The organism is Allobosea sp. 2RAB26 (assembly GCF_052115465.1).
Lineage (GTDB): Bacteria > Pseudomonadota > Alphaproteobacteria > Rhizobiales > Beijerinckiaceae > Allobosea.
Genome location: NZ_JBFRGS010000029.1, coordinates 1 through 50,296, shown reverse-complemented (window position 1 = coordinate 50,296; position 50,296 = coordinate 1). Strand labels below are relative to the sequence as shown.

Genomic DNA, 50,296 nt, shown 5'->3' with positions numbered 1-50,296 from the left:
CCCGTAGCCATGGCTGTCCTCCTGAGCCCAAAAAAGGGCCCGCGGTGTCCTCCCACAGCGGGCCCAGTCAGGGGTCATGGGTAATGTCGGCTGAACGCGCATGGAAACGGAGGGTTCCGCCAAAACGCAAAAAGGCTCGCCACCCTTTTCAGAGCAGCGGGCCGGTTTCAAGAGGAAGCACCAAGCCGAGCGGCCGGCTGACGCAGCCAGATACCCAAAAGGAACATACGTACAAATTTGTTTTTAATGGCTTTCCCAAGGACCACTTCCTTAACCTGGCGCAACTCAAATGAAACGGCCTCGGCTGCCCGATGTCGATTCGTGGGTTTGGATTATGATTGCGGTGATGCTTGCCCTGGCCGTGGCTCACCCGCCCTCGGTGTTTCGGTCCGACACCGACCCTCATTTTGCATGGGGATGCCGACCATGTGGTCCCGGTATCAGACGCCGGGGCCATCGAGAGGCTGATCAAAAGTAACGGGGGACATGTCCAGAGCCATATCTATCCAGGCGAAGGAGATGGACTTTCTCTCGCGAGTTGGCCGGATGCGATATCGTGAGCACAGGCGTTCCTGCGGGAACCTCTGACGCTCGGCGGGAAAGGGCCGAAACCCCTGAGCTATGTGGAGAGATTCCCGGCTAGGAGGAGAGCCGTCATTGAAGATCGCGACCTACAATGTAAACGGCATCAACGGCCGCTTGTCGGTTCTTCTGCGGTGGCTGAAGCAGGACAACCCCGACGTAGTCTGTCTGCAGGAGCTGAAATGTTCCGATGATCGCTTTCCGGAGCGTGAGCTGCAGCAAGCCGGCTATGCGGCGGTTTGGCAGGGCCAGAAGAGTTGGAACGGTGTCGCCATCCTCGCAAGGCGCGGCCGCGCTCTTGTCCTGACGCGCCGGGGCTTACCCGGAGATCCCGATGACAGCCATAGCCGGTACATCGAGGCGGCGGTGAACGGGATGCTGATAGGGTGTCTCTATCTTCCCAATGGCAATCCCGCCCCTGGGCCCAAGTTCGAATACAAACTTCGCTGGTTTGATCGACTGCAAAGCTATGCCGAGGAGATACTATCACTCGACGTGCCGGTTGCGCTCGTTGGTGACTTCAATGTCATGCCGACGGCGCTGGATGTCTATGCGCCTGAGCGGTGGAGGGAGGACGCTCTCTTTCGCCCCGAGGTGAGGAAGGCATACGCCAAACTACTTGAACAGGGGTGGGTCGACGCCGTCAGGCACCTCCACCCCCACGAGCGCATCTACACGTTTTGGAAATACTGGCGCAACTCGTTTGAACGCGACGCGGGACTGCGGATTGACCACTTCCTGCTAAGCCCCGCTTTGGCTGCATCACTCAAGCGTGCGGAGATTCGGCGTTCGCCGCGTGGCTGGGAGCATACCAGTGACCACGCCCCGGTCCTGATAGAGCTTGAATACCCCCCGCCGTAGCTCGTCGAACTTGAAACAGATCGTTGCCAATTTCCCGCCGCCTTGCAGGAACCAAAGCCGTCACCATCTCGTTGTCCGCGCGGTGCCATCATCGCACCTGCCTGCTCTCCGGTTGGATGCGTTGCCGCGGATGTACCGGCCGCAACCGACAGGAGGGCAAAGCCAGTTTCCCGGCGATGGCCGGAGCCGTCTAGTCCTGACGATCGTCAGAGGCCCGCCGTTCACAGAACGGTGGGCTTATTTTTTGAAACGTAGAGCGAATTCCGGGGACGGGGGCGTCCTGTGCTCACTTGGATTAGGCTCCCGTGTAGGGAGAATTAGCCCGAACTAAGCGAGTGTTCTCTTCCCTGAATGCATCCACAAACTCACGCGCAATTCGTGAAAGTGGACGCACGCCCGGCTGGAACATCGCATAGCGATAATCGAGCCTGGGAAGGAACGGTTTCGCGATCAGTCCCACCTTCTGGAAATGCAGGCTGGTGACGACGTCGACGATGGTCACGCCGACGCCTTCCATGACCAGCGCGCAAGCGGTGCCGAAGAACTCGACATGAACGACCATGCGCAGCCGCGCCGAATGCCGGCGAAGGCGCGTTCGATCGCCTCGTGCAGGAAATGATCGGCATAAAGCGAGATGAAGGGGGCGTCGTCGAGATGGGCCGGCGTGATGACCGACTCGGCTGCGAGCGGATGATCGGCGGGCAGCATGCAGACGCAGGGGACTTCGATCGTCTCGATGACGGAGGCTGGGCTCTCGATCGGATGCTCGGCGAAACCGATATCAAAGGCCTCGATGCGGCCGAGATCGCGCACGGTGGGCGATGAGCGCGTGATGAAGCGCACTGTGCCGTCCGGCCAGCGCCTCAGGAGCCGAGAGATGATCGGCGGCAGGGCATAGGTGGCGAGGCCGGGCTGGCTAGCCAGCGACAGCGTTCACGAGCGTCGATCCGCTCTAGAAGAGGCTGGATCAATGCGCCCAAGCCGGATCAGCCCTCGGGACCATCGATAGTCCGCGTAGAAGAAGGCGAGGTTGCCCCAAGGTTACTTCGCGAAAAGGCCACGCCCTCCACAGGCGCAGGAACTTTTTCGGTAGCCCCGCACAGCTCCGGCGGAACGCGGAGCCCCGGATCAACTCCCCTCCACAATCTAGGCATCCCGACTGAGGAACCTCACGGCCCCCCGCGAAGTTCGGCTGGAGAAATTTCTGGCTTCGACAAGGAAATTCTCGATGGAAATCCGCCTCGGCTATCACATTGAGATTGTTACACAGCAGCCGACGCCGGCCCTTCTCTTGCTGGATCCTCATCCAGGCCGCGATGCCGATATCGTAAGTCGCCTGGTCCGGACGGTGACATCGCTGGTCGACGGAAACCCCGTGTTGACCAGCGAATATTCAGACAGCTTTGGCAATCGCCGTCGCCGCCTTGTCATACCGACGGGTGGCGTCGCATTCAAAAGTGCCATGATCGTGCGGGACTCGGGGGAAGTCGATCTCGCGAACCGCAGCGCTCGTGAAGTATTTCCGGGAGACCTACCTTCGGATACCCTAGACTACATCCTGCCAAGCCGGTACTGCGAATCCGATGAGCTTGCGGGCATTGCCTGGAATTTGTTTGGCAACTTCGCTGGTGGATGGAACCGCGTCCAGCAGATTTGCAACTTTGTGAATGCTCATATTCGCTTCGATTATCAACTGGCGCGGGCCACCCGCACGGCGGCGCAGTCGTTGAATGAAGGCGTAGGGGTCTGTCGCGATTTTACCCATCTCGCCATAGCGTTCTGCCGCGCCATGAATATTCCAGCGAGATATTGCAATGGGTTTCTCGGCGATATCGGAGTGCCGCCTGACCCAGCGCCAATGGATTACAATGCCTGGTTAGAGGCCTATCTCGACGGCTGTTGGTATACTTTCGACGCGCGGCACAACGTACCGCGGATTGGCCGCATCCTGGTCGCCAGGGGAAGAGACGCGGCGGACATCCCGATGATCCACACCTTCGGGCCGCATTTCCTTCAAAAATTCGAGGTGACAACCGACGAGCTTATCCCGCGTAACTGTGTCAGAAACCGGCGAACCGGCTGATAGGAGCAAAAGACCTCATTGGCCGGCATCGAAACCTCCCTATCACTTCCTGATCCGTTCAGAGCCGTTGCGACGTCAGTGCCGAACTCTGGCCAACCCGACGCCCTAACCGACACTTTGGACTCGCGCGAAGGCTCGCCCAATCCTGTAGTGACATTCCCTGAGAAAAGTGCGCGTCGTCGACCCAGTGCCCGCGACAAAAAATAACGGCAGTTAGCGGGGGGGCAGTATTATAAAATCTCGTTGGGTGCCGAGAGCCCTCGAACGCTCTTCGAGGGGGATGCTCTCCCGCGCGTGCACCGACCCGGATTGTTCGATCCGCTCTCAGCTTCCACGCCGTCGCGGGTGATTTCGCGAGGAAGCCGCTTCGGCCTCTGTCCGGATCGTCAATGTTGTAGAAGACGATCCCATCCGCGACATTCGAAAACTCTAAACAGTGCCATTGGCACCTGAGTCAAATTCTGAACAAACGTTCATGGAACCAATGGCTTAGCAGCCCGTTCTAATGGTCGGCGGGGGCCATTGGAGGTCGACATGATCAAGAAGATTATCCTGGTTTCTGCGCTTGCTCTTATGCCGGTCGGGGTTTTCGCGCAGTCGAATTCTGGTGCGGCAGGCGGCGCGGCGGCGGGTGCAGGAGCCGGAGCCGTCGGAGGCGCGATTGTCGGCGGTCCGGCTGGAGCGGCAGTTGGAGCCGTGGGCGGCGCCGTTGGCGGCGCGATCGTTGGCGGTATCGCGGCGGGTCAGCGTACTGAATTCCGCACCTATGTGAGGGAACAGAAGGTGCCGTCGGTCGCCTACAAGGAGAAGGTTGTGGTCGGTGCCACTCTTCCGGAGACCGTCACTTATAGGGAGGTGCCGGCTCGCTATGGAAAAACCGAGTATCGCTACACCGTCATCAACGATCAACCGGTCCTGGTCGAACCCAAGACCCGCAAGATCGTCCAGATCATCGAGTGACGTCTACGGCCCGCCGGAAACGGCGGGCCGCCACCAGAAGCTGCGGTCTTGCGTGCCTTGGTCGTATCCGCTTCACTTTGAACTCTAAAAGCTGATCGCTGCATAAAGCGGTACTACGACGAACTAATCAGGCTTGCCCAAAACCTTCGCGACGGCGGCCGAGCTCGGCCCCGCTTTTTCTACCGCCATTTTCAATTGCTCGATGCTGACGCCCCACTTTTGCGTCCAGTACTTCACCTCGTGGGGTTCATTCACATTGATGCGCGAGCGGTCCTGCGCACCTCTTTTGGTGAAATCGTCCGGCATGGGAACCTCCTTGAATCCCATTGAACCTCGCTCATGGATCTAAGTTCCGAGTGACGGTGGCAGATGGCGCGAGGATGTTCTCGGAAAGACGGAACCGGACCGATGGCGCTGACTGATGTCCGCGGTCCAGCTGGTGAGCGCCCAAATAGGCTGGTTACAGAGTGCGGGTTAGCGCAAAATATCCAATCGATCCTGCCCAAGCTGCTCGCACTCGTTCTTCGCGAACAGGATCAATATTAGAGCAACCCGGGCCGCCTGGGCGCGGCGGCCCTCCCGTCTGGCGCGGCAGCGGCGTTGACGCTCAAAAGAATGCGAGGTCCGCAACATTATCGAGCGTGTTGGCGTTGCTCCCCGCACGGAGGATATGCTGTTGCGGTATGAACGTGCACTCAGGGACGTGTCGCTAGCCCTCCTACTGGGCTTCCTGTCTGCGTATGCGATTTCTCGCTTTGAACGTTCCGACAGGAGCGCCCGGGACGATGCCTACGAGGAGAAGGTCGCGCATCGCACCAAGGCCGGAGAAAGTGCGGCCGTCCCGACCGAGAGTCCAGCGAAAGGTTGGACTGACATTGCTCGTCGCACCTACCACGAGGTTGAGCGCGATCGGGTCTTGGCAGTTGCGGCAGGTGTGACGTTTTATGGGCTGCTAGCCCTGTTTCCGGCACTAACCGCATTTGTCTCGCTTTACGGACTCGCCGCCGATCCGAGCACAATCGCCGTTCAATTCAATATGCTGGACGGATTCTTGCCCGCCGGGGCAACGGATTTTCTTCGTGAGCAGGTTGGCCGTATTGCAGCTGGCGGCGAAACAAAGCTTGGTTTTGCTTTCGCAGTCAGTTTTGGCTTGGCCGTGTGGAGCGCAAACGCCGGAGTGAAAGCACTATTTGATGCCTTGAACGTCGCATATGGCGAAGACGAAAAACGGGGTTTTATCAAGCTGAACCTTGTGTCGTTGGTATTCACCCTTGGGATCCTGGTGTTCTCGCTTGCCGCCCTTGGAGCGGTCGCTCTCATTCCCGTAATCTTGGATTACTCCCAACTCGGCGTCGCTGCAGAATGGCTCGTTACGTTGGGCCGCTGGCCAACCCTCATCGGACTTCTTCTTGCGCTGGCAGTTCTCTATCGATACGGACCAAGCCGTGATGAGGCACAATGGGCCTGGGTTAGTCCGGGCGCCTGTTTGGCGGCCGTTGGTTGGCTGGTCGCGTCGATGTTGTTTTCTTGGTACGTGGCGAACTTCGAAGACTACAACAAAACCTACGGCGCAATCGGCGCAGTGATAGGCCTGCTCACCTGGATGTGGTTGTCCGCGATGATCGTTCTCGTGGGCGCCGAATTAAATTCAGAAGCCGAACGCCAAACCTATCTCGACACCACAAAAGGTGCGCCGATGCCGATTGGCATGCGTGGCGCCGATGCGGCCGATCGCAAAGGATGACCCAATATTTGCTGCTGAACGCTTTCAGCAGGACCAAGGGAACAGGGACGGGCGCAGGTCGTTAGGCTCACATCGATGTTGCCGCCAACCTGGAGACCGCCATGGCCACGTCCAAGAGACAAACCGGCACCCGGCCCCGTTCGACATCCCAAGGCGCCGAATTGGCTCAAACACTGAGGGATGCTGGCAGCACCGTTTCAGACAATCTGCGTTCCGTGGGTGTCAATACAGACGAAATGGTAGAAATCGCTGAACGGCGCGTGACGGAACTCCAGGAAATGCTGATGGACGAGATTCGGGCTCGGCCTCTTAGAGCACTTGGCTGGGCGGCAGCCGCGGGCCTGCTGGTCGGCTTGTGGGCGGCGAAATAGCTCATGGGATCGCTGATAGCCACATTGGTTGCGCCTCTCGCCGCGGCGATCAAACAAAAGGTGATTGCCTACGCACTCATGGTATGTGCTGTGTTGCTGGTTGTTTTTGCGACCGCCTACACTCTCGATGCGGCGCACAGCTGGCTGGCGTTTCGATATGGCCCAATCAGCGCAAGCTTGAGCGTCGCAGGCGCCCTGCTCGTCACGGCGGGCGTTTGCGTCGGATTTGCATTCTATATCCGCGGGCGGCCGGTCTCGACGCTGCCGGCCGCAAAGGCGTCCCTTGAGACTTACGCGCGTTTGCTTCGTCCCAAGTTTTCAAAGACCGGTGTGGCACTGGCCGCGGCCATTGCTGGTGGGCTGACTTCATTCACGGCTATCGCAAGCTCGAGGCGTCTAAGGTCAATATTGTCCGGCCGGCCTAGATAATCCCTAAGGCCGCCCGAGCAGACTTAGTTGGTTTTAACCAAAACGACGCGGGCATTTGCTGCCTTCCGAGCGCTTCAGGACATTCATCGTGACCTCGCGTTTGTGTCGATGCACACGCAAATCGAATTGAGAGGCGCCTATAGTCCGCGTATTGTCACGTCGTCGAAGAATGATGGCAGGATCGGATCGGTTAGCCTCCCCTCGTTCGTCGCCGCCCGCAATCGCAGGCCCAGGCGCGCGGCCAGCATCGCGAAAGGTGCGGCGGCAGCCCACGCCTGAGGCGAACAGGCCACTGATAGGCAGTCGGTGTCCGCCGGCGCCTTCGCAGGAAGCCTCAGAACAATTCCGCAAGCGGCGCTGTTCCTGATAAATCGCCGCGTCGAAGATCCCCTCAAACAGTCCAGCAGCCTCTGCTTTCAAGCCATGCTTGCCAAAACCGAGGGCGATCAGTGCGCTGTCATGGGGGCATGCCGAGCCATTGTGATAGGACATCGGATTGTAGCGGGCTTCATCGACATTAAGCACCGCACATCACAGCTGATCCACACGCACCATCTGCAGGAAATTGACGGCGGCGGGGTCGTCGGCGTCGCGGTGGTCACACGATGTTCTGTGGTCCGAACACCGGATTTCCGTCATGACTGACCAGCCAACGAGCCAGGGTTTTCCTCCCGATTGCGCAGTAGTCCTTTCCTCCCTCGTCACCTGGCTCGAGGGAATGAGCTACTCATTGCCGCTTCGAAATCTCAGTAGAGAGATGCCCCTACGGGACACTACCTGCTGGCTCAGCGCTTGAGAAAAGACACCCAGGCCCTGAAGCAAGAAGTCCTGCGCCTTCGTTCGGCGCTCGAGGACCGCGGGGCTCGCTCATGAACGACGTTGCCATGCTTGATCATATCACCGCCCTCACCGCGACCCTCGCGGCGGCGGACAAGCAGTCGGCTGAAAAGCTCGCCCCCGCCTTCTCGCCGTTTGCCTTCATGGAAACGGATGAGCTCGGTTTGTCACGACTAATTGGCTGGCTGATCAACCCCTCCGGCAGCCATGCGCAAGGCGCGAGCTTCCTCGATGCCTTTGTCCGTCATCTGGGAATTCCATGGCAGCCGGTCGATTGCGCGGCGGCACAGATCACGCTTGAGGCCCCCACGCCTCGTCTGACCGAATTCCGGCGCATCGACGTCCTGGTTGAATCCCATGGCCGCGCCATTGCCATCGAGAACAAGCCAACGGCCGCGGACCAGGCCAGACAGGTTCAGGACTACTTCACCCACCTGGATCAGCACTATCCGCTGGGAGGGTATCTGATCTATCTGTCCCGCAATGGCACCGGTCCTTCGCCTTTCAGTATCCCTCCGGAGGAAGCCGAGCGGCGCACGCAGAGCAGGCAGCTCCTGGTGCTCGGCTATGTCGGTCTACTGCCTTGGCTGGAGACGTGTCGTAGCCTCTGTCTCGCATCCCGCATCAATAGCTTCATCTCGGATTTCGAGACTTACATCCGCCGCCGGTTCAATGGAGAGAGGACCGTGACTACGCACGACCAACTCGTCACCGATTTCGTGACATCGCCGACACGCCTGGCTTCGGCGCTGAACGTCATCGCCGCTGCGGACGCACTTCGCCTCAGACTGATCGGGCGGCTCCAGGATGACATTCGCACCGAAGCGGCCGGTCGGGGCTGGACGCTCCTGCCCGAAATCCGATCGACGATCCAATGGTCCGGGTTCAGCATCCTGTTCGGGGGCAACGACGAGCTGAAGTTCAGAGTCGAATTCGGCGATGAGCGGCGCTCGTCCTGCTGCTTCGGCGTTTGGGGTATGGGCCCCGGTCACAAAGAGTACGCCCCAGTAGGCAACCTGCTGACCAGCGCCTTCGGCCGGGGACGGGAGCATCATGTGTCGCCTTGGCACCGCAATCCCCGCCCTCAAGAAGCCCCTCTGCCGATCGAGGACAACTGGTTCAACAGCGACGCGCCATGGCGGGCGATCGCCGATGGCACCATGGCCCCAAAAATCATTGCGGCCGCTCAGTCCTTCCATGACGTGTTGGCACCCCAAGGGTACGTCGGCCGCCGGCTCCCCTGATGCCCCTTGTGCTGCTTCCGGGGGGCTCCAACTGATGCGGCATTCGCCGGCGATGATGGTCGGGATCGTTTCCGCTTGCGTTAAGGGGCGTCTACAGATTGGAATTGGCGCACCTCAAGCGTGCCAGATCACGCAAGGCTTCATTCGCCCAGCTCCTTCTTCACGAACGCTTCGAACCGATCCTTCCAAGCCGGGTTCCATCGCGAGAGAGCGGGCCGGTTCTCGGTCATGTCCTCGGCGCTCCAGCGGATGCGAGCCGCATCGAGTTCGGGCGTGACCATACCGTCGGGACAAATCACGTAGAAATCGCCACCTTCGACCGCCCCGATCATTCGCTCAACGACCTGATCGGCCGTCCATGTACCCACGGGTTGCTTGCCGTCGGGGGCATTGGTCAAGCCCGTATAGGTCCAGCCGGGAACCAACAGGTGCGCGCTCACGGGCTTACCGGTTTCGAGAAGGCCGTGAGCGAGCTGCTCGGTCAGCGTTTTTACGCCCGCTTTCGATACCGCGTAGGCCGCGAACCCCGGCGGATTGGTGATGCCCTGCTTCGATCCGGTGTTGATGATCGCCGCGCGAGTACCTTGTTCAAGTATCGCCGGGGTGAATGCATGCACGCCATTGACGACACCCCAAAGGTTCACCTCCAGGATTCGACGCCAGGCGTCGAGACCATTCCAGTTGTCGCTGCCCTCGCCACCGATTGCGGCGTTGTTCATGAGCACATTGACCTCCCCGAAGGCTTGGAACGCCGCGTCCCGGAGACGCTCAACGTCCGCGAACTGCCCCACATCCCCGGCGATGGTCTTAGTCTCCGCCGCCAGTGAACCGGCTACCTCGGCCAACCCGGCTGCATCCTTGTCGAACAGGACAATGCGCATGCCGATCCCAGAAAACCGCTCGGCAGCGGCGCGTCCGATGCCGCTGGCAGCCCCGGTAATGACAGCCACCTTCCCAGGAGCGAATGGCGTTTCCGATGCCATCTGATTTCTATCCATGTCTCGGGACCTCTCGTCATCACCGGTATGGACTAGGGGTTTAAGGAGCCGAAGCAGCGACCGATTCGCGCCGACGGCCGCCGATGGCTATTCCCCTACCTCGACCGCTGGATACGCGATCATTTCATCCCGCCTGCCCTCTTGGAAGCCGAAAGCGAAGGCGTCCGCCTGCCGGGACCTAGAAGGGTGCGGTCGGTCAGTCCTCGACCGCCGGCGCTCGTCGAAAATCTGGAGGCAACAACACCAGGCGCCGAGGGGACCCTTGACTGCCCTGCAAGGGCCAGTCTCGCCCCGTCAGGCGGTCTGCTGGGAAGGTATGAAGGCAAGTGGGCCTGCGCACCGATGCCGAGTTTGAATAAACACGGGGGCAACGTTATCAGGCCCACATGATGGCCGCCGTTGCTATGCGGCCAATCACACCCATTGTAAGAATTAAGCACGTCGCCTTTCAACGGCAGCCTCTCTCGGCTCCGAGCGGAGATGAAGGCGAAATCCCGACGTATTCGGATCCTCCAGTTCAGGACGGAGATGCAAGCTCGGGATGAAATAGTCCCCCGCATTTTGAGACCGATACGGAATTGGCTCGACCGTCTCCAAGGACCGCATTCTCTCGCGCAGGGCAAAGCTGATCTCCTTGAACCCCCGTGCGTCAAGCTTGTCCACCCGGTAGGTGACAAAGGAAGGAAGGACATCGTAGCCAGGATAGTAGAGAATACCGTGATTGATTGGGAACAATAGATCGTCGATGGGTCCGTTGATCCCACGCGGGGAGTAGTGTTCTTCCCATCCGCCCGTGGTAACGATCAACATCGCGCGTTTGCCTGCAAATGTTCCTTCCCCGAAACGATCCCCCCAATGCTTGTCGCTGTGTTCCCCGACGCCATAGGCGAAACCATAGGCATAGACGCGATCGACCCAGCCCTTGAGGATCGCCGGCATTGAATACCACCACAACGGAAACTGGAGGATCAACGTGTCAGCCCAGAGGAGTTTCTCCTGCTCGGCTTTGACATCCTCTGTGAGGGATTGAGCCTCGAAGGCTTCACCGGAGGCCTGGGCAACGCGCAATCGATCGTTCGCGGCAAGCAACGGGAAGTCAGAGCGGTCAACTTCTGATCTCCAGCGCATCGCATAGAGGTCAGAAACCTTTACCTCATGACCGGCTGCTTCGAGCTCGCGAATTGCCACATCGCGCAGCGACGCAGCGAGAGATTCAGGTTCAGGATGTGCGAAAACGAGAAGAATTTTCATGGGCTTCCATCCGACTGGATTTGAGAACAATCGGAAGAGTAGATGTCCCAGGAGTGATCCGGTATGTGTGGGTAATGGATATGATATTGCCAGAAAATGGATAGAACAGATATCACGCTCGAACGGATGCGCACTTTCATCCGTATTGCGGAGAGAGGAAGTCTGTCGGCAGTAGCCCGCGAGATGGGAACGGGCCAATCGACCGTCACACGGCATTTGCAGGAACTGGAAGGAGCCGTAGGTGCGCCGCTACTCAACCGGACCACTCGTCGCGTTGCACTGACAGATGAAGGCAGCCGCTACTACGCCCACTGCATGCAGATTCTTCGGATGGTTGAGCAGGCCACTGAGGAAATCCGCGAACTGCGCAGAACACCGGCGGGGACCATTCGCGTATCATGCACCGCCGCGCTTGGTGTCCTTCACATCACGCGCCTGATCTTTTCATTTCAGGAGCGCTACCCACAGATTCGCGTCGACCTAAGCCTTACTGATGAGCGGATCGATCTGGTCAAGGAAGGGGTCGACATCGCTCTGCGCCTTGGTCCCTTGGCTGACAGTTCGATGAAGCTCCGGCATCTGGGCAGCAGCAGCCGCCTCTTGGTTGCCGCGCCAAGTTATCTTGCGGCCCACGGGCGACCTGCGGTTCCGGAAGACCTCGCAACGCACAATGTTATCCGCATGTCGAACATTGCGGGAAGCGAGGTAATCGCCCTCCGGCGCCTGGACGGCCGGCACCACTCTGTTGCTGTCGATGGCCGCCTGCGTGTGGATCATGGCCTTGCAGCGCGGGAAGCCTTCTTGAACGGGCAAGGCATCGGCCCGGCTCATCGCTGGCTAGTCAACGACCTGATCGAGAGCGGTCAGCTCGAGGTTCTCCTTCCCGACTATGATCTGTCGCCTGTTCCCTTCAACATGCTGATTGTTCCCGAACGCTCCGACGTCTCGCGGATCCGTCTGCTGATTGAGTTCGTTGCTGGCGAGGCGACGCGCCTGCCAGGCATGAAGACAACTGTGGCGACATGGTCATGACCGATCAGAACGTTGGGAAATCTAGCCGCCAGGGCCTCTGATTTACCGGGGTTCGATCGAGGACTTGTCCAAAAAAGCACCCAGTTTCGAATCCTGGGTGCTTTTTTGGACAAGCAGGCCATCCGCGGCGGCCGCAAGAAATTCGGCGAGTTGCCTCTCTCGAACGACGACGTGGTCGCCTTGGCCGCCCGAACGCGGTGCCGATTAGCCACATGAACTCGCCGAGTTTGGTGTGAGCGTGCCGACAGTGAAGGCGTCATCAGCTCCCGGTACCGTTTGGCTCCCATTGGAGGACTGCATGCGTTCGTCCCTTGCGCCGGATCGTTTCCAAGACGAACCGCTTGTCCCCGACGTACTTCCGGCGAATGATGAACAATAGGCGAACAGGAGATGGAGCTCGTATTGGGTGAAAGCCGGTATTTGTCCTCCGAACGGACCGCTTCACAGCACCGGTTTACCGCCGGCCTGGACTGCTACGCATCGGTGATCCTGGAGTTGATCGGGGAGTGGAGGCGCGTGGCCATGCCGAGGCCTTGCGAGCGCCCAATTTACGATTGCGTCGCCGCGAACTTCCTTCGGCTAGCGCGCGAGTGCGTGGGCAATGACAACAACCGTAACCTTCGTCGACTCGGCGCACTTCTAGCTGGCGAACTCCGACTGGTGTGCGCACTGGGGCTGTTCACCGGCGGGCTCCTGAAGGGAGAGGCTGCCTCTATCATTACAGACCACGTTTTCGGAGAAGCACTGGCTCGCTCGGATGCCGCCCACGTAAAAGCGCTTCCGACCAGCTACGAGCTCGGACAGTTCCTGAGCGGGATCGGCATCGCGGCAGCCGATGTGGCTGACGCAAAACGAAGGCACCGAGCGGGTCGAGATGCCCTGGATGTAGGCCTACCTGGAAGGTAGGAGCCCTTGCGCAGTTTGGGGATGCGCAACTCGGCCGTGTCGGCTCGCGTCTCCCAGTCGCGTTCGCGATAGCCGTTTCGCTGCGACGGCCGCCGACCCCAAGTTCCACCTGACGCAGGCGGAAAAGCCGATCACCTCGTGCAGAAGATCGGCGTTGGCTCCAGCAGCCCACGCCACACCCCATTCAACAAAGCCTGAAAGGCTTGTCTCCTGACCTGAAGAGGGACTCGATCTTTCACATTTTGAGAAGTCTACGGTATCCGTCGTTCAACTCCACAATGATATCGTTCGCCATCCGCTAGGCGGCGGCTGCGACCGCGGCGCGCATAAGCATGCCGAAGAGGTCACGCGGATCATCCGGATCGGCGATCAGATCCAACTCGTCGAAGATGCCAGTCTCGCGGATGCAGCCATGCACGTAGCGAAGCGCCGAGAAGTCCTCGATGGCGAAGCCAACCGAGTCGAACAGGGTGATCTGGCGATCGCCCCGCCTTCCGGGAGCAGTACCTGCGATAACGCGCCAGAGCTCTTCGACTGGATGGTCAGGGGGCAGTTGCTGGATGTCACCTTCGATCCGAGTTTGTGGGGGATACTCCACGAAAATATCCGAACGCAGCAGCACCTCACGCTGGACTTCTGTCTTGCCCGGGCAGTCGCCGCCAACAGCGTTTATGTGGACCCCTGCCCCAACCATATTGTCCGAAAGGACCGTGGCGAGCTGTTTGTCCGCGGTTACGGTCGTAATGATTTGCGCGCCCTCAACCGCTTCCATTGCGCTCCGACAGGCCGTTATCGAGAAGCCATGTTTCGAGAGGTTGGCGGCGCATTTGCGCGTAGCAGCCTCATCAGTGTCGTACAGCCGAATGTTGCGGATACCGAGCAATGCCTTGAAGGCTAAGGCCTGGAATTCCGACTGAGCGCCATTCCCAATCATGGCCATGCAGGTCGCGTTTTGCGGAGCCAAATATTTAGCCGCGACAGCGGACATAGCCGCCGTACGCAACGCCGTCAGGATGGTCATCTCGCTGAGCAGGATCGGGTAACCCGTCGATACATCCGAGAGCAGCCCGAACGCGGTGACCGTCTGCAATCCATCACGGGTATTTTTCGGGTGGCCGTTGACGTACTTAAAGCCGTAGTGGAGGCCATCGCTCGTCGGCATCAACTCGATGACGCCATCGAGACTGTGTGAAGCGATCCGCGGCGTCTTGTCAAAAGTCTCCCACCGTCGAAAGTCCTCCTCAATGTAGGTCGCGAGTTCGGTGAGGAAGCGTTCGACGCCGATCCGATGGACCAGAGTCATCATTCGGTCGACGCTGACGAAAGGAACGATGTTGAGTTTTGCTGTCATGGCTTTCACGCGGCTTTAGTCGAACGGCTCAGAATGCGGCGGCCGCATAGGCTGGCGACGAGATCGACCATCAAGTGGGCAGTCTGCCCGCTTTGGTCGAGATTGGGATTGAGTTCGACCACGTCGAGGCTGGTGACCAGGCCGCTCTCGTGAAGGAGTTCCATGACCAGATGAGCTTCACGGAATGTGGCACCGCCCGGGACTGTAGTTCCCACCGCGGGTGCGATGCTCGGATCGAGAAAATCCACGTCGAGGCTGACGTGAAGCAGGCCATCTTCCGCCCGAACGCGCTCTAGAAATTCATTGAGCGGTGGGACCACGCCCTGCCGGTCAATCATGCTCATGTCGCAGGCGAAAACGCCCGCATCGGTCAGAGCGAGCCGCTCCGCGTCGTCCACGCTTCGCAGGCCGAATGCGCAGACGCGGCTCGGGCTTATGCTAACCGGCAGGTCGGGAAGATATCCATCGAACCCCGGCAAGCCGCAGAGATAAGCCAGGGGAACACCGTGCAGATTGCCGCTTTCAGTCGTGTCGAGCGTGTGAAAGTCGGAGTGGGCGTCGATCCACATCACGAATAGCGGGCGCCCCGATTCAGCGGCCCGGCGAGCAAGGCCACTGACCGTTCCCATCGAGATGCTGTGGTCCCCGCCCAAAAAAATGGGGAAGCAGCCGTCGGCTGCGCTGTGGACCGCATCCGCAATGGACCTGGTCCAGCTCGCAACCGCAGACAGGTTGCGAACCGCGGCATTCGGGTGCTCCGGAGACTCAAGATCCAGCCTCGCGATGTCGCCCCAATCTTCCACGTCATGGCCGAGTGCAGAGAGAGCCTTGGCCAAACCGGCTTCTCTTAGGGCACGAGGCCCCATGGTGCAGCCGTTGCGGTCCGTACCCTCTTCGACGGGGGCTCCCATCACCCTGCACAGCATCAGTTCTTCTCTCCCAGTTGCATTTCCGGATTGGAGACGTTTTTCGCGGCAGGGGTAAGCAGGCAAATTGCATCTAATGGCGAGGCATTATATCAGATTGAGCACCTAACTTGCTCGAATTGGTCACCTACGATGGATGCGTTCGATCACAGGCTCATCACCGCGCTGCGCCACGACGGTCGCCGCAGCATCTCGGACCTGGCCGGAGAGCTTGGCACGACGCGCGCGACTGTCCGCGCCCGGATGGAGCGTCTTGTTCAGAGCGGTGAGATCGTCGGGTTTACGGTGATCTTGCGCGCGGACGCGATAGAGTTGCCCGTTCGCGGCATCATGTTGATCGAGGTAGGCGGACAGGGCACCGACGCGGTCGTCCGTGAGTTGAGCGGATTCCCCGAGGTCTCCGCAGTGCACACGACAAACGGCAAATGGGATCTAGTGGCCGAGCTTGGGACCACCGACCTCATCGAGTTCGACAAGGTGCTGCGCCGCATTCGCCTTGTATCGGGTATCGTTGCGAGCGAAACAAACTTGCTGCTGGCGACGCCGCGCAGCGTCAAAGCCAAGCTCTAGTGTGTGCTGCTTTCGATGGGGGCCGATATGGCGCTCCACTCGTCCGGGGCGAAACCGGATGAGATCGTTGGGTCTCTTCCTCAGGTATGCGCAGTCAGTTCAAAGACACAGGCACGGCACCCGTTCCAATGTCTCTGGAGTGAATTTTCGCCTTCCGATGGGATGCCCAAGCGGATGTGAAGGTGCCCGGGACGCAGACTTTTCACTTTGCTTCGGGCTTAAGCGAAGCCCTAACCAAGATTGCACCCAGTTTCGCATTTTGGGTGCAGTTTTGGTCAGATCTCCGGCTTGCTCCGACGCAACCGTTGGTCGGCATCGAGGGATTGCAAACTTCTACATTCGCTCGATCGCGTCGAGCCTAAGTTACCACTATTACCTTCCGGTGAGCGGCGGCTTCCCGGACCGGTGCTGGTCGACCACGATCGCCGCGCGCCCACCTCTCGACGCTGGGCTGGTCACAGTCGCGCCTCGGCCGGTGGCGGGACCGACCTGACGGGACCGTCCCCGTCGGTCAAGCGGGCGTCGATCAGCGGCCTCACACTCGTGATCAATGCGCTGGCTACGCACGTGATCGAGTACGGGACCCTCGCCGCCGACGAAGGACGGTCGCGATCTCGTGGAGCACCGAGAACCTATCTCGCGGTTCGCTGGGAAGGACGAGGCGGCGCTGCGATTGAGGCAGCGCCTGAACGCATTGGCTTCGGCAGCCGCCTCGTCGACAACTCGATCGCCTCTCAGTTCAGCGGCACGTTCACGCAAGACTGGCAGCGAGAAGGGGTCGCGGTGTCCATCAGCCTGCCCCTCGCCTCGATCGTGAGTTAGCGTGCTGCCCGCAGTTCAACGTCAGAACGCCGCAGTCATCGGGTCGGGCCCGATCCGGCCATCGGACCGATCCAGGCCGTTCACGGCGGCGATATCCTGGTCGTCGAGTTCGAAGCCGAAGACATCGAAATTCTCCGTGATCCGGCTCGGAGTAACCGATTTCGGGATCACGATGAGGCCGCTGTCGATGTGCCAGCGCATGATGATCTGAGCCGGGGTCTTCGCATGCTTCCTCGCGATCTCGCCGATGACGGGATCTTCGAGAAGCTGGCCCTGACCCAGCGGGCTCCACGATTCCGTCGCGATGCCGCGTTCGGCATGCGCCTTGCGAAGTGCCTCTTGCTGGAAGCGCGGGTGAAGCTCGATCTGATTCAAAACGGGCTTCTGGCCGGTCTCCCGGATGAGCCGATCGAGATGTTCGGTGGTGAAGTTCGAGACGCCGATCGACTTGGCTCGGCCATCCTCCTTCAACCGAATGAAGGCCTTCCAGGTATCGACGTAGAGATCACGGCTCGGCGCCGGCCAGTGGATCAGGTATAGATCGACATAGTCGAGGCCGAGGCGCTGAAGGCTGGCATCGAACGCCCTGAGGGTGGAATCGAAGCCCTGGTCGGCGTTCCAGAGCTTGGTCGTAATGAAGAGCTGGTCCCGAGGAGCTCCCGTCTGGCGCAGACCTTCGCCGACGCCCTGCTCGTTCTCGTAGATCGCGGCGGTATCGACATGGCGGTATCCTGCCCGGATCGCCGCCGAAACCGCGTCGGCTGAACCCTCGTTCGGCGTGCGCCAGACCCCAAGGCCCACCTGCGGGATCTGCTTGCCGTCGTGAAGCGTGATGATCGACTATTTCATGGTCACTCTCGAATACGGTGCACCGGGAAGAGGAGTTCCAGGCTAGCGGACGATGTCGTAACGGATGTGAAGGTTGTCCAGAGCAGGTCTGATCAAACCGCCCTACAGCGTCAGCACAGTCATCATCGGCTTAGATGTGAGCGCGTCAGGGCAGCGTTTGCCCCGCCCGCACAGTGCTGATCAAACGGACCATGCCACATTAGCAGTGGTTGTTGGCGAACGCGACAATCAGCGACGCGTTCTTGTCCTACAGTCAGGCTTCGCACGAGGCCGATCTACGGTCTTGGGGATGCCCGGCGCAATGTGATGCCCGTCAGCTCCGGCTGATGACCGAGCCGTAGTGGACCAGGGGTTGAAGGAGCTGAAGCAGCGACCGATTCGCGCCGACGGCCGCCGATGGCTATTCCCCTACCTCGACCGCTGGATACGCGATCATTTCATCCCGCCTGCCCTCTTGGAAGCCGAAAGCGAAGGCGCCCGCCTGCCAGAACCTGGAAGCGCGCGGTCGATCAGAACTCGACCGCGTAGCAGGCGACGAGGCGGCGAAGGCCGTTACTTTTGAGCTTCATCCCGTCCAGGCGGAACGGCGGAAGGCAATCAGGCCCGCAGCGGCGCAACAATCGTTGATGCCCCGGGCGGCCTTGTCGTCCCTCATGACCTGCGAGCTGATACGACGCCTTCAAATCACAGCAGCGCCGCCTGCAAGGGCGCCGGCTTCGGCTCCGGAGGGTCTTTCTGTTGCGCCCGCGAGACGATTTGCAACGCTCCATCCGGCAGCGGCCTTTGAAGCCCCTTCGCGATCTCCCAGGGCGACGACAGGGACAGACGTCTTGAAGGTGACCCGAATGCCGGCGTCGGTGCGCAACCCGTCATAGGTTTTGAACGGCGCGCTGTAGTTCGCGCACCATTCGGCGAGCCGGCGGAAATAGATGCCACGGTCGCCGTCCATCGCGACCTCAACCTGATACGGCCATTCACTCATCGCCGCCTCCATCTCTTCGTCGCCACTGCGTCTTCCGCTCGGCCTGTAGCAGTTCACCCTCGCCGCCATTGATCACCGCAAGCCTGCCCATGATTGTTGGGGCCCACCCCCTGATCGCCACCCACCGTTAGTGCCATCGGGTCCGTGGATTTTGAGGGCAAGGGTTGTCGCTTCCTCAGCATCGGGTGCCGTGCGGAAGGCGTCGCGTCGTCCATGTCGTGGCGGATGACGAGACCAGCGAAGTCAGCTCGATTGAGGTCCTCGCGCGGCATGGGCTGATCCCGAGGTATTCGAAGAAGGCATCAGAGCCGCATGAGACGAGCGGACGCCGCTTGCTGCTGAAACGGCACGGGCACCAAGCACCGGACGTAATCCGCTAACGTGATCGAATGTCAGCTTATGAGCCTGGAACGAAGGAGCCTAATCGACCCGCTGCTGATAAATAGGCCCGTTGCGGGCGTTTCGGTTAAATTGTCCCGATCAACGATCAATGCGTTTGGTCGGTCGCCGTGATCCCTCTCGTCGGGCCGCGAGCCGTACGCAGATTCCCCACCGCTGCGATTCGTGGTTCGATATATCCAGTAGTGATGCAGATTGATCCCGCTCAGAATCTGGAAACAACGACCTCGATATGAAACGGGAAGCCTATATGCCCAGTATCTCTGGAAGACTTTGCGTCGATCCCTGACCAAACGTTAATTCAGACCGCGAAAATACGCCCAGTGTTGCCCATCTGCACTGGCCGCCGATCTGCGGTCATCCATAGTGGGCGCGTTCTCAACGAGGGCTAAACGATGAAAAAACTGCTGGTCTTGGCTGTTTCTGTGGCGTTGGTTGGCGTCGGTGGGTGTGCTGACTATGGCTTCGGCAAGGGCAAGGGCAAGGCGCCTCCGCCCGTGGCTACGCCGATCGTTACCAAGGGCTGACACCTCGCGCCAATGAGACTGAAAACGGCCGGTTCGACCGGCCGTTTTCTTTTGGGCATTCTGAATTCGGCCCGTGGCGATATTTCTTGCCGGTTCGACTGGCAATGATCGGGTGATCGAGGACGTCTCCTTCGCTCACCAAGTCGAATGCGAACTTCATCACTTGAACTTCCGTTTTCGACCCGATCTGCGACCTTTGGGAGGGCTGCTACTAAGTAAGACCCTCCGTCCTTCTGCGAGCGAAGGACGGCCGTGCCACCCCAATGCCAGGCTTCCCATCACCCAAGGCCGTCGAAGCCTCACAATATCACTCCGCAGCTTCACGCATGTGCAGGTTGAGCTCCGCCAAATCGATTCGTTTGAAAAGCGGTGCTTCGATGGCAGTCTTTACGCTGATTTCTTCGCCTGAGAGTGCGCGCTGGATAGCGAGGCCCATGACGCGGGAAAGCCTTGGAGGGAAGGCGTTCGCAACTTGCCGGAATTGCGCCTGCCGCGATCCGGAGAAGATCCAATCGGCTGGAAAATCCTGGAGTTGGGCAAGCATCGGCAACGTAAGATAGGGAATGCCGAGATAATCCGGATCGGGCGCCTGTTTGCCAACGGATCGAGGATTCACGCCGATTTCGAGCCACGCCTTGCGCGAATTCGGCTGAGCGAGATCCATTCCCAGCTTCTTGGCGCTGCCTCCGATCAGCGTGGGCGCGAGGCCGTCGGCTCGGGCCACCCACCCATCGAGGCCCGTCCAACCGCGGGCCCCCATCAGATCCTTCAGCAAAGTCCCCACCGTTGTCGGAGCCATCTCTGGGGGAAGCGGCCACCGGAAGCGATGCATCATCCCGCGCCGCATCGCGACGAGGATCGCGCGACGGCGATTCTGCCCGAGGCCGAACACAGGCCCTTCGATGACACGCCAATCCGTATCGTAACCGAGTCGTTCGAGCGTGGAGAAGACGTTGAGCCTGCGGACAGCGTGAGTGACCTGAGTGATCCCTACAACATTCTCGATCATCACCGCCTTCGGACGGATCTGCTCGACGATCTCAAGAGTGCGATCGAACAGATCCCGCTCGTCGGCCGAGCCACGGCGTTCCCCGGCCTGCGAATAAGGCTGGCAAGGCAGCCCGGCGGCAATGAGATCGACACCTTCGAAACGCCCGATATCAATCGTGTTCATATCCTCTTCGATGACGGGCCATCTGGGGCGATTGGCGCGCAGGGTCGAAGCAGCCTCCGGGTTTCTCTCGACAATGCCGACGTGGCGGAAACCGGCTGCATGCAGCCCGATCGCCTGACCACCAGCACCGGCGCAGAGTTCGAGTACCGAATACCGATAGGGAGCAGATGGCCGTGATGCGGAACTGAGCGGATGGCGATCGAGTGCGACGCCACCGTTCGGCACGGGACGCTTTCGGCCCGCGAGTTCCGGGATTTCCTGGCCCAGCGCCCATCCAAGAATCTCGTGCAGGTGCTCATCGATCCAGAAGGGGTGAACGTCCGGCCAGCACCAACCTTCCATGGAGCAGAGCTTAGCCTCTGCAATCTGTTCAAGAGTATCCTGCACCGTGATCCAGGATCGCTCACCCAATGAACTGCTCGGAGTGAGCACTTTGGCGGGAACGACTTCCCGGAGTTCCTTCGCAAGATGGCTTGCATCCACGGAAAGCGCCTGGACTCTTGCCAACGTCTCGGCCGAACAGTCCTCCGGAGTAGTTTCGTTGTAGAGCGCCGCGAACGCATTGGCCAAACCGGCGAGATCCAGAATGAAGCGATCCACCTGGTCCTTCGCCTTCAGCCGGGCAACTCGCTTCAACTCATTGATGGCGGTGCGATCGGGCTGCGAGGAGTTTCGAGCATCTCCGGCAAGTACGTCGCGCCGGAGCAAGCGGAGGTCAGCCAACGACAAGGTCCGCCCGGAGCGCAACACGGTCAGCGCTTCAGCCCGGACAGTGGCGGGCTGCTTGGCCAGTCGGCACAGAACACCGACTTCAATCGCACTCCGCTCAAGATCGGCTCGCTCTGGACCGGCGAAGTCGGCCAACAGCAGGTACGCGTTTGCCTCCGTCCGAGACACGCGGCACTCATTTCTGATGAATGCGAGAAGCTGCGCCTTCGACAGGCGTTGGCCGAAGGCCTTGCACTGATCAGCCAGGGCGAACGCATCGGCAATGGCGCGACGACGACCAGCGAGCGCGCGATCACGGATCTTTTTGAGACTCTCCAGCATGTGCCGGTCGTCACCGGTGGCCTGGACCTGTGAAGAGCCCTCCCCCTTCTTGTTGGCCGAACGACTCTGGCCGGTTTCGCGCGAACTTCCGGTCAGCCGTGGCTGTTGCTCTGGAGTGTTTTCCTCGAATGCAGGAGCCTTTGATTCAAAAGAAGAACTGCGGTCGACAAAGATAGAGGTGTCTTCGCTCATCAACACAGGCTCCGGAACTTCTGGGGCTCCATGCCAGCGAGGCCGTGCATTTCACGTGAGCACAATTGTTAAAATGCGAAGGACCCAACGTACCGAACCGCAGCCGCGTTGCCAGCCGTCCAGTCCTGCGCAACGTCGATGCCGACCGCGGCATCAGGTCTGTGTCTGAGCGCAAAGCGAAAGCGCGTCCGCCCCCTCCCCCATTGTTGAGAAGCCCGTGCGGACCAAGCGCAAGAAGCTCGCTGGCAGGACGCTTCCGTCCCGGGCATCGGATGATCACTCCGGTCGCTCAATCCGGATATTCGCGGGCGAGGCGATCGTAAGCGTCCTCAGACGCGGCGTCGCCCGCCATGGCATTTTCAATTTCACCTTCGTCGATAAGCACCCCGCCGAAATGGCCCACGAACGCGCGAGCCAAGCCTCGGTCTTCAAATACGATGCGGACCGAGTCGGACCCTGGGAAGCGATCGAGAACCCGGAAGCCGATTTGCCAGTCCCCACACCAGCTCTCGATCCTGCGCAGGCGTTCCGGCGCGGCAACAGGGTCCAATTTCAATTCGACCTGATGGATGAAGCCTGGCATCACGCTCTCCCTACGACCGGCACCTCTTCGAGCCGCGTCGTGTAACGCGGCGAACGCATATCGAATTTCGTGACCCATGCCTTCTGCTGGCGAGCGATACCGGCCGCCGCGGGAAACACAGCGCCACGACCGAGCTTCTTGTTGCACGCGTCCAAGGCTTCCATCAGGCGGCCACTCTTCTCGCGATCGAGCGCGCCGATCAGGGCTCGCGGTGACATCTCCAATGCCACCAGGTCAACCGTCATCAACCCCGCCTTGGCGTAGCGGTAACCCGGCTTCCAGATCTGCCGAGCTCCCCACTGGGCGGCGCGGACCAGGACGAGGGTGTCATTGCTCGCCTCGGGGAAGTCGACCGTGGTCGAGACCGAACGGGACGGACCGTTGTCGAACGGAGATGTGTGAAAAAAGACCGTGACGTGATCCGTCGCCAATCCATGATGCCGGAGCTTCTCGCCGAGACGGGTGGCATGGGCAGCAATGGCTTCCTGCATCACCTCGAGGCTTTCGACCCGGCCGGAGAACGATCTCGTAACCGCGCAGCCCTTTCGAGTGGGAGCGACGCTCTCCAGATTGATGCAGGGCTGGCCCCGGAGTTCCTGGATGATCCGTTCGCCGACGACAGTCAGCGTCTGGCGAGCGAGCTTGGGATCGAGAGCAGCGACATCGGCGGCCGTCTTGCAGCCAAAGGCACCAAGCTTCGTCTGGCTGGCACGGCCAATACCCCAGATGTCCTCCAGCGCCATCAGCGGCAGCCAATCCCGGCGCGCCTCATCGTTCGTCAGGTCGCAGACGCCGCCGAGTTGGGGCGTGGTTTTCGCGATCTTGTTCGCGAGCTTTGCCAGTGTCTTCGTTGGCCCGATGCCGACACAGGTGGGGACGCCGGTCCATTTCGAAACCGTGGAGCGCAGATCGCGGCCCAACTCCTCGCGATGCTCAGGAGCAACCGGGGTCAGGTCGAGAAAGCTCTCATCGATCGAGTAGATCTCGATGTCCGGGGCGAACCGCTCGTAGACGGTGTTCATCCGGCGGCTCATGTCGCCGTACAACGAATAATTCGATGAGAAGACGACGACACCTTCGCGCCTGCACAGGTCGCGAATCTGGAACATCGGCGCACCCATCTTGATCCCCAGCGCCTTTGCCTCGGCCGTCCTAGCGACCGCGCAGCCGTCGTTGTTCGCCAGCACAATCACCGGCCGGCGGCGAAGCTTTGGATCGAACACACGTTCGCAGGAGCAGTAGAAGCTGTTGCCGTCGATCAGGGCGAACGACTGCGTCATCGCCGGAAGCGCCGCACCGCATTGGTGACCACGCCGAAGATGTCGATTTCTGCGTCTGGACCGGGATCGTAGTCGGGGTAGCGCCGGTTGCCGAATGCCAAACTCGAGCGGCCTCCCGCGATCCTGAAAACCTTGACGCTGCGCTCGCCGTTGACATCCACCACGACGGCGTCACCGTCACGCGGGACCAAGCTGCGATCAACTGTGATCAGGCTGCCGTCGAAGATCCCAACGTCGATCGCGCTGTCACCAGCGACGGTCATTATGTAGGTCGCAGGGGCGTTCTTGATCAGCGCTCGCGAAAGGTCGATCGGCGTGTCGAGGTAGTCGTCGGCTGGCGAAGGAAAGCCCGCGCGCACGGCCTTCAGGTAAACCGGCAGAAAGATGGGCGGTCCGAGGACAGCGGGGGACATGTGCATCGAAATGCGCTCCGTTCATGAGAACGAAACAAGAACATCAAGAATGCGGCCTGTGTCAATGAGGTGAGTTTGTAAAGCCGTAGCCACGTCCATGGTCCCAATGCCGCGATCCGTGCCAACCCTTGTGACCCTTGTATCCGTGGCCCCCTTTTTGATTTGCTCAACGTGGTCAGGCGTCCCTAGGGTCGTCAGACCTGCTACGGGGCGGCTTGTGAAATCGATGGCGTCACGGAGCAGAAACTCAGCATGGGCGCTGCAACGAAGACTAACTTTCGCATCGGTTCCTCCTCATGACCAAGCAGCGGGCTAAAGCACCAACACACCCGCTGCATGGCAGCGCCAGGCGTCAGTCGCAGATGCGCATCCGGCGCTCGACAAGCTCGCCGTAGCGATTGACCCGACGCTTTATGACGATGCGGCAATCGTCATCGTCGTCGAGAACAGCGGGACCGCGGAAGCCACGCCGTTCCCCAGCAGGGCGGTAGCCACGGGGCTCGTGATAGCGCGGACCATCATAGCCCGGCCGGTCGATACCGAACTCGAGCTGGACCTGCGCTTGCGCCGGAGCGCTGAAGGCGGCGGTAGCCGCCACAGCAGCGGCGATCAGGATTGGCCGTAACATGGCGTTGTCTCCTTGGTTGATCAGGGTGAACCCGATCGAAAGGAGCCCACCCTGTCAGGGTGGGCTCCCGTTGATCACTCGATGATCTGCACGATCTTGCGAGTCTTCGGCTCGACCAGGACGGTTTGGCCGTTAATCACGGTGTAGCGATATTCGGTCTTGCCATAGCGAGCCGGAACCTCTCGATAGGTCACCGTGTCGGGTAACGTGGCGCCGACGACAACCTTTTCGCGGTATGCCACCGACGGCACCTTCTGCTCAGTCACATAGGTGCGGAATTCGGTACGCTGGTCGGCCGCAATGCCGCCCACAATCGCGCCCGCCGCAGCGCCGCCGACGGCACCCACGGCTGCTCCCACAGGTCCACCGACGATCGCGCCGCCGACAGCGCCTGTGGCCGCGCCACTCGCGGCTCCACCGGCTGCGCCCGAGTTCGACTGTGCAAAAGCAGTCGCAGGAACGACGGCGAGCGCGGCGACCAAAACAAGATTCTTGATCATGGTTCTTCTCCCTTGATGGCCCCCGCCGCGAATCTAAACGGCCGGCTTGATCGCCTGTTCCATGAATAACCGTTCATAATCAGGGAATTAGCGTGTAACTGCGCATGTAGACTTGCTTAGGGTTGTGCCGCCGCCGCGTTGTTTCTCGTTGTGCGAGCGGATACTGGCCAGCGGAACCTTCGGAGAGGTCAACATTCTCATGAACAACGTCGCGATCGGCGGCTAAGGCAGCGACAAATCGGCCGGTGGCTGATGCGATAATCAACCATGCCGTCGACTACGCTGAGGCGCTCATTAGACAAGAGACCCAATCGCCCCCGCCTCTCGCGATCAGGAAGAAAAGCGTCCGCTGCGTCACCACGCCACGTACTGGCCGTCGCCCTTGGGAATAGATTGAACTATGAAACACCTGATCATTGCGGGCGCGCTGGTCGCGTCCGGCATCGCTCCAGGCGCAAGCCTGGCCGCCGAAGCCAAGCCGGAACCACCCGCCAAAGAGCGCCAGGAGAACCACCCGCGCTACAAGTTCGGCTGCATGGTTGGGCGCTTTGGCCAGATGCCGCCGATGATCCCGCAACGATTCGAGACAGTCGAGGAAAGTGTCGCGCTGTCCCAGGAACTGGCGGGCTATACCTTTTGCAAGGCGCGCAAGGGCCTGCTGGCCGACGCCTCGAAAGAACAGATCGAGGCCGCCGATAACGAGGGAGTGGAAGAGTTCAACCGCTATGGCGTGATCGTCGGCGAGGCGATCCAGCGCAGCCGGAAGAAGGCGGCGCCACCGGCAGTACGTCGATAACCGCGCGTCCGCGCTCAGTCAGCGCGTAGGTGGTGAGGCCACCCCAGACCGGGGGTGTTTCCATTCGCTCAGTCCCTTGCGAACAGTTCCTGGCGCGTCCCCAGGAACGGCACACGCTGCCAACAGCAGCCAAGAGCCCGGGCGCAACGGCAGATCAAAACGCCTGAACGCGGGAGCGTTTTCTCAGCGACGCCAAGCCAGCCTTTCCACGAGAGTCCGGTCGTTACTTTGAGGCTGGCGCAAGCGTCCAATCAATCAGACCCTTGCGATTTCACTTCGTCGCGCGACTTGCTCGGCCGTAAATCGTGCGGCCGGTGTCTGGCCGAAACAATTGCAAGATCCAGATTTCACCACGTGTCGGCATCCGCCTTCCGTCCACTCTCGGCGAGCGCCTACCAACAATTCTCTCGCCCCGTTCGATCTCAGCCGCCGAAACGTCGCACGGAATGGACAGAACTGAAGTGCATTGCAAGCGCAGGGCGCGTTTGGCCAACATAATGGCGGAAACCAACAAAACGCGACGGAATGAACGGGGTAACCAGACTAAGTCATAAACTGAAGAAGCCACTACCACGCCATCAACGCTTGGCGCGCGCGCTGGAGCGCCCTGCCGGTCACGACGCAACTCTTTTTTGCCGTCTGCGCCATCCTCACGGTCCTCGGCGCATGGCGGGGCATCGAACAGCTCTCCTACCTCTCACGCTACAACACGTGCATGGCGTTCGAGAAAAAGTTGTCTTCTTAATACTCCTACGCCGACAGGCGTTGTGTCACCGCCGCCAGCAGTCGCGGTTGACGATCATCGCCGGCGGCGGCTTTGCCTTCGAGCTGCGCTCGCCGCCGGGAGGCAAACTCGGCTCTCTACGGCATTTCGCTGTGAGCGGCGATGGTGGTTTGGCGAGTGGCTCACCGTTATCGTTGACGATGCCATCCGATAAGGGCGACGAATGTGATGGAGATTCCGTGGACGAAGGCAAATCCGAAGCCCACCCGCGTAGCAGGCTTACTGGAATTATGAAGCGCCCGACTGACTACTCGAAATCGGCGCCCTCCATCGCCGAAAATGCGGCGGCACCTGATCCGCGTGACTGGTTGGCTGCTATAATCGATGGCTCTGACGATGCGATCATCAGCAAGGATTTGGAGGGCAACATCCAGAGCTGGAATGCGGGCGCGACCCGTCTGTTCGGCTATTCGGCAGAGGAGGTCCTGGGCAGGCCGATTACAATCCTTATCCCTGAGGACCGAGGCGATGAGGAGCCGACTATCCTCGCGGAGATTCGACGCGGAAACCGTGTCGACCATTTTGAAACCGTCCGACGTCGGAAGGACGGCAGCCTCATCGATTTGTCGCTGACCATTTCCCCGGTTCGCAACGCGCAAGGCGTCATTGTCGGTGCGTCCAAAATTGCCCGCGACATCACCGAGCGGCAGCTCATCCAGGAAAAACAGCGCCTCCTCTACTGCGAGATGCAGCACCGGGTGAAGAACCTCTTTGCACTTAGTGCGGGCATCGTTTCATTGACCGCAAGATCCGGCGAGAGTGTTCAGGAGGTGACGAGACGGATCCACGAGCGATTGGCCGCTCTCGCGCGCGCCCATGACCTGACTATGCCGGACTGGCGAGGCGAGGGTCTGGTCTCTCAATCGACGAGCCTGCTTGCGTTGGCGAAGACTATTTTGCAGCCCTATGATAGCCACTCGATAGCGATCTACGGCGCCGATCCCACGGTCGGGCCAAAGGCCCTCACGCACGTAGCTCTTTTCCTGCACGAGTTGGCAACGAACGCGGCCAAGTTTCCGCTCCCGAGGGTCGCCTGGATATTCAAGCCGTCCCTCTGGATGGATTGGTTCGCTTGATCTGGACCGAGCTTGGAGGACCTGTCGCCCCTATTCCATCATCCAGCGGGTTCGGGAGCCGTCTGGAGAAAAGTGTGCAGATCTCGCTTGGGGCGACTGTTCACCGTGAATGGCTTCAGAGTGGGCTCGTTGTCACCATCGAGGTGCCGATCGATCAGCTCATGAACTGAAAAGCGCCATCGCCTCTCTATGGGATACCCAGTTCGTTCGGGGCCTTCAATTAGGCAACACTCCGCACGGCCTCTACGAGAGAAGCCTGAGAATAGGGCTTGCGCAAGAACGTGACGTTGTCCGGCATCTCGTCAGGTTGTGGACGCACGCGGCCACTTCCTATGATGATTGCGACGGGCGGCCACCGGTCTCGCACAGCAAAGGCAAGGTTCAGCCCATTCATCAATCCCGGCATCTCGATATCGGTGAAAATGATCTGAATTCCGGGGCGCGTTTCCAAGAGCTCAATGGCTTCGTCCGCGTTTTCTGCCTCGATGACGTTGAAACCGGCGTCCTCGATCATGAGGACTACATCTAACCGGATTATTGCATCATCATCCACAACAAGGACTACTCGGGACATGATCGAACTCACACTGGAAATTAGTTCAACGTTATCCCGAGCCGATAGTTTCACCCCTTACTGACGAAATCTGTCGCGTACCCGTCTTCGGAATGAGTCCATCGCAACGCCCGCTTGGGATTTCTCGCCGTAATCGATCACGTTTCGTGTATCGGTTAGCGCAGCGGCCCTTCTGCGCCGAAGGCGTCCCAGCCGTCCAACTTTGGCCGTTGGTCGTCTTCTGCCCGGGCCTGCCTAGCGTCGACCGGCTTTCCAGTGTTCTTGCGGGCGCGCTTCAGATCCCCCGCACATGGACCTCAGGGACAATAGTGGGGACAGGTCGTTAGTGGCAGCATTATCCAGCAGGAACTTGAGTTCCACGGATCCCTTGAAAGCGATGTCCAAGCTGGTTGAGGCCTTGGCCATGACGTTGGCCCAGAAGCGGGGAAGAGCACGTTTGATGGTGCGGTTGCCTCATTGGCGTGTCGTCTTCGATCAGGCCCGCGATCCAGCATTTCTCGATCTCTTCGAGGCGTACGAATTGACATGCAACGGGCTCGCATTCTGGATCACTTCGGACGCGCCCAAGCGGGCTGAGCGGATTGCGGAGTACGAGGTGCTGGCAACCTCATTGGAGTTGGAAGCGGCATCCTTGGCGACCGCCAGGACGAAATTCGCAAAGCACGGTCGGTGATCGAGCGCAGCACCAACGAACGAAAGGTGCGTGCTCGAACCGCCGAGGGAGCACCCTCAAACACCTAGTACCCCGTTCATTCCGCCGCGCTTTGTTTGCTCCCGCCATTCTTTTGGCGAAACACACCCTATACTTGCAATGAGCTTCAGTCCTGTCGATTTCGGGCGATATTGCGGCGGCTGATCAATTGATTGATCGCGATCAAGCAGGAGGTGGCGAGCGAATTGCAGGTAGGCGCTCGCCGAGAGTACGGAAGCCCGATGCTGACGCGCGATGAAATCTGGATCTTGCAGTTGTTTCGGTCCGACACGGGCCGCGTCGATTTGCGGCCGAGCAAGTCGCGCGAGGAACTGATCCGTAAGGGCCTGATCGAATGGACGCCCGCGCCATCGTGGGCGGGCTTTAACACCTACGCGCTAACTGACCGTGGGCGGGCGGTCATGGGCGTGCTGCCAAAGGCGCCGGTTGATTAGTTGCGAGGAGACGAGGGAAGCAGCCGAGTTGAAGGGCCCGATCGAACGTCAGCTTCTGAGCCTGGAACGAAGGGGCATAATCGACCCAAGGGAGACGTTCGCGGCAAAGCGCCAGGCGGGGGAAGATGGCCCGTTGCGGACGCTGGGACGGTCCGCTTCCGGCCGTTCGGCTCAACGCCAGCAGGGCCGGAACTGGCCCATGCTGCTTGGAACCTGTGCTTGCGGGCATTCAATTCAGCGATTTGCCGCGAGCATTCATGGCATTCGATGCTGCGATACGGAGATTGGGGAGAGCGCCTTTCCCGACCCGCTCCCCATCACTGCGACATCGTCGAGTCCGGAAACGAGAGCTGCCGCTTCGGATCGTGGGTTAGGAGGCGGCGCGGCGCAGCTTGTTGCGCAGCCGCGCCGCGCTCCCGATCGATGGGGCGCTGGCGGGATAAGACTCAGAGCCTGTTCTTGGTATCAGACGGCGCCCAATGTACCGTTGACGTCTCGGCGTTCTGTGAGCGCGCTGGAGACCGTGTGTTTCCAGTGAAGGAGGATGCCGTCGATCTGGCGTGGCGGCGCCCGAAGACCGAATATATGGCAGTCACTTAGCAGGCGGTTTCCCAGCGGCAGCGGGTTAGCGAAATGACGAAACCGCAAGACCGATATCGCGATCTCATCAAGCGCGTCATCGTCAACGCGATCTACGGCGATCCCAACCGGTATCCTGTGACGCCACGCATGTCGCCTGCAGAAGTCGCTCTCCTGACTTCCGTGCTTCGCATGACGCGGCATTACTTCGAATTCGGGATGGGTGGCAGCACTGTCCTGGCTAGCCGGCTCGCGTCGGGGAAAGTTCATGCCGTAGAGTCCGATCCGGCATGGATTCAGCATGTTCGCGCGACAATGCCGCTGGAAAAAGACCGCGTGCATCTGATCCAGGCGGATATTGGCCCAACCAAGGAATGGGGTTACCCAGCCGAGCTGAGCGCGCCCGAAGTTTACGCACGCTACCATACCGAACCATTAGCGAGCTCTGATGTGCCTATTGATACTTTCTTCGTTGATGGGCGCTTTCGCGTTGCTTGTTGCTGCTCAGTTGCGCTTATGATGAGAACGGATTCCGTACTTCTATTGCATGATTATAGAAGTCGCAATCAATACCACATCATAGAGAATTTCCTGAGACCTATTTCTGAAGTAGAAGATTTGACATGTTTTGTTAGGCGACCGGAAATAGATATAGAATTTATCACTCGCTTGCGTAAGATTTACGCGACGAGAGCGGAATAGACTGATGAGTATGCCCTACGGTTGGGTCAGGAGAGCTTAGAGACCGTTTGAGAATGGGTTGAGGCGATTGCTGCGGCATGATTCAAGCTTGGGATGTGGACCCGAGCGAACCGTGGCCGGATGGCTGGATTTGAGAAACGCGCGAAGCGCTACCCGACTGATCTGACGGATGAGGAGTGGCTCTTCATCCGTCCGTTCCTGCCGTCGATCGCGAAGCGCGGACGCAAGCCGACGACCGACCTTCGCGAGGTGCTCGACGCGCTGCGCTATCTTGCCCGAACCGGTGGCGGCTGGCGGATGCTGCCGAACGACTTTCCACCCTGGCAGACGGTCTATTGGTGGTTCCGGCGGTTCGTTCGTCGCCTGCTGTTCAAGACGATCCATGATGTCGCGCTGATGCTCGACCGCGAGCGCGAGAGCCGGGAGCAGTCACCGACCGCAGCCGTCGTCGACAGCCAGTCGATCAAGGCGCCAGCCGCAGAAAAGCGCGGGTTCGACGCCGGTAAGAAGATCGTCGGACGCAAACGCCACATCGCCGTCGATACCGATGGCAGACTGCTCATGGTCAATCTCACCACCGCCGACATCTCCGACAGTGCCGGCGCCCAGCTCATCGTTGCCGCCATCCGCAAGCGCTGGCCCTGGCTCAAGCATTTGTTCGCCGACGGCGCTTATGATCGCACCCGCCTCCTGGATGCCGCCACCTATCGCGATTTCATCATCGAGATCGTCCGTCGCACCGACAAGCAGCCCGGCTTCAAGGTGCTGCCGAGGCGATGGGTCGTCGAACGCACCTTCGGCTGGATGACCCGGTGGAAGCGCCTCGTCCGAGACTATGAACAGCGCCTCGACGTCTCCGAAGCCATGATCCACGTCGCCCTGGGAAGCCTCATGCTGCGGCGGATCGTCCATCCTTAAACATTCTCAAACGGACTCTTAGAGGTTAACTCTCACGCGAGCCTCTCGAACGCCGCGGTTGGTCGCCGACAGTAGTGTCCAGGCTGCCAGGGCGCGGAGCCCCGGTGAGTTTATGGAGATCCTTCACCGGTTGAAGGATGGCGACGAACAAGCGGTGCGTGGACGTCGAGGTTGTCCGCGTATGGTGTGGCAGGGAGCGTGATTCCGCTCTTGTGAAGGGTTTCGGATGCCGGCCCCTGCGAGCGGGTTCGGACGGGCTGAGGGCCGGCGTTCGAAAGCCTCCAGGGGAGGAAGCCGCGGCCCGGGGCCGTGGGCTATGGGGATTTCGCCGCGCGGCCTGGTCGACGGGATCGTACGAGACGCGCGTCAGAGGCGCCTGATCGCGGCCTTTGGCGCCGCATGTGAAAGCCCACGCACGTGCTGCCCGGCCCCGACGTGATCGCCGGCCTCATCGGTTCCGAGGATGTGCCGGCCCCAGCAGGTCACCTAGCGTCGCTCCCACGGCCAAAACCATTGGGAGACGATCGATGTCGGAAACGCTCTCCACCGTGCCACAAACGAACAGCCTCACTGGCGAACTGTTCGAGCCATTGACCAGCAGAGCGGCTTTCTATTTGAGCTTGGCCCACCGATATGCGCGGCGGGCACGGACCAAGATCATCCTGCGCTCGCTGCGATCGTTGAGCGACACGCAACTCAGGGACGCTGGCATCGACAGGTCTCTGATCCATTCGGGCCCTGAATTCGAGATAGATGCTCGCCTCATGAGCGATCTGATGTCGATGAGGTGAACTGCCACTGTCAGACCTCGCAAACCACGTCAGTGACTCGGACGCGATATGCGCTCGTACGTCCGCAATCCACCCTCTTGCGACTTTCCGAAGGTCTGCAAAAGGCGCGTTGGACATGTTCGGTCGCCGCCTAACTCCCGGAAATGCGTTTTGTGCCCTGGAGTCAGAGTACCATTCACAGGTAACGTCGAAGGAACTCCAGTGTTCTACCGACGGCATCCGGCAGCGCGGCAAACGACAGCCCGTGTCCTTCACCGGGGTAAATATGGCTCTCCACGACGCCGCCGCGCGATTTGAGGGTCCGCTCGATCGAAACCGCATTGGATACCGGCACCACGCGGTCGGCGTCACCGTGAAGGATGAGCGTTGGAGGCAACCTCCGGGCTCCTTCCAGCCCTGGCGGTGCAAAGCCAAAAAAGTCGACCACGGCATTGATGCGAGGTGTCTTGGCGGCAAGGGCAAGTGCCAAAGCCGCGCCAAGCGAGAACCCGACCACGCCTATACGACCAGGGGCAACGCCGATGGCGCGCTCGATCTCCCCACCCAACGCGCTCGCGATAGCCTGCCTCCAAACCGGAAACTTAGCTTGGATTTCGCCATAGCGAGCTCTGCGATCCCCGGTGGCTTCGAAGTAGCGGGGCAGGAATACGGCGTAGCCGGCTGCGGCAATGGCTTGGGCCGCAAACTCGTAGCGACCACCATTTGTGAGGCCATCCGAGCCGTGGAGCAGCACAATCGCCGGCTTCGAACCAGTCGTCGGGCCATATCGGTCGACAGGAATCCTGGACTCCGCTCTCGGGGTATTGGAAGCGATCGCGGCACTGCAAGCGCCCGCTACAAATGCGCGCCGATGCATCTACTCAGCGGCCTGGGACCAGCGTTCCTTGGCCTCAGAGGCCGGCAAAATGAGTTTGATCGTGTCGCCGTCGATGGCGACCACTAGCCCGATGTCCAGATAGTGATGCGCGCCGCCTGATTCCGGATCATTTTTCTTCAGCTTCAGTAACTGGCCGCTGAGACTATCCACGGTGCCGACGTGGCCTCCGTCGGCGCCAACGACCTTCTGGCCCTCCTTGATCTGCTGAACGAACATCATGGGACTGCTCCGCTGGTGCTGCATCAATGCGGCAACGGAGGGTGTGAGCCAAAGTTCCCAAATAAATTCCCCGAGTGCTCCATGCGCGAAAGTTGGGTGGCCGATCGGACAGGTGCGATGGGCCATAGGGCTCCTGCGCTATTCCGCATTGCGGAAAATCCTTAGAACCAATTGCTCTTCCGGACGTTGCGATTTCATCGGACGGCTCCAGTGAAAAAACGGACCATGACGATTCCGCATACTTCGCCTGGCTCCTTCGAATGCGCTGACGCCGTCGAGCTTGCGAAGGAGCTGATCGGAGCGCTGCTCCTTGTCGACGGCGTGGGAGGCACGATCGTCGAAACCGAGGCCTATCTTCGTGACGATCCCGCATCACACAGCTATCGCGGCCGCACTCCCGCCAACGCAACGATGTTCGGGGATTCCGGGCACGCCTATGTCTACCGCTCCTACGGCTTGCATTGGTGTTTCAATGTCGTTGCGGAGGGCCATGGCGCCGTTTTGATCCGCGCGATAGCCCCGGAGGTCGGCATCAATAAGATGATCATGCGGCGAGGGACGGAGAGAAATCTCTGCTCGGGACCCGGGCGGCTCGCAAGGGCGCTTGGAATAACCGATGTGCACAACGGCCTGAGTTTGGCGGAACCCCCTTTTTTCGTTGGAGCCCCCAGTGAACGACCGGCAATCGTGAGCGGCACTCGAATAGGCATTTCCAAAGCGCCCGAGCGGCCCTGGCGATTCGGTCTGCATGGTTCACGCTTCTGGAGCCGCCCCTTCGCTCCGCAGCAACCTGGAGACGCAGGGACAACCGGCTAGTGGTTATCCCGGGACTGCCGAAAGCCCTTGGGTGGTGAAGAACTCTCGGTCAGGCGCATCCCTCGGGAACATCGGGGCGAGCCAACCGTATCCCTTGCAAGAGCATCGCGGCACATTTTGTGGGCGGGAGCTCTGGGAAACCATCGGAGGTCTCGAATATGAGCGACCCATCCAACAATGATGCCAGCAAAACGGCCGAACGGGCGCATCGGCAAAGTGAAACTCCGGGGGGGCAGGCGATAACGCCCATGCGCGCGGAAGACCATTCGAATGCCCGTCCAGCCGCGGAGACCCCTGTCGAGGGGCGGCAGGGTTTTCTCGGCCGCCCGGTTCTCGCTGTGCTCATCGGCGGCCTTTTACTGGTTGGCCTCGCGTGGATCATCGTGCACTACGCGACGAGGTAACCGTGGGGATGGTCCCGACTCCGGCACGGGCCTGCGCATCCGGTGCCTTGCCGCCAGGCTCGGCCGCAACAGGCGGTTGATCGTGTGACAGTCGCTTTTCGAGCAAGCGCCGCATTGCCAGAGCATTCTTTGGCGCAAAACCTTCATAGTCGTTGTTGAAGTAGATCCACGCTCTCCTGGCACCGCTCGCTCGGATCTTGTCGGCCCAGATTTTCAATTCGTTGTCTGAATAATCATGCCGGTACCATCGTTCCGGACCGTGGAGCCGCAGGTAGATTTCATCGGCGGTCCGCACCAGGTCATCGGGAAGACGGGGTCCGCTGCATGAGCAGAAGATCGTGCCGGTCTCGCGAAAAGCCGAGTACACCGTTTCATTCCACCAGCTCGCGTGGCGGAACTCCACGACATTGCGCCGCGCCGGATCGAGCTGGCTCAGAATCCTGTTCAGCCTCACTTTTGTGAACGTGTAGCTCGGCGGAAGCTGGAAAAGGAAGCAGCCCATTCGTTCCCCGAGAATGTCGGCTATCGCCCCGAAATCCTTTACGAGGGTCTTGGTGCCCTCAAACCTTTTGATATGAGTGATCAGCTCGCATACTTTGATCGTATAGATGAAATTGCGATCGCCGGGTTGACGAAGCCAGTTTTTCACGTTTGCAACGGTCGGCCACGAATAGAATGACGCGTTGATCTCGACAGTGTCGAACTGTTTCGCGTAGTGGCTGAACCATTCGCCCGTTGGCATCTGCGCCGGGTAGAATTGTCCACCCCATTTCCAGTAGAACCATCCCGAGCAACCGACATAGACCGATGCCTCCAAACAGGAACTATTCCCGCTCTCTGCGACAGTCCCCGCCAGGCGAGCGGCCCGCATTTTTTCGGCGCGCCCAATGTTCTCTGTCCGCTGCTTCTCTCTGCGCAGCCGCCGCCGTTCGCGACGTTCTTCGGTTCCAGGTGCTTTCTGCTTCGCGGCTTGCGTATCCATCATTGTCCTGACCGGCCGTTACGCGGGTGAAGCTGGATGGCCAGTTTGGGATTCTGCTAGCGCAGCAGCCCGTCCGCTTCGAAGACATCCCAGCCGTCCAATTGCGACCGGGGGGCGGCCTCCCGGGCATTCCTGGCGTCGCCGGCCTTGCCCTCGCCGTTGCCCGCACGCGTCCGTGCGGCCTTCCCCGCCGCGCGCCGCCGGGTCTCGGCGAGCGCCTGCGCATCCTCCACTCTCCAGATGGCCGGCAGGTCCCCATCAAGCACGGCCTCGATCTGCCGCGGGTCGAAGACGTGGAACGTCACGGCTCTTGCACGCCCGCGCAGCTTGACGGTGCGTGTCCCGATGCTCTTGAGGCGACCGTCTTTCACCCACTTGTGACGCTCGCGCGAAGAGATCGTCAGAATATCCTCCGCCTCGCTTGGAAGTACGGGTAGTTCTGCGATCCCGCCCAGCGTTTCGGAGATGCACGCCGAGGCGACCCTGAACACATCTGTCTCGGCCTCTGACATACGCAATGCGATACGCCCCGTCCCAGCCGTGATGCACGTCCTCGCTGCCCAGGGCAGTCGGGCCCGAATTTCGCGTTCGATCCCCTTCGCTCGCACCGACGATCCAAGCGTCGCGGAAGACGGGAGCGGCCACTCGGCAACCAACGAAGGGGAGGCTTCCATGCTGCGCCTGGATGTCATCCGACCCAACTCACGTTTCCGGAAAGTCGAAATTCAACCGAGACCGATCGCGTATGTTCCGCCTTCCGGTTCAACGGCAAGAGCACACTCGCTTCGTCCGCGATCGACGACAGCAGGGCCATCCCCCGCACGCGAGGAGTTGGGGATGTTCCCTTCCGGGCATTAACGACCGGTGGAGGTGTACAGGGCGGAGGAGCCCGCCCTGCCCTTGCAGCCCCCTCCTAGCGCATCAGGCCCGCCGCGCGCAGCGCGTCCTCGATCACCTTTCCGACGCACCTAGCAGCTTCCCCAGGCTGCCAGGAGGGCGCCTGTGTGTTGCTGTCGAAGCGCTTATTGGTGGTTGCGGGCTCCGCCGCCTCGCGCTGGTTGGGCAACGAGATGGCTGACACGAACTTAACTGCTCGGGTCGCATTATGTTGCAATGCACAATGAAATGGCTCGGTCCACTCCAAGAGTTGCACGCCTGGCGCATCCGCCGAACGACGAATTCAATCCGGTCAAGCGGGAACAATCCCGTCGCTACTTTGGCGGACCTTTCAGGTCCCCTGCCCCCGCTCCGGGGGCAGGCTCGGCACCGAAACGAAGTAGAGGAACGAAGTACTCTCAGGATCAGGCTTCTGCTGAAGTGAGGAACGCTTTTCCCTCCCGTTCGGAACGGGAGCTCAAAACTACGGTCGCAAGATAACCTTGATGACGCCATCCTCCTTGTCGCGGAACTTCTTGTACATTTCGGGCGCGCCCTCAAGGCTCGCCGGATGCGTGATAACGAAGCTGGGATCGATCTCGCCTGCCTCGATCTTCGCCATCAGCGGCTTCGTATAGGCTTGGACGTGGGTCTGGCCCATCTTGAAGGTAAGGCCCTTGTTCATCGCCGCGCCGATCGGAATCTTGTCGGCCATGCCGACATAGACGCCCGGGATCGAGATTGTGCCCCCCTTGCGACAGCACATGATGGCCTCACGCAGGACGTGGACCCGGTCCGTGGCAAGAAAGGTCGCTGCCTTGACCTTATCGAGGATGGCGTCCGCAGCGCCGTGGCCAGCCGCTTCGCAGCCGACGGCATCGATGCAACTGTCAGGGCCTCGGCCTTTCGTCCGCACCATCAGCTCGTCGTAGACATCGAACTTCGAGAAGTTGATGGTCTCGGCGCCCCCGGCCTCGGCCATCGCCAATCGTTCTGAGACCTCGTCGATGGCGATCACCCGGCCGGCGCCCAACATGAAGGCCGAGCGGATCGCGAACTGGCCGACCGGACCGCACCCCCAGATCGCAACGGTATCGCCGTCCTGAATCTGGGCGTTCTCGGCAGCCATGTACCCGGTCGGGAAGATGTCGGAGAGGAACAGGGCCTGCTCGTCCGAAACACTGTCGGGGACCTTGATCGGGCCGATATCCGCCATGGGCACGCGCAGATATTCTGCCTGGCCACCGCTATAACCACCCAGCATATGACTGAATCCGAACAATCCTGCGGGCGACTGACCCATCGCCTTCGCTGCCATCTTGGCATTGGGATTGGTCCGATCGCAGGCTGAGAACATGCCCTGCCGGCAGAACCAGCAGTCGCCGCAACTGATTGTGAAAGGCACGACGACGCGGTCGCCTATCTTCAGATTGCTGACTTCAGAGCCAAGCTCGATCACCTCCCCCATGTTCTCGTGGCCGAGAATGTCACCGCTCTCCATCGTCGGCTGATAGCCGTCGAGCAGGTGCAGATCCGAGCCACAGATCGCGCAGCAGGTGATCTTGATCACCGCATCGCGGGGATGCTCGATCTTTGGATCCGGGACTGTATCGACGCGAACGTCGCCCTTGCCGTGCCAGCATAATGCGCGCATCGGTTTGCCTCCTCATACGAGTTCAGGTCGGGCAAACCGAATGCCGACCACAATGCCCCCGAGAGGCAAACAGGCTCGGGAGGCAAGGGTTCCCGCAGGTACGACGTTATTCCAGCGGCCAAAATGGCAGCAACGCTCGACCACCGTAACCTCCGCCAAAAAGGCGTGCGCCGTTTGTCCGAAGGTGAAGGAATGGCAGCCCGTTCCATCGGCCGCATCGGCCTCACTTTTCACTGTCCCGTCGATAGCCACCGTGTCACGTGGCTTACGCTCCGCGGCTCCCACGGGCGCGAAATGGCTGGGGCACAGTCTCAGGGCGTGATTTCGTTCGAAACACAGGCCTATTATGGGCGAGCGTCCTATACCGCGTCATCCGGGAGCATCGACTGGACAACTTCGACGATGCGGTCGGCTGACGCCGGCTTCTCCAGCCATCTTCCAGCATGGAAGACGGGACCGAGGTCTCGCTCGCACTGGTGCCAGTGAACACGATGAACGGGATTGCTCTGGCGCGGAGTCGATGCGCGACTTCGACGCTCGATCCATCCGAGAGATCAATGTCCAGCACCACCATGTCGGGGATGTTGCTCGTCAACCAATCCATGGCCTTTGCATTGGTAGCGAGCGTGACCGGCACGTCGTAGCCTGCGTCCGACAGGATGCCCTCTATGTCGAGGGCGACGATCGGCTCGTCCTCCAGAACAAGGACGGACTTCTTTGGCCGGTGTCGGGTACTCATCGAAAGGCCTGCCTTACTCAAGGTCTCCTCGTGGCCGTTCTCGACCGCGGATACCGCCGGCGCCTTCGTAATCTGACGCAATAATATCTCCTATTTCCCGACCGATAAAGCGGGCTTCACAGCCTGGAAGTCGCAAGTTCATCCTGGAACGCGGCTTGATAACAATTGTTGACAGGACCGGCGGGGCCACATTCGTCGCGGACGGATACGGCCATTTAAGAGCGGCTGATCAACGGGGTTGCCTGAACGAAAAGGCCCCCGAAGCGATCCTCGGAGGCCTCAATCGATGATCGGCGTCAATGCGAACGGACTAGTCGAACTAGTCGACCGGGAATTGCGGGCGCCCAGGCGACGACGTGGTCCCGCTATAGGGAGCGGCATTCTCGTCGAACCCGGTCCAGCCCTCTGTGCGATAGCTGGCGAGGCGGGTGTCGCGATCGATCGGGGAGAAACCGTCCATGATCGTCTCGACCGCCGCAGCCTCCTCGTCGGGTGCTTTCACGGAGACTACGGTGCCGCCGCGACGGACCGTCTCCGCGTGGTAGTCCGCGTCCTCCTTGCTGAGACCGGCGTTGGTGAGCGAGCCGACCAATCCGCCGGCTGCCGCCCCGGCGACCGCGCCAGCGGCTGTGGCTGCGAGCCATCCCGCCGCCACGACGGGACCGACACCCGGGATGGTAAACATGCCGAGTCCGGCCAGCAGGCCAGTCGCACCGCCGACCCCGGCGCCGATGCCTGCCCCTTCGGCGGCATTGTTGTCACCTTCGACAGGATTGTTGTCATTGGTGCGCTCGTCCCTGCCAATGACGCTGATATCCGAATCCGAAATCCCGGCCTGTCCGAGGTTTTCTATCACGGCTGCGGCTGTCTCGTAGTATTCGTAGGACCGGGTGATGGTATGGGTCATGTGTTTCTCCGGATATGGGGAATGCGTGGGATGATCAGTTGCGAACGATATTGCCGCAGTAATCGACGGAGTCGTTGACCTTGGCGCCGGCATTCATCGCCGAGCCCCTTCCAAACTCCCTTGTCGTCCTTCTTCAGGCCCGTCACATCTGAGTAGCCGCTGGCTTCGAGACGGCTCTTTGCCTGGACCTCGGTGAAGCTGTTGGCGCCCGGCATAGGCGCGTTGGCGTCAACGGGGGATGTCGGTGTCGGAGCAGTGGTCGACGTCCGCGCCATCACGGCGACCGCCGGCAATGACGTGACGAGCGGTCAGTCAGCAGAGTTTTCATGCTGGAAGACCCGGAGCGGTGAAGTCCGCTGATGCTGATCCAACGATCAGCCGCTTACGAATGTTCCGGATTTATTCACGGCCCCGTGAGGAACACTCTGCGCCGGCGTCCGTTGAGCCAGCAATCCCTTTACGGATCGGAGATGACATATGGCCACGACACCCAAGCCGCTCGACGAGATGTTTCACGACATGCTCAAGGACGTCTATTACGCAGAAAAGCAAATCCTGAAGACCCTGCCCAAGATGGCGAAGGCGGCGAAGTCGCCTGAGCTCAAGAAGGCATTCGAGACGCACAAGGCCGAGACGGAAGGCCATGTCGAGCGCCTTAGTGAGGTCTTCGAATCGATTGGCAAGGCGCCTCGGGCCAAGACTTGCGATGCCATCCTCGGCATCATCGAGGAAGGCAAGGCGGTGATGGAGGACTACGGGGACAGCCCAGCCCTGGACGCCGGCCTGGTCGCCTCGGCGCAGGCCGTCGAGCACTATGAGATCGCGCGCTATGGAACCTTGAAGGCTTGGGCTCAGCAGCTCGGACACAAGGACGCGGTGAGCTTGCTCGATGCGACGCTTGCCGAAGAGACCAAGACGGACAAGCTACTGACGCAGCTTGGCGGTCCCGCCAACTCGGCCGCGGTCGCGGTCGCCAAGGCGGCCTGAGCGCGAGCGAGAGGCCCGCCGAGCGGCACTCGGCGGGCCTCATCGACCACGCTAGCTAGCGAGAAATTACGGCTATTCTTTATAGTTCAGTGTTTCGGGCGGCGCCTGCGTCATCTCCGTGAGTTTTAGCCCATGGCCGACTTCGTTGTCCTTGTCGTCGAAGATGATGTGTTCATCAGATTGGATGCGACTTCGATGCTTGAGGACGCCGGGTTCGAGGCCCTCGAGGCAAGTAATGCCGACGACGCCGTCAAGCTGCTGGAGGCCCGCCCCGACATACGCATCGTCTTCACGGACATCGAGATGCCAGGCTCTTTGAATGGGCTGAAGCTGGCTTTCGTGGTGCGGGATCGTTGGCCCCCAATTGCAATCATTATCGCCAGCGGGCGCATCCAACCAGAGCCCCACGAAATGCCGGCGGACGTCACCTTTCTACGCAAGCCATACAGTCATGCCGCTGTATTGGAGGCGGTCCAGATTGCGGCTTAGGGGCCGTATGCTCGCCGGAAGTGTTACGCAGACCGCTGATTGGCTCCGGGAGAAGCATCATCGTTTCGCTGCGTTCGCTTTCGGCCGGACGGGATGCGCTCGGAATTAACATTTTGCGGAAGCCGTCCTCAAAGGCGTGCGAAGCCGTGCTTCGCGCCGTCTAGTCAGCTAGCTTTTCCGCCTTGATCCGTAGTGTGACAATGACACCCTCGGCTGACCAGTTGTAGTCGATCGAGCCCCCCAATTGCCCCGAGATGCTTCGAACCACGAGGCGGCTACCATAGCCACCTGCTCCGTTCGGGGGTTCGACGGCTGGACCTCCCCGCTCTGTCCACACGATCTTGATCTCCTCGTCGTCCGAGCAACCTGAAACATCCAACGTGCCCGTCTCGGCCGACAGCGCTCCATACTTCAACGAGTTGGTCGCGAGTTCATGGATGATCAGGGCCAGCGTCGTCGCCGCGCCCTCACCAACGCCCATGCGCGGTACCGCAACGCGGATGCGCCCGCTGAAGGCGCCCAGGTCCTCATAAGGAGACAGCAGGATCGACAACAGGTCGCCGAGCAGAGCCGCATGGCCCTGGTGGCCCGGGAGCGGCCTCACCAAATCGTGGGCTCGGCCAAGTGCCGCCAGGCGCCCGGTCAATTCGGTGGCCATCTCCTTCGCTGTCGTGGTGGACCGCGACGAGAGCTGGGTCAGCCCCGCAGCAATGGCCAGCAGATTCTTGACGCGGTGACTCATCTCCCCGGCGAGAAGCTCGTGGCCTTCCTCGGCCTGCTTGCGCCCCGTGACATCAAGAAAGATGCCGTAGGCAATGCCATTGTGTAGTTTCGAATCGTCGCCAATGCCCCGCGCGGAGATCCATCGGATCTCCTCGTCGATAGTGATGCGGAAATCTATTTCATAAGAGCCGACGATCGCCCGCGTCGCCGTGAACGCGCTCCGCACCCGATCCCGGTCGGCCGGGTGGATACGGACTGACAGGTCCTCGAACTTCACCGGGATGCCATCGTCCTGCACGGCCCATAAGGCGTATCCGCGTTCGTCCATGGCGAACCGGTCGGTCTCGACGTTCCACGACCAAAGGGCGACTCCGGCCGCGCCGATAGCGCGACGGAGGCTGTCGGCGCTCCACGACAGAGGGTTGCTGGTGGGCATGACTGCACTCGGGGAGCGGCTGCGGGGTGGGCATGTTAGCAGCAGAGAAAGGAGTTCTCTAAGTTCTAAGAGCGGACGGCCTACTATGATTTAGGTGAAGGTCGGCGCCTCCGAAGACATCGATCAGCAGGATGGGAAATAAATTCCGAGAATTCTGATCGGTTCCTCATGCGCATTCGCCGAGCTCCGGCTACGCCCAAACTTTAGACAAGTTCCAAACGGGACTGTATGGTCCCCTGCTGACTGCGCTCGCAGGGGGAAAGTGAATGCCGTTCCGGTCCATCGTCGCTACGCCAGAGGAACTCGCCCGGGTCGCCGCGGCCTTCGAGGAAGCGTGGAGTGAGGTCGCGGCGAGAATCGACCCAGGGAGTGCACCTGGTCAGCGCGAGCGTCTTGCGGCGATCATCGCGGAATTGTGGTCGTCGGACCAAACCGTCGATCTGGCGCTGATGGCTGTGCGCCAGTTCGATGCAACCGCTGCGGCGGGAGGCGGGCCGAAAGCTCCCGAGTGAATGAAATAAAGAGCAATCGGGGAACGCCGCGGATCGCTCTTGGTTTACATGTGTGACCGTGCGGCGACCCTCGTCGTGTGCGGTCACGGCCTAGGGCCTCGCTGCTGCGCCCCCCGGAGCGGCGGGGCCCACATTCAGCCCTTCATCTTGATGAGCCGCAGCCGCTCGATCTCGACTTTGAGTGCGGTGACCGCGGCATCCCCTCGAATGCCCCTCACCCCTTTGCTTTCGCGATCGATGGCGCCCGGAATGCCGTCGAGAAACTCGGCTCGCTGGTGCTCCGACATGGTCAGCAGATACTCGATCTCACATTCGTGCCGCCATGCCTCGGAGCTCGTCGAGACCTCTCGATCAGCAAGGAGTGACCAGGCGAAGCGGGGAGAAGGAGCAAACACGGCGAATCTCCTGCAACTAGCGACGATTAGCGGTTTCAATGCTTTTTGGCTCGCCCACCCTTGTCGGCGTCGAGCGTCTCTTTCAACGACGCCTTCAAGGCGTCAAATATACTGACAACATTGCCCTTTGATTTTCCGTCCGTAGCCCCGCGCCGAACGCTCCGGCTCTGTTTCGAAGCGATGAGCTTTTGAAGATGTTCCTGGACTGGATCTTTCATGAAATCGGCTGACCAATGCGCGGTCTTCTGAGCAACGAGCTTGTCGGCAAGTTTCGCCAAAGCCGGCTCCTCCTCGGTCGATCCAATATCGCCGAAATATATGCCAGGCTTCCGTACTTCATCACCGAACCTCAGCGTCCATGCGATGATACCCTTTCCGGAAGGCTGAAGCATCACAGCCCGCTCCCTACGGTTGAGGACCACACGCGATATTCCGACTGTATCCGTTGCGGCCATGGCCTCCCGGATAACGGCAAAGGCCTCCTCCCCCACCGGATCGCTCGGCGTCATGAAATACGGGCTGTCGAGATAAATCCAAGGAACCGAGGCAGTCTCTGTAAAAAGATCAATGTCGATCGTCCTCGTGCTCTCGAGCCCGATCGAAGAAAGCTCATCGTCGTCAAAGACGATGAACTGGTCGTCCCCGACCGCGTAGCCTTTCGCCTCTTTCTCGTCGTTGACGGGTTTGCCCGTAACGGAGTCGATGTAGCGACTAACAACTCTCTGCCCCGTCGCTCGGTTGAGCGTGTGAAAGCGAACCTTTTCGCTCTCCGACGTCGCTGGCTGGAGCGCCACAGGGCACGTGACTAGCGAAAGTCGGAGATAACCGGTCCAGAATTTCGGAGGCATGCTGCAACCCTCAACTCACCCAGCTTTAATCCATTGGAACGTCTTCGGTTCCCTTTGCGTTGAGTCATGTTCGTCGTGTCGGAGTTGCGTTCAATGGCTACAGCCCGCGCTCAATGGAAAGGTACGCTGCAAGTTGGCGCCCTGGCCGTACCCGTCGCACTTTTCACCGCCGCCTCTACTGCGGAACGCACGACTTTCAACATGGTCAATCGTGACACAGGGAATCGGCTTCGTCGGGAGTTCATCGACCCAACCACAGGCAAGCTGGTCGAAAAAGAAGACCAGGTGAAGGGCTTCGAAGTCGAGCCCGACAGCTACGTGGTGATCGAACCCGAGGAGCTCGACGCTGCCATTCCGCAATCGGATAAGAAGCTCGCCGTTCAGGCCTTCGTCCCGTTCGCTGAAATCGACACCTTGTTTTTCGACAAGCCTTATTACCTCGCACCCACCGGGCCGGGGGCTGAAGCCCCCTTCGCAGTCCTATGCAATGCACTGGAGCGGAGCGAAGTGGGCGCAATCGCGCACGCTGTACTGTTTCGCCGATATAGAGCTGTCCTGATCCGAGCCAGCGGACCTGGCCTAATCGCCCATACCCTCAACTTTGATTATGAAGTTCGCTCGGCTGTCGGCGCATTCGAGGAGGTGGAGGACATCGAGATCAAAGGCGAAATGCTTGACCTCGCCAAACATATCATCACCACCAAAGCCGGTAAGTTCGATCCTGCGGCTTTTACAGACCGCTACGAGGCCGCTGTAACCGAGCTCGTAAAGGCAAAAATCGAAGGCCGCAAAATCTCCACTCCAAAGCTGCGGACGGCCACGAACGTGGTCGACCTTATGGAAGCGCTTCGCGCGAGCGCCGCGATGAAAAAGCCGGGGCGGAAAGAAGCTGCGCCTTCGAAGACGTCTCAGCCCTCCAAGAAAGCTGGCTAGTAGCTCGAAGACGCCCAGGAGGCGTTCTGTGACCAGACCGGAACGAAGCCAATCGGCCCAGAGTTCTCCGCGCGTGGTGGAGTAGCTGTTGTGTGTGCGCGTCGTCTGTTGCGGTCTGGTCCGGGTTTCGAGGTGCTGAAAAGCCCCGTCATCGCGCGGGTGGATGATCCGCGACAAACGACCCTGTTTTACGATTTTTACGAACCGATGCCCGATCGGGTTGAGCCCTGCTTGGCAAAGCTCGCTACCAAGCCACCGCATGGCGAAAATTGGGCATACGAAGTCAAATGGGACGGCTATCGCGTTGCCCTCCATATTGAGTCTGGCGGGCGGGCCCGCGTCATCACTCGCGGCGGCCATGACTGGACCGAACGTTTCCCCACAATAGTCGCGGCTACCACGGTGCTGCCGGTCGACAGCGCCATTCTGGACGGTGAAGCCGTTGTGCTCGATGAGAGGCGCAGATCGGACTTCTCGGCGCTTCAGAGCCAGCTCGGCGGCCGGGGCGGCAAGCGCAACGCCGGCCTCGCGGTGATGTTCGCGTTCGATCTCACTTACCTCAATGGCCGCGACCTCCGGCGCTTGACGCTGACCGAGCGGCGCGACCGACTGGCCTCTGTGATCCAGGGCACCGAACCCGGGATCATGCTCAGCGAGGAGGTTGACGCTGCCGGCGACGCCTTCCTCACCACGGCCTGTGAGATGGGACTCGAGGGTATCATCGCGAAGCGGCGCGACGCCCCTTACCGATCAGGCCGAGGCGGCGATTGGCTGAAGATCAAATGCGTGCAGTCCGAAACGTTCGTCATTGTGGGGTATGAACCGTCTACCGCTGCCTTAGGTGGGATCGGGCGCCTGCTTTTGGCTGCATTGACGGGCGATCGGCTCTCCTATGTCGGAAGTGTCGGAACGGGCTTTACGGAGCGATCAGCAATCGCGCTGCGCAAATACCTCGATCGCCTGATGATCCAGAAACCCTGCCTGGCGCTAAAGCGCGCCGGTATTCGTTGGGTTAAGCCGCAACTGGCGGCAGAAATAGAGTTTCGAGGCTGGACGAACGACCACAAACTTCGGCACCCATCCTACAAGGGTAGGCGAGAGGTGGCTGATCTCGTGGAAATCTCCGAAATCGAGGACTAGTTCATAACGGAGAGCGGCAGGACTACACCCACGCTCTCTTCGCGCAGCGCCGTGAACGTCAGCCACGTCGGGCTATAGATCGTGACGGAAATATTAAGGGCCAGTCCGCCCACGCAGATGAGTTCCACTTCTCCCGACATTCCACCTCGATCGATGCGGCTTATGTCCCCAGTGAACGATCCCTCCCAAACGCCGGCCTGCCGAGCCGGCTCGAATTGGTAACGTCCAGGGATCGAGTAGCTAGGGCGCAGCGTGAGCCGGCCTCGGCCTGAGGGCATTTGCAAGATGTTCCTTTGGGTGGCGGTTCCCCTCAGTGCAGCAAGTCGGCGGCGTTTTAATGATGCGCGACCGGGCGACGGCTCGAATGACAACGTCCAAGTCCAAGTGACCTGACACCAATCTCCAGATCATCCCTTGATCTCCCGCCGACGTTTTTCTGAAACGCGTCGCGCCAAGCGCTCGACGTCCGCGACATCGCCAGCCTCATCGGCGACGCGCAAACTGCGAGCCGCCTGCTGAAGCCAGTGTTCCGCCTGACGGAGAGCGTGAGCGCGCATTGATCCGGTGCGAATGGAGCGTCTGGCAGCAGCTTCGTCGAGCAGGTCAACCATCGTCACTGCGCTCTTGTGGCTCGGCGCTGCGGCCGTGACGTAGTTCAGGCGCTGCGTCTGAGAAACGATGGCGAACCCGCCCACGGGGCGTGCTATCCATCTAAGAGAGGAGGCGCTCATGAGAACCTACTGCTTGTTCCACGCCGTGAACTCCCCTGACCTACGCGGCTTCACCGATGAGCCTGCCGGCGCCAGTTTGCCCCCGGATCTTGCGCCGTGGAGCCTTCTTCAACAAATCGGGCCCGAAGAGGAATGGACCGCCCCCATCAGCAGAGCGGTCGTGGCAGCCGGCATCATCGAGGACGGTTTTTATCTCTGGGGACCCGTCGAGCGAGCGATCGTATCCCACCCGATCATCGAAAGTGATCGCGTCCAAGGAACTGCCGTATTCGGCCGCGAGGACGTTCAGTTCGGCACCATCAAGCGGTTGTTGATTGATAAGGTAAGTGGTCGCGTTCTCTACGTCGATGTGACGTTTGGAGGATTTCTCGGCGTGGGCAGTCACCACATTACGATCCCATGGGAAAAGCTCGCCTACGACCAAGTGCTCGGGGGGTATCGCACTGACCTTGCCGAGGCCCGGGTCCGAGCTGCCGCGGCCTTCTATGGGGACGAGAAAGTTTCGCCAGGTCGGAAGCGTCGGCAGGATATGAGGGACTACTGGAACGACCTTCCCAGAGGGCCACTCTGAAACGGCGCTCTCGCCCCCGTCGTGACGATACGCCCCGAAGGGAGCATACCTCGCTCGTGACGACGATCGCTTACACGGGAGCCGATCACAGAACTCTTTCGGGAGACGCAGTTCTAACGACGCGAGCCGTGAGGATCAGCCGGTCCGAAACGGACGAGTTGGCCGCAAGGCAGCGCCACCCAACCCTTCGTTTAATCTTCTAATCTCTGGGAAGAAGCATTCGCCTGATATTCTCGGTGAAGCCTTTCAAGCTGTTCCTCATCGAGTTCCTCGATTTCGGCAAGCCTGTCCTTTGCGCCCTCGACAGCCTTGAGCAGTTCGTCGAGCTTGATTTGCATCGCCGTGACCGCACGATTCTGACTGGTCTGGACGATGAGGAAGGTCACGATGGTGACCGCGGTGCTCATGATGAGCTGCCAGCCCGGGGAATAATCAAAATGGGGGCCGGTCAAGCCCGCCATAATTACAGCAGCCAGGACGCCGAACAGAACTCGCGAACGACTGGTCCATCGCGCCGCAGCCTGTGATAGCTGCGTGAACCTGGACGGCCTTTCGCGAATATATGCCATCGGGGAGCCTAGGAACTGACTTGAGGTGCAGGGGGCTGGGCCTCGCGGGCACGCTTCGCGCGACGCTCGTATTCAGTGCGAAGATCCTCAAGTTTCTCTTCGTCTAACTCCTCGAGGTCGAGAAGCTCTTCGCGAGCCCCTTCAAGACGGATGATGAGTTCATCCAGCTTAATCTGCATGGCGCAGGTATCGCGGTTCTGGCTGTTCTGGATGATGAAGACCATCAGGAAGGTGACGATCGTCGTCGACGTGTTGATCACCAACTGCCAGGTGTCGTTGAAGCCAAACAGGGGTCCTGACAGCGCCCAGATAATGATGATCGCGATCGCGACAAAGAAGGTTTGAGGCTTCCCCGCCCACCGTGCTGTGGTCTGCGAAAGGCGAGTGAATAGCGACGCATCGCTTCCGAGATCGGCCAGTGAATCCTGGTAATTTGCCATTGCACACCGTGGTGAATTTTATGGAACATTCGGACACCCGATTTGGCTCGTTGCGCCGCTGACACTGACCGGCGCAGTTGCGATAGACCGAAGTGCGTCGAACCGGCTGGACGTGGGTTTCTCCGCGCATCAGGAGGGGCCCCTCGGAGCCCCTCCAATTTCCTTCATCGCCGGCCGAACAGCGATCCGAGATCCATTTCCTCGTCGCGATGCTTGCCGCCAAGTTGGGCCGCCATCCAGGCTGCCGCTGCTCCAAGCAACAGCACTGCTGCGGTCATGAATGCGGTAATCACTGCGGCCTTGCGAGCGCGCTCAGCAGCTTGCTTTGCGGTCTCCTTCGCCTGCTGAAGTTTCGCGAAGGCGTCATCGACCTTCTTTTGAGCCTCGGGTTGAGGGATGTTCATCCGGGCAGCGACGCGCGTCGCAATGTAGTCGCGGTCGGCCTGATCAAGCTTTCCTGATGTAAGGCCGGTCATGAAGATCCGGGACGCCTCCTCGCGTTCACCGGCAGTTGGCGGCGTGGTGCCAGTTGACCTCATGACAGAGTCCAGGGCCGAACCCAGCGGGTCCACCTGCTGACTGATCAGAGCGGCGGCGCCGCCAGTAGCGGCCGCCGCACCGGTTGCTGCTGTTTTGGCAGCGCCCAGCAGTGACGAGCTGGCGATCATCGCTACGATCAACGCTCCGGCAGCCCAGACGACCAGGCCATGAGCGCCGTCGCGAACGTGGCGCTCGTGGTCGCTGGCGTCGGTCACCGGCCGACGCATACGCCCGGCAAAATATCCGCCCGCGCTGCAGGCCGAGACTGTGATCCAGATGGCCCACAGACCTGCGGCGATGGTCAGGGCTGTCAGGCCCGAAGAGCGCGCGGTGTCCGCGGACACCAAGGACAGGCCAATGGCAGAGCCAAAAGCTGCCATGATCGTAGTGATGGCTGCGGAGAGCACCGCACCGCCAAAGATGGCGCTCCATTCAAGATAAGAGCCGGTGGAGGCACCCCTTAGGGCGGGAGGGGGAACGACGACCACGTTGGGTGCGCTCACGGACATGATGCAGCCTCCTACCGAAGACCAAGGAATGAAAGAATGGCCAACACGACCACGATGAGGCCAACGATGTAGATGACGCCGTTCATGAG

At 60.3% G+C, this 50,296-nt stretch carries 56 protein-coding genes and 2 pseudogenes; 24 read left to right on the top strand and 34 right to left on the bottom strand.

From position 1 onward, the window contains the following. Positions 1–657 precede the first annotated feature (657 nt). Positions 658–1,443 carry an exodeoxyribonuclease III gene (xth, locus tag AB4118_RS31680; RefSeq protein WP_441493467.1) on the top strand — a complete coding sequence of 262 codons (786 nt, stop codon included), beginning with the start codon at positions 658–660 and terminating at the stop codon, positions 1,441–1,443. A 295-nt stretch (positions 1,444–1,738) separates the two neighbouring features. Here the strand turns inward: xth and AB4118_RS31675 are convergent, their stop codons facing one another. From AB4118_RS31675 to AB4118_RS31665, 3 genes and pseudogenes are all read right to left on the bottom strand, one after another. Then, positions 1,739–1,945 (bottom strand): type 2 periplasmic-binding domain-containing protein, encoded by a 207-nt coding sequence (locus AB4118_RS31675; RefSeq protein WP_441493466.1) that lies wholly within the window; start codon positions 1,943–1,945, stop codon positions 1,739–1,741. After that, complete coding sequence (locus AB4118_RS31670; protein ID WP_441493470.1) at positions 1,942–2,367, bottom strand: LysR substrate-binding domain-containing protein; 426 nt, start codon at positions 2,365–2,367, stop codon at positions 1,942–1,944. The genes AB4118_RS31675 and AB4118_RS31670 overlap by 4 nt, the downstream gene beginning before the upstream one ends. Before the next feature lie 9 nt (positions 2,368–2,376). Then, positions 2,377–2,484: pseudogene (locus AB4118_RS31665) on the bottom strand (cyclophilin-like fold protein); the annotation flags it as partial. Positions 2,485–2,671: 187 nt separating this feature from the next. Between AB4118_RS31665 and AB4118_RS31660 the strand changes: the two are divergent. Both AB4118_RS31660 and AB4118_RS31655 read left to right on the top strand, forming a co-directional pair. Beyond that, a complete protein-coding gene (locus AB4118_RS31660) occupies positions 2,672–3,526 on the top strand; it encodes a transglutaminase-like domain-containing protein (protein ID WP_441493465.1) in 855 nt (284 codons plus the stop codon). 534 nt (positions 3,527–4,060) lie between these two features. Then, on the top strand, positions 4,061–4,486 hold the full coding sequence (locus AB4118_RS31655) for a DUF1236 domain-containing protein (RefSeq protein WP_441493464.1): 426 nt from the start codon (positions 4,061–4,063) through the stop codon (positions 4,484–4,486). Between the two features lie 123 nt (positions 4,487–4,609). Here the strand turns inward: AB4118_RS31655 and AB4118_RS31650 are convergent, their stop codons facing one another. Beyond that, positions 4,610–4,792, bottom strand: coding sequence for a DUF3606 domain-containing protein (locus AB4118_RS31650; RefSeq protein ID WP_441493463.1), 183 nt, complete (start codon positions 4,790–4,792; stop codon positions 4,610–4,612). Positions 4,793–5,162: 370 nt separating this feature from the next. Here AB4118_RS31650 and AB4118_RS31645 point away from each other — a divergent pair, with 370 nt between their 5' ends. Together AB4118_RS31645 and AB4118_RS31640 are read left to right on the top strand one after the other, a co-directional pair. Beyond that, complete coding sequence (locus AB4118_RS31645) at positions 5,163–6,230, top strand: YihY/virulence factor BrkB family protein (RefSeq protein ID WP_441493462.1); 1,068 nt, start codon at positions 5,163–5,165, stop codon at positions 6,228–6,230. Positions 6,231–6,331: 101 nt separating this feature from the next. Next, positions 6,332–6,601, top strand: coding sequence for a hypothetical protein (locus tag AB4118_RS31640; RefSeq protein ID WP_441493461.1), 270 nt, complete (start codon positions 6,332–6,334; stop codon positions 6,599–6,601). 462 nt (positions 6,602–7,063) lie between these two features. Here the strand turns inward: AB4118_RS31640 and AB4118_RS31635 are convergent, their stop codons facing one another. After that, the gene (locus AB4118_RS31635; RefSeq protein ID WP_441493460.1) at positions 7,064–7,555 is read right to left on the bottom strand and encodes a hypothetical protein; all 492 of its coding nucleotides are present in this window, start codon (positions 7,553–7,555) and stop codon (positions 7,064–7,066) included. A 344-nt stretch (positions 7,556–7,899) separates the two neighbouring features. Between AB4118_RS31635 and AB4118_RS31630 the strand changes: the two genes are divergently transcribed. Next, positions 7,900–9,111 (top strand): PDDEXK-like family protein, encoded by a 1,212-nt coding sequence (locus tag AB4118_RS31630; protein WP_441493459.1) that lies wholly within the window; start codon positions 7,900–7,902, stop codon positions 9,109–9,111. Positions 9,112–9,251: 140 nt separating this feature from the next. Here AB4118_RS31630 and AB4118_RS31625 read toward each other — a convergent pair whose 3' ends face one another. Both AB4118_RS31625 and AB4118_RS31620 read right to left on the bottom strand, forming a co-directional pair. After that, the gene (locus AB4118_RS31625) at positions 9,252–10,094 is read right to left on the bottom strand and encodes an SDR family NAD(P)-dependent oxidoreductase (RefSeq protein WP_441493458.1); all 843 of its coding nucleotides are present in this window, start codon (positions 10,092–10,094) and stop codon (positions 9,252–9,254) included. A 447-nt stretch (positions 10,095–10,541) separates the two neighbouring features. Then, positions 10,542–11,360, bottom strand: coding sequence for an NAD(P)H-dependent oxidoreductase (locus AB4118_RS31620; protein WP_441493457.1), 819 nt, complete (start codon positions 11,358–11,360; stop codon positions 10,542–10,544). Between the two features lie 96 nt (positions 11,361–11,456). Between AB4118_RS31620 and AB4118_RS31615 the strand changes: the two genes are divergently transcribed. Beyond that, positions 11,457–12,392, top strand: a complete 936-nt coding sequence (locus tag AB4118_RS31615) for a LysR family transcriptional regulator (RefSeq protein ID WP_441493456.1) — start codon at positions 11,457–11,459, stop codon at positions 12,390–12,392. Between the two features lie 896 nt (positions 12,393–13,288). Here the strand turns inward: AB4118_RS31615 and AB4118_RS31610 are convergent. The 3 genes and pseudogenes from AB4118_RS31610 to rocF all read right to left on the bottom strand — a co-directional run. After that, positions 13,289–13,442, bottom strand: a pseudogene (locus tag AB4118_RS31610) (transposase); the annotation flags it as partial. Between the two features lie 154 nt (positions 13,443–13,596). After that, on the bottom strand, positions 13,597–14,649 hold the full coding sequence (locus AB4118_RS31605) for an ornithine cyclodeaminase (protein ID WP_441493455.1): 1,053 nt from the start codon (positions 14,647–14,649) through the stop codon (positions 13,597–13,599). 5 nt (positions 14,650–14,654) lie between these two features. Further along, positions 14,655–15,575, bottom strand: coding sequence for an arginase (rocF, locus tag AB4118_RS31600; protein ID WP_441493454.1), 921 nt, complete (start codon positions 15,573–15,575; stop codon positions 14,655–14,657). A 132-nt stretch (positions 15,576–15,707) separates the two neighbouring features. Here rocF and AB4118_RS31595 point away from each other — a divergent pair, with 132 nt between their 5' ends. After that, the gene (locus AB4118_RS31595) at positions 15,708–16,145 is read left to right on the top strand and encodes an Lrp/AsnC family transcriptional regulator (protein WP_441493453.1); all 438 of its coding nucleotides are present in this window, start codon (positions 15,708–15,710) and stop codon (positions 16,143–16,145) included. A 405-nt stretch (positions 16,146–16,550) separates the two neighbouring features. Then, the gene (locus AB4118_RS31590) at positions 16,551–16,967 is read left to right on the top strand and encodes a hypothetical protein (protein WP_441493452.1); all 417 of its coding nucleotides are present in this window, start codon (positions 16,551–16,553) and stop codon (positions 16,965–16,967) included. A 21-nt stretch (positions 16,968–16,988) separates the two neighbouring features. On the opposite strand, the gene AB4118_RS31585 is transcribed toward AB4118_RS31590, so the two are convergent. Together AB4118_RS31585 and AB4118_RS31580 are read right to left on the bottom strand one after the other, a co-directional pair. Beyond that, positions 16,989–17,804 carry an aldo/keto reductase gene (locus AB4118_RS31585; protein WP_441493469.1) on the bottom strand — a complete coding sequence of 272 codons (816 nt, stop codon included), beginning with the start codon at positions 17,802–17,804 and terminating at the stop codon, positions 16,989–16,991. Positions 17,805–18,495: 691 nt separating this feature from the next. Continuing rightward, positions 18,496–18,810, bottom strand: a complete 315-nt coding sequence (locus tag AB4118_RS31580; RefSeq protein ID WP_441493451.1) for a hypothetical protein — start codon at positions 18,808–18,810, stop codon at positions 18,496–18,498. Between the two features lie 782 nt (positions 18,811–19,592). Here AB4118_RS31580 and AB4118_RS31575 point away from each other — a divergent pair. Next, a complete protein-coding gene (locus AB4118_RS31575; protein WP_141740160.1) occupies positions 19,593–19,724 on the top strand; it encodes an ABC transporter in 132 nt (43 codons plus the stop codon). A gap of 307 nt (positions 19,725–20,031) precedes the next feature. Here the strand turns inward: AB4118_RS31575 and AB4118_RS31570 are convergent, their stop codons facing one another. The 6 genes from AB4118_RS31570 to AB4118_RS31545 form a co-directional block, all read right to left on the bottom strand. Further along, on the bottom strand, positions 20,032–22,140 hold the full coding sequence (locus AB4118_RS31570) for a DNA cytosine methyltransferase (RefSeq protein WP_441493450.1): 2,109 nt from the start codon (positions 22,138–22,140) through the stop codon (positions 20,032–20,034). A gap of 289 nt (positions 22,141–22,429) precedes the next feature. Continuing rightward, complete coding sequence (locus tag AB4118_RS31565; RefSeq protein WP_441493449.1) at positions 22,430–22,723, bottom strand: hypothetical protein; 294 nt, start codon at positions 22,721–22,723, stop codon at positions 22,430–22,432. Further along, on the bottom strand, positions 22,723–24,003 hold the full coding sequence (locus AB4118_RS31560) for a Y-family DNA polymerase (RefSeq protein ID WP_441493448.1): 1,281 nt from the start codon (positions 24,001–24,003) through the stop codon (positions 22,723–22,725). The genes AB4118_RS31565 and AB4118_RS31560 overlap by 1 nt, the downstream gene beginning before the upstream one ends. Then, entirely contained in the window at positions 24,000–24,422 is a 423-nt protein-coding gene (locus AB4118_RS31555) for a LexA family protein (RefSeq protein ID WP_441493447.1), read from the bottom strand. The genes AB4118_RS31560 and AB4118_RS31555 overlap by 4 nt, the downstream gene beginning before the upstream one ends. Before the next feature lie 346 nt (positions 24,423–24,768). Further along, positions 24,769–25,044 (bottom strand): hypothetical protein, encoded by a 276-nt coding sequence (locus AB4118_RS31550; RefSeq protein WP_441493446.1) that lies wholly within the window; start codon positions 25,042–25,044, stop codon positions 24,769–24,771. A 74-nt stretch (positions 25,045–25,118) separates the two neighbouring features. After that, positions 25,119–25,544 carry a DUF1236 domain-containing protein gene (locus AB4118_RS31545; RefSeq protein WP_069883096.1) on the bottom strand — a complete coding sequence of 142 codons (426 nt, stop codon included), beginning with the start codon at positions 25,542–25,544 and terminating at the stop codon, positions 25,119–25,121. 400 nt (positions 25,545–25,944) lie between these two features. On the opposite strand from AB4118_RS31545, the gene AB4118_RS31540 reads away from it, so the two are divergent. Both AB4118_RS31540 and AB4118_RS31535 read left to right on the top strand, forming a co-directional pair. Continuing rightward, positions 25,945–26,340, top strand: coding sequence for a hypothetical protein (locus tag AB4118_RS31540; protein ID WP_441493445.1), 396 nt, complete (start codon positions 25,945–25,947; stop codon positions 26,338–26,340). Positions 26,341–27,132: 792 nt separating this feature from the next. Further along, positions 27,133–28,200, top strand: coding sequence for a PAS domain S-box protein (locus AB4118_RS31535; protein ID WP_441493444.1), 1,068 nt, complete (start codon positions 27,133–27,135; stop codon positions 28,198–28,200). A 220-nt stretch (positions 28,201–28,420) separates the two neighbouring features. On the opposite strand, the gene AB4118_RS31530 is transcribed toward AB4118_RS31535, so the two are convergent. Beyond that, positions 28,421–28,774 carry a response regulator gene (locus AB4118_RS31530; protein WP_441493443.1) on the bottom strand — a complete coding sequence of 118 codons (354 nt, stop codon included), beginning with the start codon at positions 28,772–28,774 and terminating at the stop codon, positions 28,421–28,423. A gap of 376 nt (positions 28,775–29,150) precedes the next feature. Between AB4118_RS31530 and AB4118_RS31525 the strand changes: the two genes are divergently transcribed. The 5 genes from AB4118_RS31525 (at position 29,151) to AB4118_RS31505 (ending at position 32,910) form a co-directional block, all read left to right on the top strand. Further along, positions 29,151–29,447: a hypothetical protein gene (locus AB4118_RS31525; RefSeq protein ID WP_441493442.1), complete on the top strand. Its 297-nt coding sequence runs from the start codon at positions 29,151–29,153 to the stop codon at positions 29,445–29,447. A 191-nt stretch (positions 29,448–29,638) separates the two neighbouring features. Next, entirely contained in the window at positions 29,639–29,920 is a 282-nt protein-coding gene (locus AB4118_RS31520) for a hypothetical protein (RefSeq protein ID WP_441493441.1), read from the top strand. 633 nt (positions 29,921–30,553) lie between these two features. Further along, on the top strand, positions 30,554–31,201 hold the full coding sequence (locus tag AB4118_RS31515) for a class I SAM-dependent methyltransferase (protein ID WP_441493440.1): 648 nt from the start codon (positions 30,554–30,556) through the stop codon (positions 31,199–31,201). 93 nt (positions 31,202–31,294) lie between these two features. After that, positions 31,295–32,119, top strand: coding sequence for an IS5 family transposase (locus AB4118_RS31510; protein WP_441493439.1), 825 nt, complete (start codon positions 31,295–31,297; stop codon positions 32,117–32,119). Between the two features lie 527 nt (positions 32,120–32,646). Further along, positions 32,647–32,910, top strand: coding sequence for a YjiS-like domain-containing protein (locus AB4118_RS31505; protein WP_441493438.1), 264 nt, complete (start codon positions 32,647–32,649; stop codon positions 32,908–32,910). A gap of 175 nt (positions 32,911–33,085) precedes the next feature. On the opposite strand, the gene AB4118_RS31500 is transcribed toward AB4118_RS31505, so the two are convergent. Continuing rightward, a complete protein-coding gene (locus AB4118_RS31500) occupies positions 33,086–33,766 on the bottom strand; it encodes a dienelactone hydrolase family protein (RefSeq protein WP_441493437.1) in 681 nt (226 codons plus the stop codon). After that, positions 33,767–34,006, bottom strand: coding sequence for a DUF2171 domain-containing protein (locus tag AB4118_RS31495; protein WP_441493436.1), 240 nt, complete (start codon positions 34,004–34,006; stop codon positions 33,767–33,769). Between the two features lie 225 nt (positions 34,007–34,231). Here AB4118_RS31495 and AB4118_RS31490 point away from each other — a divergent pair, with 225 nt between their 5' ends. Beyond that, positions 34,232–34,822: a DNA-3-methyladenine glycosylase gene (locus tag AB4118_RS31490; RefSeq protein ID WP_441493435.1), complete on the top strand. Its 591-nt coding sequence runs from the start codon at positions 34,232–34,234 to the stop codon at positions 34,820–34,822. 378 nt (positions 34,823–35,200) lie between these two features. Here the strand turns inward: AB4118_RS31490 and AB4118_RS31485 are convergent, their stop codons facing one another. From AB4118_RS31485 to AB4118_RS31460, 6 genes are all read right to left on the bottom strand, one after another. Next, positions 35,201–36,208 carry a DUF72 domain-containing protein gene (locus AB4118_RS31485; protein WP_441493434.1) on the bottom strand — a complete coding sequence of 336 codons (1,008 nt, stop codon included), beginning with the start codon at positions 36,206–36,208 and terminating at the stop codon, positions 35,201–35,203. Positions 36,209–36,264: 56 nt separating this feature from the next. After that, on the bottom strand, positions 36,265–36,900 hold the full coding sequence (locus AB4118_RS31480) for a hypothetical protein (protein WP_441493433.1): 636 nt from the start codon (positions 36,898–36,900) through the stop codon (positions 36,265–36,267). 221 nt (positions 36,901–37,121) lie between these two features. Next, the gene (locus tag AB4118_RS31475; protein ID WP_441493432.1) at positions 37,122–37,289 is read right to left on the bottom strand and encodes a hypothetical protein; all 168 of its coding nucleotides are present in this window, start codon (positions 37,287–37,289) and stop codon (positions 37,122–37,124) included. A gap of 279 nt (positions 37,290–37,568) precedes the next feature. Further along, positions 37,569–38,738, bottom strand: coding sequence for a zinc-dependent alcohol dehydrogenase (locus AB4118_RS31470; protein ID WP_441493431.1), 1,170 nt, complete (start codon positions 38,736–38,738; stop codon positions 37,569–37,571). A gap of 265 nt (positions 38,739–39,003) precedes the next feature. Further along, entirely contained in the window at positions 39,004–39,477 is a 474-nt protein-coding gene (locus AB4118_RS31465; protein WP_441493468.1) for a response regulator, read from the bottom strand. 319 nt (positions 39,478–39,796) lie between these two features. Then, positions 39,797–40,384 (bottom strand): hypothetical protein, encoded by a 588-nt coding sequence (locus tag AB4118_RS31460; protein ID WP_441493430.1) that lies wholly within the window; start codon positions 40,382–40,384, stop codon positions 39,797–39,799. A gap of 477 nt (positions 40,385–40,861) precedes the next feature. Here AB4118_RS31460 and AB4118_RS31455 point away from each other — a divergent pair, with 477 nt between their 5' ends. Both AB4118_RS31455 and AB4118_RS31450 read left to right on the top strand, forming a co-directional pair. Then, complete coding sequence (locus AB4118_RS31455) at positions 40,862–41,371, top strand: YciE/YciF ferroxidase family protein (protein WP_441493429.1); 510 nt, start codon at positions 40,862–40,864, stop codon at positions 41,369–41,371. Positions 41,372–41,503: 132 nt separating this feature from the next. Continuing rightward, entirely contained in the window at positions 41,504–41,860 is a 357-nt protein-coding gene (locus AB4118_RS31450; protein ID WP_441493428.1) for a response regulator, read from the top strand. Between the two features lie 160 nt (positions 41,861–42,020). Here the strand turns inward: AB4118_RS31450 and AB4118_RS31445 are convergent, their stop codons facing one another. Further along, complete coding sequence (locus tag AB4118_RS31445) at positions 42,021–43,019, bottom strand: sensor histidine kinase (protein WP_441493427.1); 999 nt, start codon at positions 43,017–43,019, stop codon at positions 42,021–42,023. 266 nt (positions 43,020–43,285) lie between these two features. On the opposite strand from AB4118_RS31445, the gene AB4118_RS31440 reads away from it, so the two are divergent. Beyond that, positions 43,286–43,531: a hypothetical protein gene (locus tag AB4118_RS31440; protein WP_441493426.1), complete on the top strand. Its 246-nt coding sequence runs from the start codon at positions 43,286–43,288 to the stop codon at positions 43,529–43,531. A gap of 134 nt (positions 43,532–43,665) precedes the next feature. Here AB4118_RS31440 and AB4118_RS31435 read toward each other — a convergent pair whose 3' ends face one another. Together AB4118_RS31435 and ku (AB4118_RS31430) are read right to left on the bottom strand one after the other, a co-directional pair. After that, a complete protein-coding gene (locus AB4118_RS31435; protein ID WP_441493425.1) occupies positions 43,666–43,926 on the bottom strand; it encodes a DUF7696 family protein in 261 nt (86 codons plus the stop codon). A gap of 35 nt (positions 43,927–43,961) precedes the next feature. Continuing rightward, positions 43,962–44,774, bottom strand: a complete 813-nt coding sequence (ku, locus tag AB4118_RS31430) for a non-homologous end joining protein Ku (protein WP_441493424.1) — start codon at positions 44,772–44,774, stop codon at positions 43,962–43,964. 93 nt (positions 44,775–44,867) lie between these two features. Between ku (AB4118_RS31430) and ku (AB4118_RS31425) the strand changes: the two genes are divergently transcribed. Then, positions 44,868–45,707, top strand: coding sequence for a non-homologous end joining protein Ku (ku, locus tag AB4118_RS31425; protein WP_441493423.1), 840 nt, complete (start codon positions 44,868–44,870; stop codon positions 45,705–45,707). 132 nt (positions 45,708–45,839) lie between these two features. Continuing rightward, positions 45,840–46,847: a non-homologous end-joining DNA ligase gene (ligD, locus tag AB4118_RS31420; protein WP_441493422.1), complete on the top strand. Its 1,008-nt coding sequence runs from the start codon at positions 45,840–45,842 to the stop codon at positions 46,845–46,847. A 407-nt stretch (positions 46,848–47,254) separates the two neighbouring features. Here the strand turns inward: ligD and AB4118_RS31415 are convergent, their stop codons facing one another. After that, positions 47,255–47,542 (bottom strand): hypothetical protein, encoded by a 288-nt coding sequence (locus tag AB4118_RS31415; protein ID WP_441493421.1) that lies wholly within the window; start codon positions 47,540–47,542, stop codon positions 47,255–47,257. 34 nt (positions 47,543–47,576) lie between these two features. On the opposite strand from AB4118_RS31415, the gene AB4118_RS31410 reads away from it, so the two are divergent. Further along, entirely contained in the window at positions 47,577–48,149 is a 573-nt protein-coding gene (locus tag AB4118_RS31410; protein WP_441493420.1) for a PRC-barrel domain-containing protein, read from the top strand. 191 nt (positions 48,150–48,340) lie between these two features. On the opposite strand, the gene AB4118_RS31405 is transcribed toward AB4118_RS31410, so the two are convergent. The 3 genes from AB4118_RS31405 to AB4118_RS31395 form a co-directional block, all read right to left on the bottom strand. Continuing rightward, positions 48,341–48,718, bottom strand: a complete 378-nt coding sequence (locus tag AB4118_RS31405) for a low affinity iron permease family protein (RefSeq protein ID WP_441493419.1) — start codon at positions 48,716–48,718, stop codon at positions 48,341–48,343. A gap of 8 nt (positions 48,719–48,726) precedes the next feature. Continuing rightward, positions 48,727–49,158 carry a low affinity iron permease family protein gene (locus AB4118_RS31400; RefSeq protein ID WP_441493418.1) on the bottom strand — a complete coding sequence of 144 codons (432 nt, stop codon included), beginning with the start codon at positions 49,156–49,158 and terminating at the stop codon, positions 48,727–48,729. Between the two features lie 164 nt (positions 49,159–49,322). Next, positions 49,323–50,207 (bottom strand): hypothetical protein, encoded by an 885-nt coding sequence (locus AB4118_RS31395; protein ID WP_441493417.1) that lies wholly within the window; start codon positions 50,205–50,207, stop codon positions 49,323–49,325. Between the last annotated feature and the right edge of the window lie 89 nt (positions 50,208–50,296).

Bases quoted from the DNA above. Each gene is read 5' to 3' on its own strand.
- AB4118_RS31660 (WP_441493465.1), top strand. From the start codon at position 2,672: ATGGAAATCCGCCTCGGCTATCACATTGAGATTGTTACACAGCAGCCG.
- AB4118_RS31655 (WP_441493464.1), top strand. From the start codon at position 4,061: ATGATCAAGAAGATTATCCTGGTTTCTGCGCTTGCTCTTATGCCGGTC.
- AB4118_RS31650 (WP_441493463.1), bottom strand. From the start codon at position 4,792: ATGCCGGACGATTTCACCAAAAGAGGTGCGCAGGACCGCTCGCGCATC.
- AB4118_RS31640 (WP_441493461.1), top strand. From the start codon at position 6,332: ATGGCCACGTCCAAGAGACAAACCGGCACCCGGCCCCGTTCGACATCC.
- AB4118_RS31630 (WP_441493459.1), top strand. From the start codon at position 7,900: ATGAACGACGTTGCCATGCTTGATCATATCACCGCCCTCACCGCGACC.
- AB4118_RS31625 (WP_441493458.1), bottom strand. From the start codon at position 10,094: ATGGCATCGGAAACGCCATTCGCTCCTGGGAAGGTGGCTGTCATTACC.
- AB4118_RS31620 (WP_441493457.1), bottom strand. From the start codon at position 11,360: ATGAAAATTCTTCTCGTTTTCGCACATCCTGAACCTGAATCTCTCGCT.
- AB4118_RS31615 (WP_441493456.1), top strand. From the start codon at position 11,457: ATGGATAGAACAGATATCACGCTCGAACGGATGCGCACTTTCATCCGT.
- AB4118_RS31605 (WP_441493455.1), bottom strand. From the start codon at position 14,649: ATGACAGCAAAACTCAACATCGTTCCTTTCGTCAGCGTCGACCGAATG.
- rocF (WP_441493454.1), bottom strand. From the start codon at position 15,575: ATGCTGTGCAGGGTGATGGGAGCCCCCGTCGAAGAGGGTACGGACCGC.
- AB4118_RS31595 (WP_441493453.1), top strand. From the start codon at position 15,708: ATGGATGCGTTCGATCACAGGCTCATCACCGCGCTGCGCCACGACGGT.
- AB4118_RS31580 (WP_441493451.1), bottom strand. From the start codon at position 18,810: ATGGAGGCGGCGATGAGTGAATGGCCGTATCAGGTTGAGGTCGCGATG.
- AB4118_RS31575 (WP_141740160.1), top strand. From the start codon at position 19,593: ATGAAAAAACTGCTGGTCTTGGCTGTTTCTGTGGCGTTGGTTGGCGTC.
- AB4118_RS31570 (WP_441493450.1), bottom strand. From the start codon at position 22,140: ATGAGCGAAGACACCTCTATCTTTGTCGACCGCAGTTCTTCTTTTGAA.
- AB4118_RS31565 (WP_441493449.1), bottom strand. From the start codon at position 22,723: ATGCCAGGCTTCATCCATCAGGTCGAATTGAAATTGGACCCTGTTGCC.
- AB4118_RS31560 (WP_441493448.1), bottom strand. From the start codon at position 24,003: ATGACGCAGTCGTTCGCCCTGATCGACGGCAACAGCTTCTACTGCTCC.
- AB4118_RS31555 (WP_441493447.1), bottom strand. From the start codon at position 24,422: ATGCACATGTCCCCCGCTGTCCTCGGACCGCCCATCTTTCTGCCGGTT.
- AB4118_RS31550 (WP_441493446.1), bottom strand. From the start codon at position 25,044: ATGTTACGGCCAATCCTGATCGCCGCTGCTGTGGCGGCTACCGCCGCC.
- AB4118_RS31545 (WP_069883096.1), bottom strand. From the start codon at position 25,544: ATGATCAAGAATCTTGTTTTGGTCGCCGCGCTCGCCGTCGTTCCTGCG.
- AB4118_RS31540 (WP_441493445.1), top strand. From the start codon at position 25,945: ATGAAACACCTGATCATTGCGGGCGCGCTGGTCGCGTCCGGCATCGCT.
- AB4118_RS31530 (WP_441493443.1), bottom strand. From the start codon at position 28,774: ATGTCCCGAGTAGTCCTTGTTGTGGATGATGATGCAATAATCCGGTTA.
- AB4118_RS31525 (WP_441493442.1), top strand. From the start codon at position 29,151: ATGTCCAAGCTGGTTGAGGCCTTGGCCATGACGTTGGCCCAGAAGCGG.
- AB4118_RS31515 (WP_441493440.1), top strand. From the start codon at position 30,554: ATGACGAAACCGCAAGACCGATATCGCGATCTCATCAAGCGCGTCATC.
- AB4118_RS31510 (WP_441493439.1), top strand. From the start codon at position 31,295: ATGTGGACCCGAGCGAACCGTGGCCGGATGGCTGGATTTGAGAAACGC.
- AB4118_RS31505 (WP_441493438.1), top strand. From the start codon at position 32,647: ATGTCGGAAACGCTCTCCACCGTGCCACAAACGAACAGCCTCACTGGC.
- AB4118_RS31500 (WP_441493437.1), bottom strand. From the start codon at position 33,766: ATGCATCGGCGCGCATTTGTAGCGGGCGCTTGCAGTGCCGCGATCGCT.
- AB4118_RS31495 (WP_441493436.1), bottom strand. From the start codon at position 34,006: ATGATGTTCGTTCAGCAGATCAAGGAGGGCCAGAAGGTCGTTGGCGCC.
- AB4118_RS31490 (WP_441493435.1), top strand. From the start codon at position 34,232: ATGACGATTCCGCATACTTCGCCTGGCTCCTTCGAATGCGCTGACGCC.
- AB4118_RS31485 (WP_441493434.1), bottom strand. From the start codon at position 36,208: ATGGATACGCAAGCCGCGAAGCAGAAAGCACCTGGAACCGAAGAACGT.
- AB4118_RS31480 (WP_441493433.1), bottom strand. From the start codon at position 36,900: ATGACATCCAGGCGCAGCATGGAAGCCTCCCCTTCGTTGGTTGCCGAG.
- AB4118_RS31470 (WP_441493431.1), bottom strand. From the start codon at position 38,738: ATGCGCGCATTATGCTGGCACGGCAAGGGCGACGTTCGCGTCGATACA.
- AB4118_RS31465 (WP_441493468.1), bottom strand. From the start codon at position 39,477: ATGAGTACCCGACACCGGCCAAAGAAGTCCGTCCTTGTTCTGGAGGAC.
- AB4118_RS31460 (WP_441493430.1), bottom strand. From the start codon at position 40,384: ATGACCCATACCATCACCCGGTCCTACGAATACTACGAGACAGCCGCA.
- AB4118_RS31455 (WP_441493429.1), top strand. From the start codon at position 40,862: ATGGCCACGACACCCAAGCCGCTCGACGAGATGTTTCACGACATGCTC.
- AB4118_RS31450 (WP_441493428.1), top strand. From the start codon at position 41,504: ATGGCCGACTTCGTTGTCCTTGTCGTCGAAGATGATGTGTTCATCAGA.
- AB4118_RS31445 (WP_441493427.1), bottom strand. From the start codon at position 43,019: ATGCCCACCAGCAACCCTCTGTCGTGGAGCGCCGACAGCCTCCGTCGC.
- AB4118_RS31440 (WP_441493426.1), top strand. From the start codon at position 43,286: ATGCCGTTCCGGTCCATCGTCGCTACGCCAGAGGAACTCGCCCGGGTC.
- ku (WP_441493424.1), bottom strand. From the start codon at position 44,774: ATGCCTCCGAAATTCTGGACCGGTTATCTCCGACTTTCGCTAGTCACG.
- ku (WP_441493423.1), top strand. From the start codon at position 44,868: ATGGCTACAGCCCGCGCTCAATGGAAAGGTACGCTGCAAGTTGGCGCC.
- AB4118_RS31410 (WP_441493420.1), top strand. From the start codon at position 47,577: ATGAGAACCTACTGCTTGTTCCACGCCGTGAACTCCCCTGACCTACGC.
- AB4118_RS31405 (WP_441493419.1), bottom strand. From the start codon at position 48,718: ATGGCATATATTCGCGAAAGGCCGTCCAGGTTCACGCAGCTATCACAG.
- AB4118_RS31400 (WP_441493418.1), bottom strand. From the start codon at position 49,158: ATGGCAAATTACCAGGATTCACTGGCCGATCTCGGAAGCGATGCGTCG.
- AB4118_RS31395 (WP_441493417.1), bottom strand. From the start codon at position 50,207: ATGTCCGTGAGCGCACCCAACGTGGTCGTCGTTCCCCCTCCCGCCCTA.